At 64.7% G+C, this 57,233-nt stretch carries 49 protein-coding genes and 3 tRNA genes (2 of these 52 cut by a window edge); 20 read left to right on the top strand and 32 right to left on the bottom strand.

The genetic code is table 11. The features are described from left to right. The 7 genes from lon to AC56LY_RS07710 form a co-directional block, all read right to left on the bottom strand. Positions 1-945 carry the 5' portion of an endopeptidase La gene (gene lon, locus AC56LY_RS07740; RefSeq protein ID WP_499578076.1) on the bottom strand. The gene continues 1,470 nt to the left of window position 1, outside the view, so the window shows 945 of its 2,415 coding nt (coding positions 1-945); its start codon is at positions 943-945; its stop codon lies beyond the left edge, outside the window. Between the two features lie 269 nt (positions 946-1,214). Continuing rightward, the gene (gene clpX, locus AC56LY_RS07735; RefSeq protein ID WP_343028154.1) at positions 1,215-2,483 is read right to left on the bottom strand and encodes an ATP-dependent Clp protease ATP-binding subunit ClpX; all 1,269 of its coding nucleotides are present in this window, start codon (positions 2,481-2,483) and stop codon (positions 1,215-1,217) included. Positions 2,484-2,664: 181 nt separating this feature from the next. Then, positions 2,665-3,282, bottom strand: coding sequence for an ATP-dependent Clp endopeptidase proteolytic subunit ClpP (gene clpP / locus AC56LY_RS07730; RefSeq protein WP_482898679.1), 618 nt, complete (start codon positions 3,280-3,282; stop codon positions 2,665-2,667). 77 nt (positions 3,283-3,359) lie between these two features. After that, positions 3,360-4,700 carry a trigger factor gene (gene tig, locus AC56LY_RS07725; RefSeq protein ID WP_183552142.1) on the bottom strand — a complete coding sequence of 447 codons (1,341 nt, stop codon included), beginning with the start codon at positions 4,698-4,700 and terminating at the stop codon, positions 3,360-3,362. A 31-nt stretch (positions 4,701-4,731) separates the two neighbouring features. Further along, positions 4,732-4,818, bottom strand: a tRNA-Leu gene (locus AC56LY_RS07720). 158 nt (positions 4,819-4,976) lie between these two features. Continuing rightward, a complete protein-coding gene (locus AC56LY_RS07715; protein ID WP_499578074.1) occupies positions 4,977-8,075 on the bottom strand; it encodes an efflux RND transporter permease subunit in 3,099 nt (1,032 codons plus the stop codon). Next, entirely contained in the window at positions 8,072-9,217 is a 1,146-nt protein-coding gene (locus AC56LY_RS07710; RefSeq protein ID WP_499578072.1) for an efflux RND transporter periplasmic adaptor subunit, read from the bottom strand. Before AC56LY_RS07710 ends, AC56LY_RS07715 begins: the two co-directional genes overlap by 4 nt. Before the next feature lie 143 nt (positions 9,218-9,360). Between AC56LY_RS07710 and hpnC the strand changes: the two genes are divergently transcribed. From hpnC to AC56LY_RS07680, 6 genes are all read left to right on the top strand, one after another. Next, positions 9,361-10,170: a squalene synthase HpnC gene (gene hpnC / locus AC56LY_RS07705; protein WP_499578070.1), complete on the top strand. Its 810-nt coding sequence runs from the start codon at positions 9,361-9,363 to the stop codon at positions 10,168-10,170. A 105-nt stretch (positions 10,171-10,275) separates the two neighbouring features. Beyond that, positions 10,276-11,109, top strand: a complete 834-nt coding sequence (gene hpnD / locus AC56LY_RS07700; RefSeq protein ID WP_258837886.1) for a presqualene diphosphate synthase HpnD — start codon at positions 10,276-10,278, stop codon at positions 11,107-11,109. Further along, positions 11,096-12,499: a hydroxysqualene dehydroxylase HpnE gene (gene hpnE, locus AC56LY_RS07695; protein WP_499578068.1), complete on the top strand. Its 1,404-nt coding sequence runs from the start codon at positions 11,096-11,098 to the stop codon at positions 12,497-12,499. Before hpnD ends, hpnE begins: the two co-directional genes overlap by 14 nt. A gap of 32 nt (positions 12,500-12,531) precedes the next feature. Further along, a complete protein-coding gene (locus tag AC56LY_RS07690; protein ID WP_499578067.1) occupies positions 12,532-12,681 on the top strand; it encodes a hypothetical protein in 150 nt (49 codons plus the stop codon). A gap of 15 nt (positions 12,682-12,696) precedes the next feature. Further along, positions 12,697-13,515, top strand: a complete 819-nt coding sequence (locus AC56LY_RS07685; protein ID WP_499578065.1) for a DUF1700 domain-containing protein — start codon at positions 12,697-12,699, stop codon at positions 13,513-13,515. Positions 13,516-13,520: 5 nt separating this feature from the next. Beyond that, the gene (locus tag AC56LY_RS07680; RefSeq protein ID WP_499578064.1) at positions 13,521-14,327 is read left to right on the top strand and encodes a GIN domain-containing protein; all 807 of its coding nucleotides are present in this window, start codon (positions 13,521-13,523) and stop codon (positions 14,325-14,327) included. Between the two features lie 186 nt (positions 14,328-14,513). On the opposite strand, the gene AC56LY_RS07675 is transcribed toward AC56LY_RS07680, so the two are convergent. Beyond that, positions 14,514-15,731, bottom strand: a complete 1,218-nt coding sequence (locus AC56LY_RS07675; protein ID WP_499578062.1) for a YeeE/YedE family protein — start codon at positions 15,729-15,731, stop codon at positions 14,514-14,516. 201 nt (positions 15,732-15,932) lie between these two features. Here AC56LY_RS07675 and arfB point away from each other — a divergent pair, with 201 nt between their 5' ends. Then, positions 15,933-16,340 carry an alternative ribosome rescue aminoacyl-tRNA hydrolase ArfB gene (gene arfB / locus AC56LY_RS07670; RefSeq protein WP_499578060.1) on the top strand — a complete coding sequence of 136 codons (408 nt, stop codon included), beginning with the start codon at positions 15,933-15,935 and terminating at the stop codon, positions 16,338-16,340. Between the two features lie 3 nt (positions 16,341-16,343). Here arfB and AC56LY_RS07665 read toward each other — a convergent pair whose 3' ends face one another. The 3 genes from AC56LY_RS07665 to AC56LY_RS07655 form a co-directional block, all read right to left on the bottom strand. Then, positions 16,344-16,709: a hypothetical protein gene (locus AC56LY_RS07665; protein ID WP_499578058.1), complete on the bottom strand. Its 366-nt coding sequence runs from the start codon at positions 16,707-16,709 to the stop codon at positions 16,344-16,346. Positions 16,710-16,760: 51 nt separating this feature from the next. Further along, positions 16,761-17,951, bottom strand: coding sequence for a tetratricopeptide repeat protein (locus AC56LY_RS07660; protein WP_499578057.1), 1,191 nt, complete (start codon positions 17,949-17,951; stop codon positions 16,761-16,763). A 74-nt stretch (positions 17,952-18,025) separates the two neighbouring features. After that, complete coding sequence (locus AC56LY_RS07655) at positions 18,026-19,282, bottom strand: TIGR03862 family flavoprotein (protein WP_499578055.1); 1,257 nt, start codon at positions 19,280-19,282, stop codon at positions 18,026-18,028. A 137-nt stretch (positions 19,283-19,419) separates the two neighbouring features. On the opposite strand from AC56LY_RS07655, the gene AC56LY_RS07650 reads away from it, so the two are divergent. The 5 genes from AC56LY_RS07650 (at position 19,420) to dctP (ending at position 22,417) form a co-directional block, all read left to right on the top strand. Continuing rightward, complete coding sequence (locus AC56LY_RS07650; protein WP_499578054.1) at positions 19,420-19,830, top strand: hypothetical protein; 411 nt, start codon at positions 19,420-19,422, stop codon at positions 19,828-19,830. After that, positions 19,827-20,030: a helix-turn-helix transcriptional regulator gene (locus AC56LY_RS07645; protein ID WP_183552114.1), complete on the top strand. Its 204-nt coding sequence runs from the start codon at positions 19,827-19,829 to the stop codon at positions 20,028-20,030. Before AC56LY_RS07650 ends, AC56LY_RS07645 begins: the two co-directional genes overlap by 4 nt. Then, the gene (locus AC56LY_RS07640; protein ID WP_499578053.1) at positions 20,027-20,968 is read left to right on the top strand and encodes an alpha/beta fold hydrolase; all 942 of its coding nucleotides are present in this window, start codon (positions 20,027-20,029) and stop codon (positions 20,966-20,968) included. Before AC56LY_RS07645 ends, AC56LY_RS07640 begins: the two co-directional genes overlap by 4 nt. Before the next feature lie 14 nt (positions 20,969-20,982). Continuing rightward, entirely contained in the window at positions 20,983-21,207 is a 225-nt protein-coding gene (locus AC56LY_RS07635; RefSeq protein ID WP_499578050.1) for a hypothetical protein, read from the top strand. A gap of 169 nt (positions 21,208-21,376) precedes the next feature. Beyond that, complete coding sequence (dctP, locus tag AC56LY_RS07630) at positions 21,377-22,417, top strand: TRAP transporter substrate-binding protein DctP (protein ID WP_499578048.1); 1,041 nt, start codon at positions 21,377-21,379, stop codon at positions 22,415-22,417. 78 nt (positions 22,418-22,495) lie between these two features. Here the strand turns inward: dctP and moaD are convergent, their stop codons facing one another. Genes moaD through thrC form a run of 3 tightly spaced genes read right to left on the bottom strand, consistent with a single transcriptional unit; the run spans position 22,496 to position 25,485 of the window. Further along, positions 22,496-22,753, bottom strand: coding sequence for a molybdopterin converting factor subunit 1 (gene moaD, locus AC56LY_RS07625; RefSeq protein WP_499578045.1), 258 nt, complete (start codon positions 22,751-22,753; stop codon positions 22,496-22,498). Positions 22,754-22,760: 7 nt separating this feature from the next. Then, the gene (locus tag AC56LY_RS07620; protein ID WP_499578042.1) at positions 22,761-24,008 is read right to left on the bottom strand and encodes a molybdopterin molybdotransferase MoeA; all 1,248 of its coding nucleotides are present in this window, start codon (positions 24,006-24,008) and stop codon (positions 22,761-22,763) included. A gap of 1 nt (position 24,009) precedes the next feature. Next, positions 24,010-25,485 (bottom strand): threonine synthase, encoded by a 1,476-nt coding sequence (thrC, locus tag AC56LY_RS07615; RefSeq protein WP_499578040.1) that lies wholly within the window; start codon positions 25,483-25,485, stop codon positions 24,010-24,012. A 225-nt stretch (positions 25,486-25,710) separates the two neighbouring features. Here thrC and AC56LY_RS07610 point away from each other — a divergent pair, with 225 nt between their 5' ends. Continuing rightward, complete coding sequence (locus AC56LY_RS07610) at positions 25,711-26,679, top strand: IS1595 family transposase (RefSeq protein ID WP_499578038.1); 969 nt, start codon at positions 25,711-25,713, stop codon at positions 26,677-26,679. Between the two features lie 43 nt (positions 26,680-26,722). Here AC56LY_RS07610 and AC56LY_RS07605 read toward each other — a convergent pair whose 3' ends face one another. The 3 genes from AC56LY_RS07605 to kbl are packed head-to-tail and all read right to left on the bottom strand — an operon-like array spanning position 26,723 to position 30,336. Then, entirely contained in the window at positions 26,723-28,105 is a 1,383-nt protein-coding gene (locus tag AC56LY_RS07605) for an L-serine ammonia-lyase (protein WP_499578036.1), read from the bottom strand. Between the two features lie 36 nt (positions 28,106-28,141). Then, on the bottom strand, positions 28,142-29,104 hold the full coding sequence (locus AC56LY_RS07600) for an NAD-dependent epimerase/dehydratase family protein (RefSeq protein WP_499578034.1): 963 nt from the start codon (positions 29,102-29,104) through the stop codon (positions 28,142-28,144). A gap of 26 nt (positions 29,105-29,130) precedes the next feature. Continuing rightward, the gene (kbl, locus tag AC56LY_RS07595) at positions 29,131-30,336 is read right to left on the bottom strand and encodes a glycine C-acetyltransferase (protein ID WP_499578031.1); all 1,206 of its coding nucleotides are present in this window, start codon (positions 30,334-30,336) and stop codon (positions 29,131-29,133) included. A gap of 174 nt (positions 30,337-30,510) precedes the next feature. On the opposite strand from kbl, the gene AC56LY_RS07590 reads away from it, so the two are divergent. Continuing rightward, positions 30,511-31,086, top strand: a complete 576-nt coding sequence (locus AC56LY_RS07590) for a helix-turn-helix domain-containing protein (protein ID WP_499578026.1) — start codon at positions 30,511-30,513, stop codon at positions 31,084-31,086. A gap of 79 nt (positions 31,087-31,165) precedes the next feature. On the opposite strand, the gene AC56LY_RS07585 is transcribed toward AC56LY_RS07590, so the two are convergent. The 4 genes from AC56LY_RS07585 to AC56LY_RS07570 all read right to left on the bottom strand — a co-directional run bounded on the left by AC56LY_RS07585 (position 31,166) and on the right by AC56LY_RS07570 (position 36,172). Next, positions 31,166-33,331: a prolyl oligopeptidase family serine peptidase gene (locus AC56LY_RS07585; RefSeq protein WP_499581988.1), complete on the bottom strand. Its 2,166-nt coding sequence runs from the start codon at positions 33,329-33,331 to the stop codon at positions 31,166-31,168. A 100-nt stretch (positions 33,332-33,431) separates the two neighbouring features. Further along, positions 33,432-34,079, bottom strand: a complete 648-nt coding sequence (locus AC56LY_RS07580) for a tetratricopeptide repeat protein (protein ID WP_499578023.1) — start codon at positions 34,077-34,079, stop codon at positions 33,432-33,434. Between the two features lie 128 nt (positions 34,080-34,207). Further along, positions 34,208-34,867 carry a 3'-5' exonuclease gene (locus AC56LY_RS07575; RefSeq protein WP_499581986.1) on the bottom strand — a complete coding sequence of 220 codons (660 nt, stop codon included), beginning with the start codon at positions 34,865-34,867 and terminating at the stop codon, positions 34,208-34,210. A gap of 39 nt (positions 34,868-34,906) precedes the next feature. Continuing rightward, complete coding sequence (locus AC56LY_RS07570; protein ID WP_499578020.1) at positions 34,907-36,172, bottom strand: Hsp70 family protein; 1,266 nt, start codon at positions 36,170-36,172, stop codon at positions 34,907-34,909. Positions 36,173-36,410: 238 nt separating this feature from the next. Between AC56LY_RS07570 and AC56LY_RS07565 the strand changes: the two genes are divergently transcribed. The 3 genes from AC56LY_RS07565 to cphA (AC56LY_RS07555) are packed head-to-tail and all read left to right on the top strand — an operon-like array spanning position 36,411 to position 40,785. Further along, complete coding sequence (locus AC56LY_RS07565; protein ID WP_499578018.1) at positions 36,411-37,322, top strand: isoaspartyl peptidase/L-asparaginase; 912 nt, start codon at positions 36,411-36,413, stop codon at positions 37,320-37,322. Further along, positions 37,319-38,200: a cyanophycinase gene (locus AC56LY_RS07560; RefSeq protein ID WP_499578016.1), complete on the top strand. Its 882-nt coding sequence runs from the start codon at positions 37,319-37,321 to the stop codon at positions 38,198-38,200. Before AC56LY_RS07565 ends, AC56LY_RS07560 begins: the two co-directional genes overlap by 4 nt. Next, entirely contained in the window at positions 38,197-40,785 is a 2,589-nt protein-coding gene (cphA, locus tag AC56LY_RS07555) for a cyanophycin synthetase (RefSeq protein ID WP_499578013.1), read from the top strand. Before AC56LY_RS07560 ends, cphA (AC56LY_RS07555) begins: the two co-directional genes overlap by 4 nt. Positions 40,786-41,044: 259 nt before the next feature. Here the strand turns inward: cphA (AC56LY_RS07555) and cphA (AC56LY_RS07550) are convergent, their stop codons facing one another. From cphA (AC56LY_RS07550) to bcaP, 4 genes are all read right to left on the bottom strand, one after another. Continuing rightward, the gene (gene cphA / locus AC56LY_RS07550; RefSeq protein ID WP_499578009.1) at positions 41,045-43,678 is read right to left on the bottom strand and encodes a cyanophycin synthetase; all 2,634 of its coding nucleotides are present in this window, start codon (positions 43,676-43,678) and stop codon (positions 41,045-41,047) included. 90 nt (positions 43,679-43,768) lie between these two features. Beyond that, a complete protein-coding gene (locus tag AC56LY_RS07545; RefSeq protein ID WP_499578006.1) occupies positions 43,769-45,223 on the bottom strand; it encodes an iron-containing redox enzyme family protein in 1,455 nt (484 codons plus the stop codon). Positions 45,224-45,367: 144 nt separating this feature from the next. Then, positions 45,368-45,982, bottom strand: coding sequence for an isochorismatase family protein (locus tag AC56LY_RS07540; protein WP_499578003.1), 615 nt, complete (start codon positions 45,980-45,982; stop codon positions 45,368-45,370). A 113-nt stretch (positions 45,983-46,095) separates the two neighbouring features. Next, on the bottom strand, positions 46,096-47,496 hold the full coding sequence (gene bcaP, locus AC56LY_RS07535) for a branched-chain amino acid transporter BcaP (RefSeq protein WP_499578000.1): 1,401 nt from the start codon (positions 47,494-47,496) through the stop codon (positions 46,096-46,098). Positions 47,497-47,873: 377 nt separating this feature from the next. Between bcaP and AC56LY_RS07530 the strand changes: the two genes are divergently transcribed. Beyond that, positions 47,874-49,928 carry a GGDEF domain-containing protein gene (locus AC56LY_RS07530; RefSeq protein WP_499577999.1) on the top strand — a complete coding sequence of 685 codons (2,055 nt, stop codon included), beginning with the start codon at positions 47,874-47,876 and terminating at the stop codon, positions 49,926-49,928. Between the two features lie 12 nt (positions 49,929-49,940). On the opposite strand, the gene AC56LY_RS07525 is transcribed toward AC56LY_RS07530, so the two are convergent. The 6 genes from AC56LY_RS07525 to AC56LY_RS07500 all read right to left on the bottom strand — a co-directional run bounded on the left by AC56LY_RS07525 (position 49,941) and on the right by AC56LY_RS07500 (position 54,604). Then, positions 49,941-51,923 (bottom strand): MHYT domain-containing protein, encoded by a 1,983-nt coding sequence (locus tag AC56LY_RS07525; protein WP_499577997.1) that lies wholly within the window; start codon positions 51,921-51,923, stop codon positions 49,941-49,943. A 268-nt stretch (positions 51,924-52,191) separates the two neighbouring features. After that, a tRNA-Val gene (locus AC56LY_RS07520) sits at positions 52,192-52,266 on the bottom strand. Between the two features lie 142 nt (positions 52,267-52,408). Further along, a tRNA-Val gene (locus tag AC56LY_RS07515) sits at positions 52,409-52,483 on the bottom strand. 56 nt (positions 52,484-52,539) lie between these two features. Continuing rightward, a complete protein-coding gene (gene dnaQ / locus AC56LY_RS07510) occupies positions 52,540-53,241 on the bottom strand; it encodes a DNA polymerase III subunit epsilon (protein WP_499577995.1) in 702 nt (233 codons plus the stop codon). A 79-nt stretch (positions 53,242-53,320) separates the two neighbouring features. Then, entirely contained in the window at positions 53,321-53,785 is a 465-nt protein-coding gene (rnhA, locus tag AC56LY_RS07505; RefSeq protein WP_499577993.1) for a ribonuclease HI, read from the bottom strand. 30 nt (positions 53,786-53,815) lie between these two features. Next, complete coding sequence (locus AC56LY_RS07500) at positions 53,816-54,604, bottom strand: class I SAM-dependent methyltransferase (protein WP_499577991.1); 789 nt, start codon at positions 54,602-54,604, stop codon at positions 53,816-53,818. A 26-nt stretch (positions 54,605-54,630) separates the two neighbouring features. Between AC56LY_RS07500 and gloB the strand changes: the two genes are divergently transcribed. Next, positions 54,631-55,446 carry a hydroxyacylglutathione hydrolase gene (gene gloB, locus AC56LY_RS07495; RefSeq protein ID WP_499577988.1) on the top strand — a complete coding sequence of 272 codons (816 nt, stop codon included), beginning with the start codon at positions 54,631-54,633 and terminating at the stop codon, positions 55,444-55,446. Between the two features lie 7 nt (positions 55,447-55,453). Here the strand turns inward: gloB and aceB are convergent, their stop codons facing one another. Beyond that, on the bottom strand, positions 55,454-57,043 hold the full coding sequence (aceB, locus tag AC56LY_RS07490) for a malate synthase A (RefSeq protein ID WP_499577986.1): 1,590 nt from the start codon (positions 57,041-57,043) through the stop codon (positions 55,454-55,456). Positions 57,044-57,214: 171 nt separating this feature from the next. Here aceB and AC56LY_RS07485 point away from each other — a divergent pair, with 171 nt between their 5' ends. Then, positions 57,215-57,233, top strand: partial view of a LysR family transcriptional regulator gene (locus AC56LY_RS07485; RefSeq protein ID WP_499577984.1) — the start only. The gene runs 887 nt beyond the window's last position; the window shows 19 of its 906 coding nt (coding positions 1-19); the start codon lies at positions 57,215-57,217; its stop codon lies beyond the right edge, outside the window.

The following is a 57,233-nucleotide window of genomic DNA, read 5'->3' as shown; positions in this document are numbered from 1 at the left end:
ATTGGCCAGATCGATCGCGACCTTCGACTTCTTGCGCCATGGGAGCGACACCAGCGTGTCGATGTAATTGCGCACGACGGTGGCTTCGGCCGACATCGGCGACATCATCTTGAGCTTGCGAATTTCAGCCTGGGCTTTTTCCATGGCTTCTTTCGGCATCTTGGCGGCGACGACTTTCTTTTCGAGTTCCTCGATGTCGGCACCTTCTTCGCCCTCGCCCAGCTCTTTCTGGATCGCCTTGACCTGCTCGTTCAGGTAGTACTCGCGCTGCGACTTTTCCATCTGGCGCTTGACGCGGCCACGGATGCGCTTTTCGACTTGCAGGATGTCCAGCTCGCCTTCCAGCTGGCCGAGCAGATGCTCAAGGCGCTTGGCGACGTTAAAGATTTCCAGGATCACTTGCTTCTGCTCAAGCTTGAGCGGCAGGTGCGCAGCGACGGTGTCAGCCAGACGGCCTGCGTCATCGATACCGGCAAGCGAGGCCAGGATTTCTGGAGGAATCTTTTTATTGAGTTTGACGTACTGGTCGAACTGCTGAACGATCGCGCGGCGCATCGCCTCGACTTCGGAATCGTCACCGACTTCCGACTCGACTGGCGTCAGTTGCGCCGTGAAGTGCGTGGCGCCGTCATTGATCGTGTCGATGCGTGCGCGCTGCGAACCCTCGACCAGGACCTTGACGGTACCGTCGGGCAGTTTCAGCATCTGCAGAATATTGGCAACGCAGCCGATCTCGTAGATGTCTGCGGCGGATGGTTCGTCCTTGGCGGCGGCCTTCTGGGCGGCCAGCATGATGCTCTTGCCCTGCTCCATCGCGGCTTCCAGGGCCTTGATCGATTTAGGGCGGCCAACGAACAGAGGTATCACCATATGCGGGAACACAACCACATCGCGCAACGGCAGAAGTGGCAGCGTCGTTTGCTCGGTTAATTTCGAAGTTGTCATGGCATACCTTATAAAAAGCGTGTTCTGAACTTGGGCACTGGGCGGTCAAAACACAAGACCATCCGATAAAAATATATTCTGTAAGTAAAAGAAAAGTTACTTGTCAGAGCATATAGCCGTTCCAATAAAAGCCGGTCAGTAAATGAAAAAGCCACCGCGCGGCGAACCGCGAGTGGCTTTTCGAATGAAGCCGGGATCTCTTATTGAGATTGATTGTACCGAGTTGAGTCCGTGCGGCAAGCAATTTGTCGCTTGCGCGCGGGCTTTTTTCAGTTTTCTCCCGAAGCTTTTGCCGTTTCGCTATAAATAAGCAAAGGTTTCGCGCCGTTCGTGATCGTATTTTCATCGATCACGACTTTCACGACATTCGTCTGGCCTGGCAATTCATACATGACGTCAAGCAGCGCATGTTCGAGAATCGAACGCAGACCACGCGCACCGGTTTTACGCGCCAGTGCTTTCTTGGCAATGGCGTGCAGTGCAGCCGGACGAATCTCCAGTTCGGCGCCTTCCATTTCCAGCAATTTTGAATATTGCTTGATCAACGCATTCTTTGGTTCGATCAGAATCTGGATCAGCGCTTCTTCAGTCAGTTCGGACAATGCAGCCACCACCGGCAGACGACCCACCAGTTCGGGAATCAGGCCAAACTTGATCAGGTCTTCTGGTTCGGCTTCGAGCAGGATCTCGGCGTTGTAGCCGGAATCGAGGCTCTTGACCGTGGCGCCAAAGCCGATGCCGCTCTTGACGGAACGGTTCTGGATCACCTTGGCCAGGCCATCGAATGCGCCGCCGCAGATGAACATGATGTTGGTCGTGTCGATCTGGACGAAGTCCTGGTTCGGGTGCTTGCGGCCGCCCTGGGGCGGCACCGATGCCATCGTGCCTTCGATCAGCTTGAGAAGCGCCTGCTGCACGCCCTCGCCCGACACGTCGCGCGTGATCGACGGGTTGTCGGACTTGCGCGAGATCTTGTCGATCTCATCGATGTAGACGATGCCGCGCTGGGCTTTTTCGACTTCGTAGTTGCAGCTTTGCAGCAGCTTCTGGATGATGTTCTCGACGTCTTCGCCCACATAACCGGCTTCGGTCAGCGTAGTGGCATCGGCGATCACGAACGGCACATTGAGCATGCGTGCGAGCGTCTGGGCCAGCAGCGTCTTGCCGGAGCCCGTTGGGCCGACCAGCAGGATGTTGCTCTTGGCCAGTTCGACTTCGTCTTTCTTGCCCAGGTGCTTGAGGCGCTTGTAGTGGTTGTACACCGCCACCGACAGGATGCGTTTGGCCGTCTGCTGGCCGATCACGTACTGGTCGAGCAGTTCGGTGATTTCAAGGGGCGTCGGCAGGTCGGACTTGGTGCCCGTGACCGTTTCGACGTTCGAGGTTTCATCGCGGATGATGTCGTTGCACAGGTCAATGCATTCATCGCAGATGAACACCGACGGTCCTGCGATCAGCTTTTTGACTTCGTGCTGGCTCTTTCCACAGAACGAGCAGTACAACAGTTTTTCGCCGCTGGAGGATTTTTTCTCTGACATGGGGGCAGGACTCTATTGAATTGCTATGAATATAACGCTTAACCGGAGACGCAACAAGAGCGAATCCAAGGGCGCAACTGGCGCGCATGCGAACATGCTACCCGAAATAAAAAACAAACGCCCGAACGTGTTCGCGTCCGGGCGTTTTTTCCAACATCACGCTGGATGCTCGGGCAATTTCTTAGGCGCGGTGGATCAGTACCTTGTCGATCAGCCCGTACTCCACCGACTCGTCGGCCGACATGAAGCGGTCACGGTCGGTATCGCGGTGGATCTGCTCGATGCTCTGGCCGGTGTTATCCGACATGATGCGGGCCAGACGCTCGCGCAGGTACAGGATTTCCTTGGCCTGGATTTCGATATCCGAGGCCATGCCCTGCGAGCCGCCCGATGGCTGGTGAATCATGACGCGCGAGTTCGGCAGCGAGAAACGCTTGCCCTTGGCGCCGGCTGCCAGCAGGAAGGCGCCCATCGAGGCCGCCAGACCCGTGCACAGCGTCGAGACGTCGGGCTTGATGAAGTTCATCGTGTCGAGGATCGCGAGGCCGGCCGAAACCGAGCCACCCGGCGAGTTGATGTAGAGCGAGATATCCTTGTCAGGATTTTCGCTTTCCAGGAACAGCATCTGGGCGACGATCAGGTTGGCCATCTGGTCGTTGACCGGACCAACCAGGAAAATCACGCGTTCTTTCAAGAGGCGCGAGTAAATGTCGTAGGCGCGTTCGCCGCGACCACTTTGCTCGACGACCATCGGCACCAAGCCGAGTGCCTGTGTATCCAGTGCTGGATTGTGCATCATACCTGTCTCTTCCTTGTTAGGGATTGGTCAAATGGGCCATTGAAAAAAGCCGGCCTCGAGGGGCCGGCCTGCTTTTCTTAAGCCTGTGGGACGCTGCCCATCAGTTCATCGAAAGCGACGGTCTTGTTCGAGACCTTGGCCTTGCCAAGTACGTAGTTGACGACGTTTTCTTCCAATACAAGGGCTTCGACTTCACCAAGGCGACGACGATCGCTGAAGTAGTACTTCAGGACTTCTTTCGGGTCTTCGTAGCTTTGCGAGAAATCTTCGATCTGGGCTTTCACCTGATCTTGCGTGGCTTGCAGATCGTTGTCAGCAACCAGTTGCGACAGGATCAGACCCAGGCGCACGCGGCGCTCGGCCTTGTCCTTGAACATCTCGGACGGGAATGGCAGCTTGGCCACGTCCATGCCGCGCTGTGCCATGTCCTGGCGGGTCATTTCGGCCAGACGCTCCGAATCCTGCTCGACCATCACGGTCGGCACGTCCAGCTCGGTGGCCTTGACCAGTGCATCCATCACGGCTTCCTTGTTGCGGGCCTTGACGCGGGCGCGTACTTCGCGCTCCAGGTTCACCTTGATGTCTTCGCGCATTTTCTCGATCGAGCCGTCTTCGATTCCCAGCGACTGGGCGAATTCGGTGTCGACGGCAGGCATGTGCGCCCACTCGAGTGCTTTCAGCGTGATGGTGAACTCGGCGGTTTTACCGGCGACGTCCTTGCCATGGTAGTCCTCTGGGAACGCCAGCGGGAAGGTCTTGGCTTCGCCGACTTTCAGGCCAATCGTTGCGGCTTCGAATTCAGGCAGCATGCGGCCTTCGCCCAGCACGAACGCGTAATCTTCGGCCTTGCCGCCGTCGAATTCGACGCCGTCCAGCGTGCCGACGAAGTCGACGGTGACGCGGTCGCCATCAGCTGCGACTGGCTCGCCGCCGGTGCCGTGTTCGCCTTGTTCGCCCTTGGTGTGGTAGTGCACACGCTGCTTGCGCAGGATGTCGATGGTCTTGTCGATTTCGGTGTCGGACACTTCGGTCACGACGGTTTCGACTTCAACCGCTGCCAGGTCGCCGATAACGACTTCCGGATAGACTTCGAAGGTGGCGTTGAATTCGAGGACGCCTTCAGGGGCGTCGTCTTTTGGCTCGATTTTCGGGAAACCGGCAACGCGCAGTTCGTTGGCGACAGCGGCTTCGTTGAATGCGCGGCCAACTTTGTCGTTGAGCACGTCCGATTCGATCTGATAGCCGTACTGGGCAGCGACCATCTTGAGCGGCACTTTGCCCGGACGGAAGCCAGGCGCCTTGGCGGTCTTGGCCTGCTGTTTCAGGCGCTTCTCGACTTCAGTGCGGACGTCAGCGACCGGAAAAGAGATCGTCAGGCGACGTTCGAGTTTACCCAGGGTTTCGACTGCAGTTGCCATTGTAAAAATCGTCCAAAAAAATAATTATTCGTGGTGCGAGGAGGGGGACTCGAACCCCCACACCATTGCTGGCGTCAGGACCTAAACCTGGTGCGTCTACCAATTTCGCCATCCTCGCTCAGGATTGCAATATCGCCTCAAAAACAAAGGGCGCCCGACAGTAGATCCCGGCCGCCCTGCACTCCATTGTTTAGGGGCTACAACTTCAATCGATTATTTTACTGGAATTTCTGACACTATTGGGCATCATTTTTTCCAGTGCGGGGGTACGTGCATTCATTTGCCGCCCGCCCCTGCCGGCTTTTTCACGCGGAACCACGCCGCATACAAGGCCGGCAGGAATAACAGCGTCAATGCCGTCGCCACCATCAGGCCGCCCATGATCGCCACCGCCATCGGCCCCCAGAACGTCGAGCGCGACAACGGGATCATCGCCAGCGCCGCCGCGGCGGCCGTCAGCAGGATCGGCCGGCAGCGGCGCACCGCCGCTTCGACGATCGCATCCCACGGATGGCTGCCGGTGGCAATATCCTGCTCGATCTGGTCGACCAGGATCACCGAATTGCGGATGATCATGCCGAACAGCGCGATGACGCCCAGGTTCGCGACAAAGCCGAAGGGCCGGTCGAGGATCAGCAGCGCCATCGCGGCGCCCGCCACGCCCAGCGGGCCGGTCAGAAACACCAGCAGCGAACGCGAGAAGCTGTGCAATTGCAGCATCAGCAGCGCAAACACGATGAACAGCACCAGTGGAACATTGGCTGCGATGGACGCCTCGGCTTCGGAGCTGTCGGCGGCGGCGCCTTCGATCGTCAGGCGGTAGCCGGCCGGCAGCTTCGCGCGCAGCGCGCCCAGCTGCTTGTCGACTTGCGCCGTCACGGTCGGCCCCTGGATACCGTCGACCACGTCGGCCTGGACCATGATCGCCCACTCGCGGCCTTCGCGCCAGACGACGCCCGGCTCCCAGACGAAGCGCACTTGCGCCACCTGGCCGATCGTCACGGCCTGCCCGCCAGCGGTGGGCACCAGCGTTTCGGACAGGCGCGTGATGGTCGAGCGCTCTTCCAGTGGCTGACGCACGACCATGTCGATCAGGCGGTTCGATTCGCGCAACTGCCCGACCGCCGTGCCGGTCAGCGCCGTGTTGACCGCGCGCCGCACGGCCTGCGACGTCACGCCCAGTGCGCGCAGCTTGTCTTGGTCAAGGTCAAGGCGCAGCACCTTGATCGATTCGTTCCAGTTGTCGTTCACTCCCAGCGTGTTCGGATTGGCCAGCAGCGTCGCCCTGACCTGGTCGGCGATCCCGCGCACGACGCCGATGTCCGGCCCCAGCACCTGGAACTGCACCGGGTACGGCACCGGCGGGCCATTGGCCAGCAGCCTCACGCGCCCGCGCACTTCAGAAAAATCGTGCTTGAAGATGTCGACGATCTTCAGGCGCAGCGCGTCGCGCGCCTTGGTATCGACCGGCAGCACGACCACCTGCGAGACGTTCGACTGCGGGAAGATCTGGTCCAGCGGCAGATAGAAACGCGGGCTGCCGGTACCGACATAGCTCGTCACGCTGCGCACGCCCTGCTGCTGCGCCAGAAACGCCTCGAAGCGCTTGACAGTCGCCTCACTGGCGGCAAAGCTCGTGCCTTCGGGCGACCAGAGTTCGACCATCAACTCGGGCCGGCTCGAATCCGGGAAGAACTGCTTCTCGATGAACGTGAAGCCGAAAATGCCCAGTGCGAACACGGCGAGCGTCAGCGCAATGGTGGTCTTGCGCCACTCGACGCACCAGGTCACGATGCGCCGGAAGCGCCGGTACGCCGGGGAATCGAACACGTCGTGGCCACTGTCGCCATGCGCGTGCGGCTTGACCTTGAGCAGCATGAAGCCGATGTACGGCGTGAACATCACCGCCACCACCCACGAGATCAGCAGCGCCAGCCCGTTGACCGAGAACATCGTGAACGTGTATTCGCCGGCGGCCGATTCGGCAAGACCGATCGGCAGGAAGCCTGCCGCCGTGATCAGCGTCCCGGTCAGCATCGGCATTGCCGTTGATGTGTAGGCAAAAGTGGCGGCTTCGAAGCGCGACAGGCCCTCTTCCATTTTGCGCACCATCATTTCGACGGCAATGATGGCGTCGTCGACCAGCAAGCCCAGCGCGATGATCAGGGCGCCCAGCGAAATCTTGTGCAGCGAGATGTCGAGCATGCGCATGGCCAGGAACGTGATGGCCAGCACCAGCGGGATCGACAGCGCCACCACCAGGCCCGGATAGATATCGATGCGCCACTTGGGCTTGGTGTGCAGGCCCAGGGCCAGGAACGACACGACCAGCACGATGACGACCGCCTCGATCAGCACCTTGACGAATTCGCCCACTGATTCCTTGACGGCCTGCGGCTGGTCGGCGACGCGTTCGAGCTCGATCCCGACCGGCAGTTGCACGCGGATGCGTGCCACGGTCTCGGCCAGCCCCTTGCCCATCGTGATGATGTTGCCCCCCTTTTCCATCGACACGCCCAGGCCGATCACTTCCTTGCCGTTAAAGCGCATCTTGTCGGCCGGCGGGTCCTGGTAGCCGCGCTTGACGGTGGCGAAGTCGCCGAGGCGGAACGTGGTGCTGCCGGCGCGCAGTTGCAGCGCCTCGATCTGATCGAGCGTACCGAGCGCGCCCGTCACGCGCACCGACAGGTTGTCCGTCGGCGTGACCAGCACGCCGCTGGCCTCGACCGCGTTTTGCGTCGCGATCTGGTTCACGATCTGCTCGAACGGCACCCCGAGCTGGGCGAATTTCTTGCTGGAGAACTCGATATATACTTTTTCGTTCTGCACACCGAATTGCTCGACCTTGGCCACGAGCGGCACGCGCAGCAGCTGCTGGCGCACGAAATCCGCGTAGTCGCGCATTTCGCCATAGGTAAAGCCGTCGCCCGACAACGCGAAGATCGAGCCGTAGGTGTCGCCGAATTCGTCATTGAAGAACGGGCCGATGACGCCCTGCGGCAGCGTGGCGGTGATGTCGCCGATTTTCTTGCGCACCTGGTACCACGCGGCGCTGGTCTCTTTGGGCGGCGTCGATTCACGCAGCTCGATCAGGATGGTGGTTTCGCCGGGCTTGGAAAAGCTGCGGATCGTGTTGACGTAGGGTGTCTCCTGCAGCTTGCGCTCGAGCGGATCGGTGACCTGCTCGGCCATCTGCAGCGCGGTGGCGCCTGGCCACACGGCGCGCACGACCATCGCGCGGAAAGTGAATGGCGGGTCTTCGTCCTGGCCCAGTTCGAAGTAGCTCAGGATGCCGAACAGCAGGCAGGCCGCGATCAGAAAGCGCGTGAGCGGGATGTGTTCCAGCGCCCAGCGCGACAGGTTGAAGCCTTTCATCGTGCGGCCCCGCCGTTGGCAGTCATGGCAGCTTCAGCGTCCGCCCGGCGCGCGATGTCGGCGGTGAGGATGCGCACCTTCTGGCCTGGTTTCAGCAGGTTCACGCCGGCCGTGACCACGCTCTGCCCGGCGCGCACTGCGCCGGCCACCAGCACATCGTTGTCGACCTGGCCGGTGACCTGCACCGGCACGCGCTTGACGGCGCCGTTCTCGACGACCCAGACGCTGCTCGCGCCCTTGTTGTTGACCAGCGCGGTCAAGGGCACGCGCAGGCCGCCGGTGGTCGCCGCGCCCGTGGCCAGCTCCACCGTCGCGCTCATTCCCAGGCGCGCATCGGCGCGGGCGGGCAGCGCGACTTTGACGGTGTAGGTGCGGGTCGCGGCATCGGCCATCGGCGCGATTTCGCGGATCTTGCCCGGGATGGTCTGCTCAGCATCAGCCCACAGGCGCACGACCACGTCGGCCGACTGGCGCAATCCGTCCACCTTGTTTTCGGGGATGCCGATGACGACTTCCTTTTCGGCAGTGCGGGCCACGCGCACCACTGGCGTGCCGGCCTGGACGACCTGCCCCACTTCGGCATCAATGGCTGTGACGACGCCATCGACGTCGGCAACCAGGGTCGTGTAATCGGCCTGGTTCGACTGGCCGCGCAAGCCCGCCTGCGCCGCATCGACATTGGCCTGGGCCGCCTTGAGCGCGCTTTGCTTGGCGTCGAGCACGGCCTGGCTGACGAAATTCTGGGAGCGCAGATTGACGTGCCGCTGGTAGTCGGCAGCGGCCAGTTCGCGTTCGGTGTCGGCGGCGCGCAGCGTGGCGCGTGCCTGGGTTTCGGCCAGCCGGATGTCTTGCGGGTCGAGCCGCATCAGCACCGTGCCGCGCTTGACGGTCGCGCCCACGTCCACCTTGCGCTCGATGATCTTCCCACCGACCCTAAAGCCCAGTTGCGACTCGTAGCGCGGGCGCACATCGCCCGCAAATTGCGATCGCTCCGCGCCCGCATCCGCGACCAGCTGGGCCACGCGCACCGGGCGGATATCCTCGACCGGAGGCGCCGGCTTCGAGCACGCAGTCAGAATGCCGCTGGCGCACAGGGCGAGCATGGCCGCCCGCAAGGTGGGGGAAGAAAATCGGACAGGCACGGTGGTGATCCTTTGACTAGGCAGACGGCGTCTCGCGCCGAAGCTGGCTGCGCGTCGCATGCTGCGTTGGCGCCAGTTTGTAATTCAGCAATTATAATCATGCAAATAGACAATGTGACGACTTTAGCGTCTTCCCTCTAAACATGGCCGTTGACCACTACGAGAACTTTCCTGTTGCGTCGATCCTGCTGCCGCGCCGCCTGGTGCCGGCGGTCGAGGCGATCTACGCCTTTGCCCGCAGCGCCGACGACGTGGCCGACGAAGGCGATGCAACGCCCGGCGAGCGGCTGGCAGCGCTGCAAGCCTATGACGCGCAGTTGGACCGCATCGAGGCCGGCAGCGTTCCCGATGAGCCGATGTTCGCGCGGCTGGCCCATGTTGTGGCGCAGTACCGGCTGTCGGTGGGGCCCATGCGCGACCTGCTGTCGGCATTCCGGCAGGATGTCGTCACGCCGCGTTACCAGGAGTACGCGAGCCTGCTCGATTATTGCCGCCGCTCGGCCAACCCGGTCGGCCGCCTGATGCTGGCCCTGTACGAGGCCGACGACGCAGTGAACCTGCGAGACTCGGATGCGATCTGCAGCGCGCTGCAGCTGATTAACTTCATCCAGGACGTCGCGATCGACCTGACCAAGGGCCGCATCTACCTGCCGCTGGAAGACCTGGCGCGGTACAAGGTCAGCGAAACGGCGCTGAAGGCAGGCATCGTCGATGCGCCGTTCCAGGCCCTGATGCGCTTCGAAGTCGAGCGCGCCCGCGCGCTGATGCTGTCGGGCGCGCCGCTGGCCAGGCGGTTGCCGGGACGCATCGGCTGGGAGCTGCGCATGATCGTCCAGGGCGGCCTGCGCATCCTCGACCGGATCGAGCGCGCCGGTTACGATGTGTTCAACCGCCGCCCGACGCTGGCCACCCCGGACTGGGTCGCCGTGGGCTGGGGCGCGCTGCGCATGTAAAAGTCACGGCGCACATCGCCGGCAGCGCTGTCTACCCTGCTAGAATGCTCGCCTGACGGTACAGCCGTGCCGCAGCCGCCCAACCAGCACTCCACGACGATTTTCATGTCTCCAGACGAATACTGCCAGCAAAAGACCGTTCAAAGCGGCTCCAGTTTCTATTACAGCTTCCTGTTCCTGCCGCCCGAACGCCGGCGCGCGATCACGGCGTTGTACGCCTTTTGCCGCGAGGTGGACGACACCGTCGACGAAGCCACCGACGGTTCCGTCGCGCGCATCAAGCTGGCCTGGTGGCGCACGGAGGTCTCGAAGATGTATGCGGGCACCCCGACGCACCCGGTAATGCTGGCGCTGCAGCCGCATATCGCCGTCTACAAGCTGGAAGAACAACACCTCCAGGCGATCGTCAACGGCATGGAGATGGATCTCGACCAGAGCCGCTATCTCGATTACCCCGGCCTGCAGCGCTATTGCTGGCACGTGGCGGGCGTGGTCGGCATCCTGTCGGCCAGCATCTTCGGCTATACCAATCCGCAAACGCTGGCGTATGCCGAAAAACTGGGCCTCGCGTTCCAGCTGACGAACATCATCCGCGATGTGGGCGACGACGCGCGCAAGGGCCGCATCTACTTGCCGGTGAACGAGCTCCAGCAGTTCGGCGTCACGGCGAACGACCTGCTCAAGCTCCAGCACAGCGAGAAATTCGAAGCGCTGATGGCGTTCCAGGCCAAGCGCGCGCAAGCCATCTACGACGAAGCGCTGGCCCTGCTGCCGAAGGAAGACCGGCGCGCGCAGCGCCCGGGCCTCATGATGGCGTCGATCTACCGCACGCTGCTCGATGAGATCCAGCGCGACGGCTACCACGTGCTGAACCAGCGCATCTCGCTTACGCCGCTGCGCAAGCTGTGGCTGGCGTGGAAGACGTATGTCCGCACCTAGGCTGCGCGTTGCAGTCGTCGGTGCAGGCTGGGCCGGCTGCGCGGCAGCAGTCACGCTGGCGCGCAAGGGCGCGGACGTCATCCTGTTCGAAGCGGCGCGCACCCTCGGCGGGCGCGCCCGCGGCGTCGACATACGCGGCCTGGCGCTGGACAACGGCCAGCACATCCTGCTGGGCGCTTACGCCGAATCGCTGCGCATGCTGCGCCAGGTGGGCGTCGATCCCGATGCGGCGCTGCTGCGTCTGCCGGTGCAGATGCGCTATCCACCCGGCGGCGCCGGCATGGATTTCGTCGCGCCGCGCCTGCCCGCACCGCTGCACCTGGCGTTCGCGCTGCTGCGCGCCAAGGGCCTGGCCCGCGCCGACAAGCTGGCGCTGGCCCGCTTCAACAGCGCCGGGCGCTGGATGGGTTGGGCGCTGGACGTCGATTGCACGGTGGCCGAACTGCTCGAACGCTTCGACCAGACCGAGCGACTCACAACACTGATGTGGCGCCCGCTGTGCATCGCGGCGCTCAATACGCCGCCCGAACGCGCATCGGCCAATGTGTTTCTGGCCGTGCTGCGCGACAGCCTGGGTGCCAGCCGGCGCGCGGCCTCGGACATGCTGCTGCCGCGCGTGGCGATGGGCGCGCTGTTTCCGGAGCCTGCCGGCGCCTGGCTGGCACGTGAAGGCCATGCGGTGCGCCTTGGCGTCAAGGTTGCGGCGATCGCGCGCGAGGGCGAGCACTGGTGCATGACGACGGGCGCCGGCGACGAGCGGGTCGATGCCGTGGTGCTGGCCACGCCCGCCAGCACCAGCGCCACGCTGCTGGCACCGTTTGCCGACTGCGCCGCACTGAGTGCGCAACTGGATAGTTTCACGTACGAACCGATCGCCACCTGCTACCTGCAATACGCGCCGGGCACGCGCCTGGACCTGCCGTTCTGCGCGCTGCTGGACGATCCGCAGGCAGGCCGCTGGGGCCAGTTCGTGTTCGACCGCGCCCAGCTCGACCCGGGTCAGGATGGCGTGTTTGCCGTCGTGGTCAGCGCCGCCGCCGAGGCTGCGGCGCTGCCGCGTGAGGCGCTCACCGGCGCCATCGCGGCGCAACTGGCGCACGACTTTGGCCGGCCCGAACTGGCTGCGCCGCTCTGGACCCAGCTGATCACGGAAAAGCGCGCCACGTTCACCTGCGCGCCCGGACTGGTGCGGCCAGGCAACGTCACGCCACTGCCGGGCATCGTGCTGGCTGGCGACTACACGGCCAGCGACTACCCGGCGACGCTGGAGACGGCGGTGCGCAGTGGCCAGGCGGCAGCGACGGCCATCCTCGCCTACGGCGCCCTGCCCCGCGAAAAGCGCAGCCTGTCGCACGGTGATGGTGCAGCAGCAGCCGGCGCCGTACAGTAGCACCATCGAAATCACGCCTGATGGACACCACCATGACACCCCGACTCGGACTGCGTACGGTCGCCCTGCTGCTTCTCGTCGCGGCCAGCACGCTCGTACTCGTCATGCCGGAACTGATCGGCGGTGCCGGACACGGCACGGCCAGCGCGATCGGCGCGATCCCGGGCCTCGGCCACCACTAGGCCGGCGCGCATCGTATGGCGTACTTTTTTTCCAAACTCGATTACCTCGACGCGCTCAAGCGGGCGTTGATGGGGCTCCCGCCCGACGTGCAGGCCAAGACGCTCGCCTGGTACGAACAGCGCTTCGTCGATGGTGCAGCGCTCGGAACGCCCGAACAGGATATCGCCCGAGAGCTGGGCGATCCGCGCGAGGTCGCGCTGACGCTGCGCACGAACGCGCATTTCGCGCAACTGAGCCACAAACCGGCGCCAACGAGCAGCGTGGCGCGCACCCTGGTGTCGGGCTTCGGCCTGCTGGTGTTCAACCTGTTCATGCTGATTCCCGCAGCGGTATTTGCGTCGCTGCTGATGGCGCTGTACATGTCGGCCTTCGGCGTCTATGTGTCGGGCATCGCCGTGACCGCCAGCGGCCTGGCCGGCTCGAACGAGCTGGTGCTGAGTGCCCCGCTGAGCCGCCTGGAAATGACAAACGACGACGGCGCGAGCGAAACGCAGACGCGCGTGTCGATCGGCGAGCATGGCATTCAGGTCTATGAAGAACCGGTTTTGAGGCCGGATTTGCGCCCCGAGGCCGGTGACGGTGGACCGGCCGCCGACAGCGAGAACCGGCTTCAGCGTTCGCGCGTGCTGCGCGGCGCGGAAGCGGTGGCCGAACGCCGCATTCAGATCACCACCGACCTTGATCCCGATTCGCGCACGACGCAGGTGGTGCTCGGGTGCGGACTGATCCTGGGCGGCATCGCGCTGTTCCTGCTGTCGCTGGTGTTCAGCAAATACACGATCGCCGGCATCCGCCGCTACGTGAATATGAACATGTCATTGTTGAGGGGATAGCCGCCATGCGTTCATTGATGAAAGTGGGTTTCAGCCTGCTGGTTCTGGCAGCCGTGCTCGTAGCGCTGAGCTACAGCATGCTCAAGGCCAGCGGCACGGTCAGCGCCGCCGAAGGCCGCGCCGTCGCGCAGGACACGCGCCCGGTGCCAGCCGGCGTGGAAATCGTCGAGCTCGACGGTCCCATCGACCTGAACCTGCGCTACGGCGCCACGCCAATGCTGCGGGTCAGCGGCGAGCAGCGCATGCTGGGCAACGTTGAAGTCACGGGCGACGGCAAGGTCCTGCGCATCGGCATCCGCGGCATGGTGCTGCGCCACCGCGAACCGCTGGTGGTCGAGCTGGTGCTGCCGGTGCTGACAGGGTTGACGATCGAGGGCAGCGGCGACAGCACCATCAACGGCTTCTCGGGTGAGGCGGTCGCCATCCAGCTCAACGGCTCGGGCAGCGTGCGCTTCAATGGCCGCTACCGCGACGCCATGGTCGGCCTGACCGGCAGTGGCGACCTGGACGTCAATGGCGGCGCCGCCATGGACCGCATGGAAACCCGCCTGATGGGCTCAGGCAGCATCACGGTCTCCGGCACCACGCGCGCACTGGAGGCCGACACGACAGGCTCGGGCCGCCTCGACGCCGAACACCTGCGCGCCAGCGAAGTCACACTGAGCCAGACCGGCTCCGGCGACAGCGCCGTCCAGGCCCGCGACACCATCCGCATCACCTTAAGCGGCAGCGGCGACGTCGAAGTCTACGGCAACCCCGCCGAACGCAGCACCAGCCGCACAGGCAGCGGCAGCGTCACCTACGAAGAATAACCCCCCCAAAAAAATAGGGTCAGTGTCGAATTGTTTGACAACTTCAGTAAATCAGTTGCTCAATAATTCGACTCTGACCCCAATTGTTGGGCAATTGCCTTTTGGATAATTAGGGTCAGAGTCGAATTGTTTGACAACTTCAGTTAATCAATTGCTCAATAAATCGACACTGACCCTACTTTTTGCTTAGCAGGCGGTGGGTTTCAGGCGCTCGACTTCGAGGCCGAAGAAGGGGCGCAGGCGGGTGCCGACGATGTTGCCGATGAAGGCGACGACCAGCCACAGCCAGCCGTGCAGGCTGCCCGACAGGATGCCGCTGAAGTAGGCGCCGATATTGCAGCCGTAGGCCAGGCGAGCACCGTAGCCCAGCAGCAGGCCGCCGACGATGGCCGCCATCAGGGAGCGCAGCGGCAAGCGCCAGACTGGCGCGTAGCGACCGGCCAGCGCCGCTGCCAGCATCGCGCCCAGCACGATGCCGATATCCATCACCGACGTGACGTCCTGCGAAATCGGTGAGGCCAGTGCGGCCGCATTGGCTTTCGTGGACCAGTAGGTCCAGCTGGCCGTATCGATGCCCATCACCGAAGCCGCTTTCGCGCCCCACAGTGCGAAGGCCGACGTCACGCCCCACGGACGACCGGACAGCGCCAGCGTCGCGAAGTTGAGCACGACCAGCGCGAGCGCGCCAGCCAGCAGCGGCCACGGGCCATGCAGCCATGGCGAGCGGTGCGGAGGCTGCACGTGCGCCGGCACCAGCTTGCCGTGGCGGCGCTTTTCGACGACGATCGTGATGAACGCGATCAGCGCGAAGATGGCCCAGTTCAGCGCCAGCGCCGGCGCCAGGCCCAGTTCCTTGACGGCCGAGAGCGGGGCCAGTTGCGGCATCGACGTCCAGAACGGCATGTGCGCCGTGCCGATCAGCGAACCGATGATGAAGAAGAGCAGCGTGACGATCATGCGCGTGCTGCCGCCACCCACGGTGTACAGCGTGCCAGAGGCGCAACCGCCGCCCAGCTGCATGCCGATGCCGAAAATGAACGCGCCGAAGATCACCGACGTGCCGGCCGGCTGCACCAGGCCCGTCACCGGGGTGCCGAACAGCGTACCGGCGGCCAGCGCCGGGAAGAACAGCGCCACGCCGACGGCCAGCATGACCATCTGCGCGCGCAGGCCGGCGCCGCGCCCGTCGGCGATGAACACGCGCCAGGCCGACGTGAAGCCGAACGCCGCGTGATACAGCGCCACGCCGAGCAGCGCGCCGACGATGTACAGCGCCGACTGGCGGCCGCTCACCGCCTGCGCGAGATACCATGCACCAAGGACGAGCAGGAACAACGCCACGCCAAGCGGGCGCACATTGAGGTCGACGCGGGGCGCCATCGACAGAGTGGAAGAATTGGACATGACAGGACCGTGCGAAAGAAAGTAGGCCGGTATTGTCGTCGCTTTTGACAATCGGTGCTGACAGCGCGCCGGTTTCGCGCATCGCCGCGCATCGCCGCCAACACCGCCAGCGTCGCAACACGCAAGCGGACCCGCACGCCAGCGCTTACAATGCGCCTGCTGCTGCACACCTGCACGGCGCCTCATGCAACCAGGACGAAGATGCCCGCAGTCACTCCACATGTCAATCCAGCAGAAGTCGAGTTCAGCGCGATCCGGGCCCAGGGGCCGGGCGGCCAGAACGTCAACAAGGTCTCGTGCGCGGTGCATGCGCGTTTCGACATCGCGGCGTCGTCCCTGCCACAGCCGGTCAAGGAGCGGCTGCTGGGGCTACGCGACGCGCGTATCACGCAGGAAGGCGTGCTGGTATTGAAAGCGCAGCAGTCGCGCAGCCTCGAACAGAACAAGGAAGACGCGCTGCGGCGCCTGCAGGAACTGGTCGACAAGGCCGCGATCGTGCCAGTCACGCGCCGTCCCACCCGGCCGACGCGCGGCTCGCAACTGCGGCGGCTCGATGGCAAGACGCGCAGCAGCCAGACCAAGACGCTGCGCGGCAAGGTCACCGACTGACCGTCACGCGCGAGCGTGCGAAGGCCCGGACCCGGACTCCACCTGGTCGAGCGCCTCAAACCACGCGGCATACGGCGTATTGACCGCCATGCGCCGGTTGTAATCCGGCGCGCCATCGGTCCACCAGACCGGCCCGCGCTCTCCCAACGCCCGCTTGGCCGCGTCGACACCGGCGCGGGCCGCGCGCTCGGCCGCATCATCGTTCGCCTTGAGCGCCGCCCCGACCTGCCGCCGTGCGTCCATCAACTGATTCACCAATTGCTGCCGCTCGTCCGGCGCCAGATGCGGATTGCTGCTGCGCCAGAGGCGGCCCTTGACGACGAAGTAGCGGCCATCGGGCGTATTCGGATAACGGGAAGAAGAAGGCATGGGTCGACTATACGCGCCGGCCCGGGATGCCAGCGCCCGGCAGCAGGATCATCAAGGCATCACGCCATAGCGGTCGATGAAATACTTGACCCCACCGGGATTGGCCGCCATCCACGCCTGCAGGGCTGGTCGGTACGCCTGGCGGAACATCAGCAGCAGGATCGCCGGTTCGAGCTGGCCCTCGCGCGCCAGTGCCCGCACCTGCAGCAGGCCCGGATCGAGGATGCCTGCGCCGCTATTGGCCTCGGCCTCATCGGCAATCTTCAGGGCCAGGCGCCATGCTTCGAGCTCGATCTCGAACGCCGGCTTGCGCTTGTCCTTGTCTTGGGTGCGCAGCGCAACTTCGGTCATGCCCAGCGCCAGCCGGAACGCGTGATCGGGCGTCTTTTCCGCCTCCGTCTGCGAATCGAGACTGATCACGTACTTGCCGTCCGCGTTTTCCGCCACGCGCACGCCACGGCGCAGGCCCAGCGCCTTCAGTGGCAAGCCGGCGCCGGCCCGGTACCTGGCCAGTTTGCTCCAGTTGGGCCGTTGCGACGGATCGGCCTCGATGGCCTTGTACAGCATCGCCTCGGCCGCGCCCCGTTTGTCCTGGTAGAACAGCGCGTCGGACAAGTAGCGCCAGGCCTGCGAATTGTGCGGCTCGATCAGGGTCGCCTGGCGAAACAGCGCCTCGGCGCCCTTCCAGTCCCGTTGCGCATAACGACAATTCCCGGCGGCGACCCAGGCGCTGGAATACTGCGGATCGGCCAGCATTGTCGCTTCGTATTTCGACAACGCGACCTTGATATCCTGGCGCGCGAACGCCGCCTCGCCTTCGGCCATCAGTTTCGCCGCCCTGGCGTTGGGCTGATGCAGCGGCGGCGGCGCCGGATCGTCGAGCATGCGCAGGACTTCCTGCGCCACCGGGTCGTCGGTGGCCAGCAGCATTGCCCGCTCGGCCAGCGCGCGCGCCATGTCGCGCAGCTGCGGTGCCTTGTCCTGCGGCGCCACCGTCGAGAGCTTCAGAACGAGGCCTGCCGCCAGCGACAGTGGGATCGACGCGGTCGGATCGGCCTGTTCGGCCGCCTTGTACTTCGTCAGCGCTTCCTGGTAGCGGGCGCTAGCCTCCAGCGCCTGCGCTTCGAGCACCAGGCCACGACAAGGCTGGCCGCAACCGATGTCCGCATGGGCGCTCGGGGCGGCGGCCACATGCACGACTGCGAAAAAGGCTGCAAGCGTCAGTACGCGAAGAGAAGTCATGAAATGGACGTGGCGCAAAACGCTGATGAAGCGCTTATCTTACCAAGCATGCGCTCCGAATAATTCACGGAATGTCACCGCTGCGCAGCGCCCAGCCAGGCCAGCGCGCCCCGCCCCGCCGCGCGGCCGCTGGCAAAGCAGGCAGTCAGCAGGTAGCCGCCAGTGGGCGCTTCCCAGTCCACCATTTCGCCGGCGACGAACACGCCGGGCAGCGTGCGCAGCATCGCGCTCTGGCCGTCCAGCGCATCGAATTGCACGCCGCCCGCGCTGCTGATTGCCTCGTCGATCGGGCGCGTGCGCAGCAGCGTCACCGGCAGTGCCTTGATCGCCGCGGCCAGCCGCGCCGGATCGGCGTAATCGACCTTCGACAGGCACTCATGCAGCAGCCCCGCCTTGACGCCCTTGATCCCGAGCCGGCTTTGCAGGTGGCTCGACGTCGAGCGCGAACCGCGCCCACGTGTGACCTCATCGAACACCCGTTCGGCACTGTGATCCGGCGCCAGGTCGAGCCACAGCGTGGCCTTGCCATCGCGCGCGATCGCGTCGCGCAGCGGTGCGGATAAGGCATATACCAGACTGCCTTCGACGCCGCCCTCCGTGACGACAAACTGGCCCTTGCGCCAGGCGATGGCGCCGTCGGCACCGCGCACGCCGGCCGCCACCGTCAACAGCGGCGCACCGGCAAAGCGGCTGCTGAAATGCGCGCTCCAGCCGGTGTCAAAACCGCAGTTGGCCGGCACCAGCGGTGCGACTTCGACATCGCGCTCGCGCAGCAGCGGCACCCAGGCGCCGTCCGAGCCCAGGCGCGCCCAGCTCGCGCCGCCCAGCGCCAGGATCGTCGCGTCGGCATCGACCAGCCGTTCGCCGTCCGGCGTGGCGAAGCGCAGACGGCCATCCTGCCAGCCGAGCCAGCGCTGGCGCATGTGAAAGCGCACGCCGCTCTCCCTCAGGCGGTGCAGCCACGCGCGCAGCAGCGGCGCGGCCTTCATCTCGAGCGGGAAGACACGGCCCGACGTGCCGACGAAGGTCTCGATGCCGAGGTCGTGGATCCAGGCACGCACAGCGTCGGCGTCGAATGCGTCGAGCCAGTCCCCAACCTGCACGTGACGGTCGCGATAGCGCTGGACGAAGTCGGCATGCGGCTCCGAGTGTGTGATGTTCATGCCGCCCTTGCCGGCCAGCAGAAACTTGCGGCCGACGCTGGCCATCGCATCGTAGACATCGACCTGCACGCCCGCTGCCGCCAGTGTTTCGGCTGCCATCAGACCCGAGGGGCCGCCGCCGATGACGGCGACACGGGGCGAAACTGCAGGATTGGCGGGCTGGGTCATGGTGACGAACGAGAAAAAGCAGGACCAGCATTGTAGTCGGTTTCAGGCCCCAAAAATCTATGTAAAGGATGCTTGACAGCGCAAAACGACAGGCCTACGATGTAAAGCATCCTTTACTAACCACCGAGAGGCATCAGATGGCTGCGAGCAAACACGAGAAGCGGGTCGGCAAGGCTTACCTGCGCGAGATGGCCGGCGCATTCCTGGTCTACGCGGTGTTGCTGATGGCCTCCATCCGCTTCGGCCGGCCAATGGACGACGGCCCGTTGCGCATCCTGGTGCTGCTCTCGCCGATGATCGGCTTTTGCCTGGCACTGTGGGCGATTGCGCGCCATCTGGGCCGGGTCGACGAATACCTGCGCAGCTTTTTGCTCGAATCGTTTGCGTTGGCCGCCGGGCTCACCGCCGGACTCACCTTCAGCTACGGCTTTCTGGAGACCGCCGGCTACCCGCGCATCTCGATGTTCTCGGTCTGGATGGTGCTGTGCGGCGCGACCATGCTGGTCTGCCTGGTACGCTCGGTGCACACGAAGCTGCAGACGCGATGAAAAACCGTATCCGCGAACTGCGCGCCACGCAGGGCTGGAGCCAGGCCGACCTGGCCGAGCGCCTGGACGTCTCGCGCCAGAGCGTCAACGCGATCGAAACAGGCCGTTACGATCCCAGCCTGCCCCTCGCTTTTGCCATTTCACGGCTGTTCGGCCTGCCGGTCGAAGCCATCTTCACACCTGATCAGGAGACCGCATGAAAGCTGCACTGTTGTTGACCCTGGCGCTTGGCGCCGCCCCCTTTGCCGCAGCCCAAGCACAGTCTGCGGCCCCGGCAACCCAGAGCGCGAACCGCTTTGCCGCCAGCATCAAGCCGGCGGAAACCTTCGAATCCGGCGCGCTGCTGGTTGAGCGCCACGGCAGCAAGGGCCGCGCCGTGATCCTGATTCCCGGTCTGGCCAGCGGCCCGTGGGTGTGGCAGGACGTGATCCGCCAGTTCAAGGACGAGTTCACGCTGTACGTGGTGACGCTGCCCGGCTTTGACGGTCGCCCGGCGCCCGCTGGCGAGCCATTCGCAGGCGCCCGCGCCGCGCTGGAAGGCTTGATCGCGCAGCGCAAACTGAACAAGCCGATCCTCGTCGGCCACAGCCTGGGCGGCACGCTGGCCTACGCCGTGGCGCAGGACCTGGGCAACGGCATCGGCGGCGTCGTGGCGCTCGACGGCTTACCGGTGTTCCCCGGCACCGAGAACATGCCGCCCGAGCAACGCCCGCAGGCGGCGCAGCGGGTGCGCGATACGATGGCCGTCAACGATCCGAACGCCTGGGCTGCCCAGCAGCGCCAGTACATGCGCGGCCAGGGTGTGCTCGACATTGGCAAGGCCGACGACATCACGCCGCTGCTGCTGCGCAGCGACCGCGCCGCCGTCGGCGCCTACGTGGCCGATGCACTGGCGCTCGACCTGCGCCAGGACCTCGGGAAGATCACCGCGCCGGTGCTGGTGGTGGCGCCGTTTTACCAGTACGATGGGGCGCAGGACACCATGACGGCCGACGACAAGGTTGCCCACTACCGCAGCCTGGTCGAAGGCATCCCCTCGGTCGAGGTCGTGCCCATCGCGCCGTCCCGGCATTTCCTGATGATCGACCAGCCGCTGGCGCTGGCCGGCATCCTGCGTCGCTTTTTCGATCGTCGTTGAAAGGAGTCCATCCCATGCGCCCTGCAACCTACTGGATCGGCCAATACCTGCTGGCCACCGGCACCATGTTCCTGCTGCTCGCCGCTGTCGACCTGATGCGCGGCGACAGCCTGGCCGCCACCTGGCCCGGTACGCTGGGCTGGTCGGCAGCCGCGGCGGCGATCTTCGTCGCCTCGCGCTGGCGTCAGGCCAGCCGCGGTCTTGCCTGCGCCGTCTGCAAGGATGAGCAGGTGCGCTGACTGCGACAGCCCTCCAGCATCGTCCATTTGTCAGATCTGCAATATTGTGCTTGACATGCCGCGCAGCAGGCATATTCTTGTCGTGGCCAGCTGCGAACGATGACGCCCGCACCGACGAGGCCCGCCACGATTCGCCCGGCAGTCCGTTACAACATCTTGGAGGATGTATATGTCGGTAGAAATCGAATCGTTCGCTACGCGCAGGACAGTACTCGGTGCGCTCGCCACCAGCCCGCTCTGGATGGGCTCGGCGTGGGCCCAGCCCAACAATCTCAAGATCTCGCACCAGTTCCCCGGCGGCAGCATTGCGCGGGGCGACTTCCGCGACCGCCTGTGCCGCATGTTCGCGGCCGAGGTCGAAAAGCGCACGCGTGGCGGCGTGAAGTTCTCGATCTACCCGGCCTCGTCCATGATGCAGCCGGGCGCGCAGTTCGGCGCGCTGCGTAGCGGCAAGCTCGACATGGCACTGGTACCGCTGTCGTACGCCGGCGCCGAGGCACCGGAAGCCAATATCGGGCTGATGCCGGCACTGGTCACGTCGTACGAACAGGGCTATGGCTGGCGCAATGCGCCAGTCGGGCGCGAACTGTCGCGCATCCTTGGCGAGCAGGGTCTCGTGATCGTCAGCTGGATCTGGCAAGCCGGCGGCGTCGCGTCGCGCGGCGACCCGATCATCACCCCGGAAGACGCACGCGGCCTGAAAGTGCGCGGCGGCTCGCGCGAGATGGACATGCTGCTGCAAAACGCCGGCGCCACGGTCGTCAACATGCCGTCCAACGAAATCTACAACGCCCTGCGTAGCGGGGCCCTCGATGCTGCGCTGACGTCATCCACGTCGCTGATCTCGTTCCGTCTGCAAGAGACGGCCCGCTCGCTGACCACGGCGCGCGCCGGCTCGTACTGGTTCATGTTCGAGCCGTTGCTGATGTCGCGCACCGTGTTCGAACGCCTGACCAAGGCGCAGCAGCAGGCGGTCATGACGGTGGGCGCCGACCTGGAACAGTTCGCGATGAATTCGGCGCGCATGGACGATGCCGAAGTGGCGACCGTGTACCGGGGCGTCGGCGCGCGCGTGGTCGACCTCAATCCCGATGCGCTGCGCGGCTGGCAGGAAGTCGCGCGCAATACGGCCTGGAAGGACTTCGCGGCCCGCAACAGCAACTGCGCCAAACTGATGGCGCTGGCCGAGCAGTCGATCGCCGCGATCTAGCCGAGTTTGGACTTACCCGCCCGTCACGGGCGGAGAAAACCTCGCTTACCCGCCCGTCACGGGCGGAGAAAACCTCGCTTACCCGCCCGTGACAGGCGGGAAGAACGCCACTTCGGCGCCGGCCGCCACGGGCGTGGCGCCGTCGCACATCACCTGCTGATGGGCCATGCGCACTGCGCGCTCGGGCGCCAGCGCCTCGGCCCAGACGCCGCCGCGCGCCCGCAGCAATTCGCGCACTGCACCCACGGTCGCGACCTCCGGCGGCAGGTCCAGTTGCTCCTGCCCCGTGCCGACTGCTTCGCGCAGCGCGGCAAAATACTTCACGTTGATCTTCATGACAATCCTAATGCTGTAGTTCGGCGAACGGAATGAAGCGCACCAGGTCTCCTGCGGCGATCGCATTGCCCGGCGGGTTATCGATGAGGCCATCGCCCCATACGGTCGACGTCAGCACGCCGGAACCCTGGTTCGCAAACAGTTCGAGACCGCCGCCCGTATTCAGGCGCGCGCGCAGGAATACGTTGCGGCGATCGCCCTTGGGCAGGTCGAAATCGGCCCGCACCAGATACCCGCGCGGCTCGACCGGTCCACGCACGCCCTGCAGGCGCAGCAGGAACGGCCGCACGAACAGCAGGAAGGTGACGAAGCTTGACACCGGATTGCCCGGCAAGCCGATGAAGAAAGCATTATCACCGTCACGATGGACCTCGCCAAACGCCAGCGGCTTGCCCGGCTTGACGGCGATCTGCCACATCGACAGGCGCCCTTCTGCCTCGACAGCCGGCTTGATATGGTCTTCTTCGCCCACCGACACGCCGCCCGACGTGATGATCAGGTCATGCGCACGGGCGGCATCGCGCAGCGTGGCGCGCGTTGCCGCCAGTGTGTCGGGCACGATGCCGAAATCCGTGATCTCGCAGCCGAAGTTTTCCAGCAGCGCGCGCAGCGTGAAGCGGTTGGAGTTGTAGATCGCGCCTGGCGCCAGATTCTGCGCGGCCACTTCGCCCGGCATCGCCAGTTCGTCGCCAGTAAAGAACACGGCCACACGCAGGCGCCGGTGCACGGGCAGCGTCGCCAGGCCGACTGAAGCGGCAAGCCCCAGCTCCTGGCTGCGCAAGCGGGTGCCAGCGGTGAGGATCACGCTGCCGTTGCCGATGTCTTCGCCCTTGCGGCGGACCCATTCACCGTCCGTCGGCGCGTGGCGCACGGTGACGTGCTCGCCCGCGGCCTCGCACTGCTCCTGCATGACGACAGCGTCGGCGCCCGGCGGGATCAGGGCGCCGGTGAAGATGCGCGCCGCCGTACCGGGTTCGAGTGGCTGGCCAACGTGGCCGGCCGGGATGCGCTGGGCCACGCGCAGCGTCGCCTCGCCGCTCGCGCAGTCGGCAGCGCGCACGGCGTAGCCATCCATCTGCGTGTTGTCGGCCGATGGCACGTCGATGGTGGCCAACTGGTCGTCTGCCAGCACGCGGCCGTTGGCGTCCAGCGTGGGGATCGTGTCGATGTCCGTCACGGGACGCGCGGCGGCAAGCAGCACGTCCAGCGCCTCGCGCACCGTCAGCATGGGCGGTCGTTGTCCTTGTGCGTTCATGCTACAGGCCCGTGTGGTCGGCGATGTACGCCTTCATCTGGTCCACGTCGGCAGGCATCACGACGTAGCGCTGCGGCAGCGCCTCGATGTCGTCGAAACCGGCCGGACGCTCGGCATCGGTGCCCAGCGCTTCGAGGATCGTCTCGTTGAACTTGGCGGCCAGCGCGGTTTCCAGCACGATCATCGGCACGCCCGGCTTCATGTGCTCACGCGCGACCTTGATGCCGTCGGCGGTGTGGGTGTCGATGGTGATGTCGTAGTCGTCGGCCACGTCGCGGATCGTGTCGAGGCGGTCGTTGTGCGTCGAGCGGCCCGACGAGAAACCGAAACGGACCACGTGCCTGAATTCGTCGCCGTCACTGCCCGGCGCGCCGGACAGGTCGAAGCCGCCATGCTTGTCGACCTTGCGGAACAGCGCGTGAGTGCGCTCGGCGTCGCGGCCGACCAGGTCATACACGAAGCGCTCGAAGTTCGACGCTTTCGAGATATCCATAGACGGGCTGCTCGTGTGGTACGTCTCCGATGCCTTGCGCACGCGGTACACGCCGGTACGGAAGAATTCGTCGAGCACGTCGTTTTCGTTGGTGGCGGCCACCAGCTTGTCGATCGGCAGGCCCATCATGCGGGCGATGTGGCCGGCGCAGATATTGCCGAAGTTGCCGGACGGGACGGTGAACGAGACCTTCTGGTCGTTGCTCGTGGTCGCTGCCAGATAGCCGCGGAAGTAATACACGACCTGCGCCACGACGCGTGCCCAGTTGATCGAATTGACGGTGCCGATCTTCTGGCGCGCCTTGAATGTCAGGTCGTTCGACACCGCCTTGACCAGGTCCTGGCAATCGTCGAAGTTGCCCTTCACGGCGATATTGAAGATGTTCGGGTCTTGCAGGCTGAACATCTGTGCGGTCTGGAAGGCGCTCATCCGCTCGTGCGGTGACAGCATGAAGACACGCACGCCGCGTTTGCCGCGCATTGCGTATTCGGCGGCGCTGCCGGTGTCGCCCGAGGTCGCGCCAAAGATGTTGAGCGCGTCGTCGTTCTTGGCCAGCGCGTACTCGAACAGGTTGCCCAGCAACTGCATCGCCATGTCCTTGAACGCGAGCGTCGGGCCATTCGACAGCGCCTGAAGGATCAGCTTGCCATTGCGGCCGTTTTCCAGCACCCGCAGCGGGGTGATCTCGGCAGCGGATTCGCCGGCACGCGCGTTGCAATACACGGCGGGCGTGTAGGTGCGCGTGGTGATCGCTTTGAGGTCGGCGTCCGGGATATCAGTGGCAAACTTGCGCAGGATCTCGAAGGCCAGGTCGGCGTACGACAGCGTGCGCCATGCGTCGAGTTCGGCGCTCGTGACCTGCGGGTACTCGGCTGGCAGGTACAGGCCGCCGTCCGGGGCGAGGCCGCCGAGCAGGATGTCACAGAAGTTGTCGGGGTTGCGTGCTGCGGACGAGCTCGTCGCGCGGGTGGACACATAGTGCATACGGTTGTAGATCCAGTTGGCTCGGGTGGATCGTCAATTATAGTGGGAGCCAGAGAAATTGTATGCTGTGCTGCAAAAAAGTCATGTCACCCAATAAAGTTGGGCGGCCAATGCCCTGGCCGCCCAACGATTGCCGAAGGCGCAGTCAACGTTAAATAGTGCCGAGCTGTGAACTGATGAGCACTTTCGTGGTCCAACCCCTGTCATCAGCGCCAGGAGTCGAGCATGAAAGCACCCCGTTTCAAGCGTTGGTTCGCCAACCTGCCATTGCTCAACGTCCCGCAGCGCCGGCAGGTGCTGGATGCCCTGCATCCTGCTGCCGGGCTCGACCAGGTCGTCGCACTCATCGCACACGCCAGGTCGCCGGGCCGCTGCTGCCCCCGCTGTGGCAGCGTGCGCTGTCACCGGCACGGGTTCGCCAACGACCTGCAACGCTTTCGTTGCGCCGACTGCGGCCGCACCTTCAATGACCTCACCGGCACGCCTCTGGCGAGGCTCAGGCACAAGGCCAAATGGCTCGCCTATTCACAAGTTCTGCTCGATTCACTGCCCGTGCGCAAGGCGGCAGACCGGGTTGGCGTGCACCGCAACACGGCTTTTCGCTGGCGCCACCGCTTCCTGCACTGGGTCAAGCTCGACCGGCCAACCCCCCTGAATGGCATCGTCGAAGCCGATGAAACTTTTCTGCTCGAATCGCAAAAAGGTTCGCGCGCGCTCGACCGGCCGGCGCGGCGGCGGGGTGGCCGCGCCGCCAGGCCTGGCATTTCCCGGGAACTCGACTGCATTCTGGTGGCGCGCGACCGCAACGGACGCACGGTCGATGCCGTCACCGGCCGCGGTGCATTGACGGCCGCGCAGCTGGAACGCGACTTGTTGCCCAGACTCGACCCTCATGCCTTGCTGGTCAGCGACAGCCATGTCGCGTACAGAGCTTTTGCACGCAAGCACGGGATCACGCACGAAACCGTCAATCTGCATAAGGGGGTGCGGGCCAGGCGCATGGGCAATCTGGCCATTCACGTACAAAACGTGAATGCCTATCATCAGCGCTTCAAGGACTGGTTGCGGGGCTTTCGCGGTGTCGCGTCGCGCTATCTCGCCAACTATCTGGGTTGGCGCTGGGCACTGGATGGCGAGAGAGTAAGTTCACAAGAACAATTGCTGCATATCGCAATCAGAGTCATCAATACCTAATGCTGACTGCGCCTTGCCGAACCGGCCTGAATTAGCAATAAGCTCAGCAGGCGGCGTGGTTGACCGTCACGACGTGGATGGCCAGGCCGCCGAGCGACGTTTCCTTGTACTTGACCTGCATGTCGGCGCCTGTCTGGCGCATCGTCTCGATCACGCTGTCCAGGCTCACGAAGTGCACGCCATCGCCCTTGAGCGCCAGCGACGCCGCCGTGATCGCCTTGATCGCGCCCATGCCGTTGCGCTCGATGCACGGGATCTGCACCAGGCCGCCGATCGGGTCGCAGGTCATGCCCAGATGGTGTTCGATGCCGATTTCAGCCGCATTCTCGATCTGCTCGTTGGTGCCGCCCAGCGCCGCAACGAGGCCCGCCGCCGCCATCGCGCACGCCACACCGACTTCGCCCTGGCAACCCACTTCGGCGCCCGAGATCGACGCGTTCTTCTTGCACAGCATGCCGATCGCGGCCGATGTGAGCAAGAAGTCGCGCACGCCGCGCTGCGGATCGATCGGGCGGCAGTCTTCGGCGTAGTAGCGCAGCACGGCCGGAATGATGCCGGCTGCGCCGTTGGTCGGCGCCGTGACGACGCGGCCACCGGCGGCGTTTTCTTCATTGACTGCCATCGCGTACAGGCTGACCTGCTGCACGGCGTCGTGCGGCAACGCGTTCTGGGGCTGGGTTTCCTGCGCCTGCTTCCACAGGGCTGCCGCGCGGCGGCGCACGTTCAGGCCGCCCGGAAGGCGCCCTTCCGTCTTCAGGCCCTGGCAGATGCAGTCGCGCATCACGCGCCACAGGCGGTCCAGGCCGGCATCCAGGTCGACGTCGCTCATGCGTACGCGCTCGTTCGCGCGCAGCATGTGCGGGATCGTCAAGCCGTGCGTGCGGCCGTGCTCGAGCAGCTGGACCATCGTGTCGAACGGGTACGGCACCGGCGTGCCGACGGGCTCAAGAGTGCGCGCCTGGGCTTCGCCGGCCGCGGTGATGAAGCCGCCGCCAACCGAATAATAGATGCGTTCGATGATGCTGCCGTCACGCAGCTGCAGCACGAAGCGCATGCCGTTCGGGTGTTCGGGCAGCGTCGAGGCCTTGTGCCAGACCAGATTGACCCGTGCATCGAACGGCACGGTCTTGATGCCCAGGAGTGCGATCTGTCCATCGAGCGCGGCGAGATCGAGCTTGTCGTCGACCGACGCCGGATCGAGCTCCTGCGGCGTCTCGCCCATCAGGCCGAGAATGACCGCCTTGTCGGTCGCGTGGCCGACGCCCGTCAGCGCCAGCGAACCATACAGGTGCGCCTCGACGCCGACCGCCTCGTCCAGCATGCCGCTTTCCAGCAGAAAGCGGCGCGCCGCGACCATCGGGCCCACCGTGTGGGAACTCGACGGGCCGATGCCGATCTTGAACAAATCAAACACGCTCATGTCCATCTTGTGTCTCCTGCTTTTTATTTTTGAGGCGAGGTCTTACGCTGCTGCCTTGATGCCGACATCGATATTGGCCAGCATCGAGTCGACCATCTCGTCGATACCGATGCGCGATTGCCAGCCCCAGTGGGCCGTCGCGCGGCTGTCGTCCAGGCTTTTCGGCCACGAATCGGCGATCTGCTGGCGGCTGTCCGGGGCGTAGGCGATCGCGAACCCGGGGCGCGCCTTCTGGATCGCGGCGGCCAGTTCGCGCGGGTTGAACGAGACGCCGGCCACGTTGTACGACGAACGGATCGCCACCTGTTCGGCGGGCGCTTCCATCAGTTCGATGGTGGCGCGGATCGCGTCGGGCATGTAGATCATCGGCAGCGTGGTCTCGGGGCCGAGGAAGCATTCGTAGGTCTCGCCGCGCAGCGCCGCGTGGAAGATCGCGATCGCGTAGTCGGTGGTGCCGCCGCCCGGTGGCGACTTGTAGCTGATGATGCCGGGATAGCGGATGCTGCGCACGTCCACGCCATACTTGCTGTGATAGTACTCGCACAGGCGCTCGCCGGCCAGCTTGCTGATGCCGTAGATCGTGGTCGGGTCCATGATCGTGAACTGCGGCGTCTGTTCGCCCGGCGTGTTCGGGCCGAAGGCGGCGATCGACGATGGCCAGAAGACTTTCAGTGGCTTGCCGGCCTCGCCCCGTTCGCGCGCGATCTCCAGAATGTTGAGCAGGCCATCCATGTTCAGGCTCCAGGCCTTGAGCGGCGCTTTTTCGCCGGTGGCCGACAGCATCGCGGCCAGCTGGTAGACCTGGGTGATGTCTTCGTCGGCGATCAGGCTTGCCAGCGCATCGTTGTCCAGCACGTTCAGACGGGTGTAGCGCGCGGCGCCATACAGGTTGTTCTCGCCGATGTCCGACGCGATGACGTTCTGCGCGCCATGGCGCTCGGCCAGTGCGCTGACCAGTTCACTGCCGATCTGGCCGTTGGCGCCGATGATGAGGATGCGTTCCATGCTGTGATTCCTTGCGTATTTATTTATTATTGTTGCTTGATGATGCCCAGCTCGCGGCCGGCTTGTTCGAATGCCTTGAGCACGACGTCCAGCTGTTCGCGGGTATGCGCAGCCGACAGCTGCACGCGCACGCGCGCCTGGCCCATCGGCACCACCGGATAGAAGAAGCCCGACAGCAGCACGCCCAGTTCAAACATGCGCGCGGCGAATTTCTGCGCGACCGGCGCGTCGAACAGCATCACCGGCACCACCGGGTGCGTGCCCGGCTTGATGGTAAAGCCGATGCGCTCGATCTCGGCGCGGAAGTACGCCGTGTTTTCCATCAGGCGGTCGCGCAGTTCGGTCGACTTCGAGATGCGCTCGAGTACCGCGAGCGAGGCGCCGGCGATCATCGGCGCCAGCGTGTTCGAGAACAGGTACGGGCGCGATTTCTGGCGCAGCGTTTCGATCACTTCCTTTTTGCCCGACGTGAAACCACCCATCGCGCCGCCCAGGGCCTTGCCCAGCGTGCCGGTGATGATGTCGATCTTGCCGATCACGCCGCAGTGTTCGTGCGTACCGCGGCCGGTTGCGCCCATGAAGCCCGATGCGTGGCACTCGTCGATCATCGTCAGCGCGCCGTACTGCTCGGCCAATGCGACGATCTTGTCCAGCTGGGCAATGGTGCCGTCCATCGAGAACACGCCGTCGGTCACGATGATCTTGTGGCGCTTGCCGGCTTCAGTGGCGGCGATCAGCTGCTTTTCGAGATCCGCCATGTCGTTGTTGGCGTAGCGGTAGCGCGCCGCCTTGCACAGGCGGACGCCGTCGATGATCGAGGCGTGGTTCAGCGCGTCCGAGATGATCGCGTCGTTCTCGTCGAACAGCGGCTCGAACACGCCGCCGTTGGCGTCGAACGCGGCGGCGTACAGGATCGTGTCTTCGGTGCCCAGGAACTTCGACAGCGCCGCTTCCAGTTCCTTGTGCACGGTCTGCGTGCCGCAGATGAAGCGCACCGACGACAGGCCGTAGCCGTACTTTTCAAGCGCGGCGGCGGCGGCTTGCTGGGTTTCCGGGTCGCCCGCCAGGCCCAGGTAGTTGTTGGCGCACATATTGATCAGGGTACGGCCATCCTGCGCGACCACTTCGGCGCCCTGGCGCGAAGCCAGCACGCGTTCCGGCTTGAACAAGCCATCGCTACGCAAGGTGTCGAGTTTTTGCTGCAGGCCGCTGTAGAAAGTCTGGTCGCTCATGGTGTTTTTCCTGTTCCGTGGATGGTCCGGCTTGACCGGCAGTTGGCGGATGCTGTACCGTGGGTTTGTTCGATGTAGAAGACTTATCCTGTATATCGAACAAAGATTCAATATAGTGGATATTACCCGTGCCCAATCGACTTGGCAAGCCGGTCCTCAACACCTTATGCGGCAATGAATACAATATCAACCAACAACGCGCCACCCGAAGTCGGCGCCACACTGCAACGCCTGCGCCTGGCCCGTGGCCTGACGCTCGAAGACCTGTCGCGCATTGCCGGCGTGTCGAAATCGATGCTGTCGCAGATCGAACGCGAGAAAGCCAACCCCACCATTGCCATCACCTGGCGCCTGGCCAATGCGCTGGGCGTGCAGATCAGCGAACTGCTGTCGTCCGAAGTACGGCCGACGGAACTCATCCGGCTGGTGGACGCCCACGAAATCCCTACCCTGCCCGGCGCGCACGCCGGCTATTCGCTGCGCATCCTCGGCCCGATGGATTTGGCCGGCAAGTATGAATGGTATGAGCTGACGCTGGCGCCCGGTGGTGAACTGGCGTCGCAGGCGCATGATCCTGGCACGGGCGAACATCTGACGGTGATCACCGGGACTGTGGAGCTGGAAGTGGGACCGGAGAAGAAGAAGGTGCGCCATGGCGCGACGGCGCGCTACCCGGCCGACCAGAACCATGTGATCCGCAATACGGGCAAGACCGAGGCCAAGGCGGTGCTGGTGGTCGTGCACCGGTAATAGAAGTACCAAGCGACAGACACACAAAACAACATGGCCGCCGGATCGCTCCGGCGGCCATGTTTGCATGCGCCCGGTGTTACTTGGCGCCGGCGGCCGTCACGGCCGCGTCATTCATGTGCAGCTCGCGCGACAGGAAGCCCCAGCGATCCGCGACTTCCTCGATCTGCTTGCCCGTCGGCTTGCCTGCACCGTGGCCGGCCTTGGTGTCGATGCGGATCAGGATTGGCGCGCTGCCGGCCTGCGCTGCCTGGGCGGCGGCCGCGTACTTGAAGCTGTGCGCCGGGACCACGCGGTCATCGTGGTCGGCCGTCGTCACCATCGTCGCCGGGTAGCAGGTACCGGCTTTCAGGTTGTGCAGCGGCGAATACTTGACCAGCGCCTTGAATTCGTCCGGGTTCTCGGACGAGCCGTAGTCCGACGTCCATGCCCAGCCGATCGTGAACTTGTGGAAGCGCAGCATGTCCATCACGCCCACCGATGGAATCGCGGCCGCGAACAGGTCCGGCCTCTGCGTCGTGGCCGCGCCGACCAGGAGGCCCCCGTTGCTGCCGCCGCCGATGGCCAGCTTCTGCGGCGACGTGACCTTGTTCTCCACCAGCCATTCGGCCGCGCCGATGAAGTCGTCGAACACGTTTTGCTTTTGCAGCTTGGTGCCGGCCTGGTGCCACGCTTCGCCGTACTCGCCGCCGCCGCGCAGATTGGCCACGACATACACGCCGCCCATTTCCATCCACGCCAGAATGGCCGGCGAGAAGGCGGGCGTGAGCGAGATATTGAAGCCGCCGTAGCCGTACAGGTAGGTCGGGTTCTGGCCATTCATCTTCAGGCCCTTCTTCGACACGATGAACATCGGGACCTTGGTGCCGTCGCGGCTCGTATAGAACTGCTGGCGCGTTTCATAGTCGGCCGGGTTGAACGCGACCTTTGGCTGGCGGAACACGGTGCTCTGGCCCGTCGTCATGTTCAGGCGGTAGATCGTGGTCGGGCTGGTGAAGCTGGTATAGGAATAGAAGGTCTCGGTGTCGCCACGCTTGCCCGACAGGCCCGCCACGGTGCCGATCCCCGGCAGCGCGATCTCGCGCACCGGCTTGCCGTCGAGCGAGACCACGCGCACGACGCTGCGGGCATCCTTCAGGTACTCCAGCACCAGCTGGTTGTTGACGATGTCGGCGCCAGCCAGCGTGTCGGCGCTTTCGGCGACGACTTCTTTCCAGTTGGCCTCTGCCGGTTTGCTGACGTCGATCGCGATGATGCGCTTCTTGGGCGCCTTGCGGTCGGTGCTGAAATAAAACACGCTGCCGACGTTGTCGATGAAGTCGTAGCCGGCGTCGAAGTTGTCGATCAGGTCGACCACCTTTGCGTCAGGCTTCGACAGGTCCTTGTACGACACGCGGTACTTCGGCGCCGTGCCCTTGGTCGTCGTGATGATCAGGTAACGGCCGTCGTCCGTGGTGCGGCCACCGAAGCCCCATTCCTTCTGGTCGGCGCGGTCATACACCAGTGTGTCGGCGCTTTGCGGCGTTCCGATGCGGTGGTAGTACAGCTTCTGGAAGTAGTTGACGTCGGCCAGCTTGGTCGCTTCCTTCGGCTCGTCGTAGCGGCTGTAGAAGAAGCCCTTGCCGTCTTTCGTCCAGGCCGTGCTCGAGAACTTGACCCACTTGATGTGGTCCGGCAGGTCCTTGCCGGTTTCAATGTCGCGCAGCTTGATCTCGTTCCAGTCCGAGCCCGATGCAGCGATGCTGTAGGCCAGCAGCTTGCCGTCCGGGCTCACTTCGGTGCCGGCCAGGGCGACCGTGCCGTCGGCGGCCAGCGTGTTCGGGTCGAGCAGCAGGCGCGGCTCGTCATTCAGGTTTTTCAGCGTGTACAGGACCGACTGGTTCTGCAGGCCATCATTGCGCGTATAGAAGTAGCGGCCACCTTCCTTGCCCGGCACGCTGTAACGCTCGTAGTTCCACAGCTGCGTCAGGCGCTGGCGGATCGCTTCGCGTTGCGGGATCTGGGCCAGATACGCCTGGGTCACCTTGTTCTGGGCATCGACCCACATCTTCGTCTCGGCGCTGTTGGCGTCTTCGAGCCAGCGGTACGGATCGGCGACCACGGTGCCGTGGTAGTTGTCGGTCTGGTCGACTTTCTTCGTTACCGGATAGGTCGGCGCAGTGCCCTTGGTGGAACAGCTTTGTGCGAGCACCGGGCTGGCGCTGAAGGTCGTGGCCAACACGGCGGCAAGCGTGGCAAGTTTCATGTGCATGTTGTTCTCGGTCTGTGAATGATGAGGTCGGCTTATGGCCGCAGGGCATCATAGCGCGAAACGACAACAGTGCAAACCGCCCGCCGGGCGGGGCTTACAGCAGACCGAGCGCCCGCTGCGCGACCGGGTTGCCGGCGCCCGCCGCATGACGGAACCAGTACAGGGCGCGCGTGCTGCTGGCCGCCACACCCAGGCCGCGCGCGTACATGTGCGCCAGCTGGACTTGCGCGGCCACATGCCCCTGCAAGGCGGCTTTGCGGTACCACGCCATCGCCAGCGGATGGCTGACCGTGACGCCCAGCCCGTGCAGGTAGCCGTGCGCCAGCTGCGCCTGGGCACGCGCCATGCCCTGCTCGGCCGCCCGGTAGAACCAGGTCAGCGCGGCCGTGTGCGACAGCGCCACGCCGCGCCCTTTTCGGTACAGCAGGCCCAGATTGTATTGCGCCGAGCGATCGCCCTGCTGCGCAGCCCGGAGGAACCAGCGCGCTGCAAGGACGTGGTCAGGATGGACGCCGCGACCGCTGTAGTACAGGGTGCCGAGGTGATTCTGGGCGTACGCCAGGCCGCTGGCCGCCGCGCGCGCCAGCCAGGCTGCCGCCTGCACGTCGTCGCGCCCGATGCCGTGGCCGCGCAGATAGAGTTGGGCCAGGTTGAACTGGGCGTAGGGGTTGCCGCGCCAGGCGGCGCGGCGGTACCAGGTGAACGTCGCGGCGCCAGTGCGGGCGGCATGGTCGGAGCTCATCCAGATCCTTTCGGCAAGTCGGGCGAACGACTGCAGATGCAGCCGGTTCCATTGCCAAAAGTTTAAGTAGATCGGGGACGCGCGGTTTGCGAGCGCGCAATCAGGGCATCAGGTGCAATCAGCTGCCATCAGTTGCCATTGAGCGCAGCGGCCATCTGGCGTTCGCGCACGGTGGCGGCGTATTTTTCAAGAAATACCGGAATCTTGGCGGCAGCGACCTTGTTGATCGAGACCAGCAGGCTCGGCTCGACGCGATCGATGCCGCAGGTGCGGCCGAGGTGGCGCGCAGCATGCAGGAGCACGTCAGCCGCGACCTGGGCGTCGGCCTCGGCCCGGTGGGCGGTGCCGGCAAATGGAATGCCGAGCTGGCTCGACAGTTGGCCCAGCTTGTAGCTGACCAGACCCGGGAACAGACGCCGCGACAGTTTCAGCGAGCAGACCAGGCCCATGTGCTGCGTCGTGCGGCCCAGGCGCGCGCCTTCGGCTTTCAGGAATTTTTCGTCGAAGCTCGCATTGTGCGCCGACAGCACGTCGCCGCCGATGAAATCGATCAGCTCGGGCACGACCTGGTGCGCCGGTGGTGCGCTGTCGACCATCTGCTGGGTGATGCCGGTCAGGGCGGTGATGAACGACGGCACGCGCACGCCGCAGTTGACGAGGGAAACATAGCGCTCGGTGACTTCGCCGCCGACAATGCGCAGTGCTGCCACTTCCGTGATGCGGTCGCCCATGTCGGGCGACAGGCCGGTGGTCTCGAAGTCGAGCATCACCAGCGGTCGGTCGTACATACTCATCCTTGCTCCTTTGTGTGCTTTTCCAGCTCAGCGTCAGCCGAACTTGCGCAGCGCGTCAAGCGCCAGGCCGGTGCCGATGCTGCCGAACAGGTCGCCCTCGACGCGGCACGCATCCGGCACCATCGCACCAATCCGCGCGCGCAGCAAGCCCACGCCGCTCGAACCGCCCGTGAAAAAGACCGTATCGACGTCGCTAGGGCGCACGCCCGCATCGGCAAACAGCTTGCCGACCGTCGTGGCCACCTGCTCGACCAGCTGCGCGATGGCCGCTTCGAACTGCGCGCGCGCGATGTCCAGCGACTCGGGCGGCGACAGGCGATCGAGCTGCAGATTGACCATATCGGCGTCGGACAGCGCAATCTTGGCGCCCTCGACCTGCATCGCCAGCCAGTGACCGGCGCGGTCTTCGATCAGATTCTGCAGGCGCGCGATGCGTGCCGGTTCGGCCGCGTCGCGGGCCAGGTCGGCCAGTTGCGTCACGCTCTTGCGCGTGTAGGCCTGGTTGATCGTATGCCAGGTGGCCAGATTGAAATAATAGCTCGACGGGATTTCGGCGCCCGAGCGCAGCTTGCTGCCATAGCCCAGCAGCGGCATGACGCTCGCCAGGCTCAGGTATTTGTCGAAATCGGTACCGCCGATGTGCACGCCGCCATTGGCCAGGATATCGTCGCGGCGGTCGGGCCGGCCGGCGCGCTCGGGGCCGAGGCGCACCAGCGAAAAGTCGGATGTACCGCCGCCGATGTCGGCGATCAGGACCAATTCTTCGCGGTCGATGCGCGATTCGTAATCGAAAGCGGCAGCGATCGGCTCGTACTGGAAGCCGATGTCGCGAAAGCCGACCGAGCGCGCGACGTCGAGCAGCGTATCCTCCGCCAGCTGATCGGCCTTGGCATCGTCGTCGATGAAGAACACGGGGCGGCCGAACACGGCGCTGTGGAACGACTGGCCGGCCTGGCCTTCGGCGCGGCGCTTGACCTCGCCGATGAACTGGGCCAGCAGCGAGCGGAACGAGACCGAACGGCCCGCGACCTCGGTCTGGCCGTCGATCAGGCTCGTGCCCAGCAGGCTTTTCAGCGAACGCATCAGGCGGCCTTCGTAGCCTTCGAGATATTCGGCGAGCGCAGCGCGGCCATAGCTGACGCGCTCGTCGTCGGCATTGAAGAACACCACCGACGGCAGCGTGGGCTTGCCGTCCTCGAGGGTCAAGAGCGCCGTTGGGGCGGATTGCATCATGCCGGGCCGATACCAGCCGACCGTGGAATTTGACGTGCCGAAGTCAACGCCGCAAGCGTGCACCATAGGAACCTTTATCTTGAAGGGGCGGTATGGTAACAGATTCCGTGCGGTATCGCTTTGCGCGATCCCGGCTGTGGCAGACAGGCGACGTCTTCCTGTAAGCAAGCTCTTACAGGGAGGCGGCGAGCGTACCGATACGGCGCCCGTGGCGAACACCGGATAATCTGCTCATCAATGCGCCGCCGGCGCTGTCAGCGCTGCAAGCTGGCGATTACAACAATAAAGACGAAAGATTGACCGCATGAGCAATACCCCCCACGCTGGCGCCGTCGTTGTCCACGGCGGTGCTGGCACGACGCGCGACCATGAAGATGGTTGCGTGCTCGCAGCGCGGCGCGCCCTGGCGCAACTCGAAATCAACGGCGACGCGCTTGACGCCGCCATCGGCGCGGTGACCATGATGGAAGACGATGGTCGCTTCAACGCCGGCAGCGGCTCGGTGCTGGGCCTGGATGGCGCCACCGTCGAAATGGACGCCGCGATCATGGATACGCGCGGTCGCCTGGGCGCCGTGGCCTGCGTGCAGGCGGTGCAGAACCCGGTACACCTGGCGCGCGCCGTGGCGGACACGCCGCACTGGCTGCTGGCAGGCGAAGGTGCGGGCCGCTTTGCGCGCACGATCGGCATGCCGGACGCCGCCCCGGTCTCGGAGCGCCAGCGCACGGCGCACCGCAAGCTGCTCGCGCAACTGGCAGGATCGATGCCGGTGATGCCGGGCCTGGACCGCAGCCTGATCGAGCACTACTGGAATTACAATACCCCTATGCGACTGCCCGAAGGCGTGGCCTGCGATACCGTTGGCGCGGTCGTACGCGGCGCCGATGGCCACTTTGCCGTGGCCTGCTCGAGCGGCGGTTCGGCGCCGGCGCTGCTCGGCCGGGTCGGCGACGCGCCGATCATCGGCAGCGGTTTTTTTGCCGGCCCGGAGGGCGCGGTCGCTGCCACCGGGATCGGTGAGCAGCTCGTGCGCCACCTGCTGGCGCGCACCGTGTACGGCTGGATTGCCGATGGCATCCCGCTGGTGGACGCGCTGCAGCGCGGCGTGGCTTTGTTCACGCCGGACATCAAGGTCGGCCTGATTGCGGTCAGCCGCACGGATGCCGGCGCCTTCAGCAACAGTGATATGCCCACTTCGAAAATGGTACAACGATGAACCCAACACTGAACGTACCGCGCAACGGCCACCTCGTCATCATCGGCGGCCACGAGGACCGCCAGCACGACATGCAGATCCTGTCACGCTTTATCGAACTGGCCGGCGGCCCTGATGCGCGCATTGTCGTGATCACGGCCGCCAGCCAGATCGCCGACGAGATGTGGAAAATCTACGATGACGCCTTCGGCTCGCTCGGCGTAACGCGCCACAGCCACCTTGAAATCACCAGCCGCGACGACGCCAACGACGAGAACTTCGTGCGCCAGGTCGCCGAAGCCGATGGCATCTTCATGACGGGCGGCGACCAGAAACGCCTGCTCGCGCTGATCGGTGGCACGGCGCTGGACGCCGAGATGCACGCGGCCCTCAAAGTGCGTGGCGCGACCATCGGCGGCACCAGCGCCGGTGCATCGGCGATGTCGGGGCACATGCTCGCCCAGGGCCGCACCGACCTGCTGCCCGAAAAAGGCTCGGTCAGCCTGGGCGCCGGCCTGGGCTTTTTGCACCGCGTGGTCGTCGATCAGCATTTCTCGGAGCGCCAGCGTCTGTCGCGCCTGTTGTCGATCGTCGCGCAGAACCCGTACCTGCAAGGCATCGGCATCGACGAAGACACGGCGCTCGTGATCGAACGCGGCGTGGGCATCGAGGTGCTGGGCGAAGGCGCAGTGACCGTCGTCGACGGCCGCTCGATGAGCAGCAACGTTGCCGAGATCAAGGACCGGGCCATCCCGGAACTGATCGATGTCCGGCTGCACCTGCTGCCCGCCGGTGCGAAGTATTCGCTGCCGATTGGCGACGAACAGGTTGGCCGGCGCATTCCCGCTTCGCTGCTGGACTTCCTGCAGATCGTCACGAAGCGCACGCCCCTCTCATGAAGATCACTGAAAAGCGCCTGCTGCGGGGCCCGAACCTGTACGCCGAGACGCCGTGCCTGATGGCCGTCGTCGACAATGCCAATACGAAGGGACGCGGGTTCGGTGCGCGCCTGCTGGCATTGATGCCAGAGCTGCCTGTGGCAGCGGCCGTGCGCTTGTCCGACGACGCCCTGCCCGTTGACGCGCTCGAGCCCGTGATCATGGAACTTCAGCGTCTGGCGGGCATCCCTGGAGAGCATAGTGCGACGCTGGCAGTGCTTGGCTCCGAGCAGCGCCGCCGCATCGTGTGCGGCTATGGCGTCGAGCAAGTGGCGAGTGAAGCGCTGCGCACCGGCGTCAAGCTGCTGACCGCGCTGACGCGCGACGAACCGTTCGACCTCGATGCCGCTGTCGCGGCGTTGCGCGAACTTGCGCTGGAGCACGCGATCGGCACCAGCACCGGCGCCGTGCTCGATGCGGCGCACCGACGCGGCATTCCGTCGCGCCGGCTGACGGACGAAGCCAACCTGTTCCAGCTGGGCTGGGGCAGCCGGCAAAAACGCCTGCAGGCGACGATCACCGGTGCTACCAACTCGATCGCGGTGAGCATCGCCAGCAACAAGCACCTCACCAAGACGCTGCTTGCGCAGGCCGGCGTACCGGTGCCGCGTGGCGAGGTCGTCACGACGATCGCGGCAGCCCAGCGCGTCGCGCGGCGCCTGGGGTGTGCGGTGGTGGTCAAGCCACTGGACGCGAACCAGGGCAAGGGCGTGACGGTCGATTGCGCCACACCGGACAGCGTCGAACGGGCTTTCGAGCACGCGCGGCTTCACGGTCGCCGCGTGATCGTCGAGCAGTACCTGGAGGGGCGCGACTACCGCGTGCTGGTCACGGGCGGCCGGATCGCCGCCGCGTCGTGGCGGCGCCCGCCCGGTGTGACGGGGGATGGCCATTCAACGATTCGCGCGCTGGTGGAGCTCGAGAACCGCAATCCGGCACGCGGCGACGGGCACACGAACATCCTGACCAGGATTCCACTCGACGCATTGGCGATCGAGACGCTGGCCAGCCAGGGCTACGAGCTCGATACGGTGCTGACGGCCGGCATCGGCGCCGACTTGCGCGGCAACGCGAACCTGTCCACCGGCGGCACCGCCGAAGACGTGACCGACCTGCTGCCGGAAGAAACGCGCGACATCTGCATCCGCGCTGCGCGCACCATCGGCCTGGACATCGCCGGCATTGACATCATCTGCGACGACATCGCCCTGCCCTTGCATGCACAGCGTGGCGGCGTCATCGAAGTCAATGCGGCGCCGGGGATCCGGATGCACCAGTACCCAAGCCGCGGCGCGCCGCGCGATGCGGGTGACGCCATCGTCGAATCCCTGTTCGGCGCCGACGATGGTCGCATTCCCGTGGTCGCCGTGACCGGCACCAACGGCAAGACCACCACCAGCCTGCTGATCGAGCACGCGGTGCGGCTGGCCGGCCTGCGCACCGGTGTGACGACGACCAGCGGCGTGTACCTGGACGGGCAGCTGGCGTATGAAGGTGACTGCACCGGCTACCATTCTGCGCGCAGCGTCCTGGGTTCGCCCGAGGTGGATTTCGCGGTGCTGGAAACGGCGCGTGGCGGCATCCTCAAGCGTGGCCTGGCGTACGACCGCTGCGATGTGGCAGTAGTACTGAATGTCTCGGCCGATCATCTGGGACTGGATGGCATCGACACCATTGACGACCTGGCCAGGGTCAAGGCCGTCGTGGCAGCCAGGGCGACGCGCGCAGTGGTGCTCAATGCCGAGGATCCCCATTGCGTGGCGATGGCGGACGCGCTGGCCGAGGGCGTCGAGGTCATCTATTTCGCGCTGGACGCCGAAGATCCGGTTCTGGTGCCGCACATCGAACAAGGTGGCCGCGGCGTCTACCTGCAGGACTCGACGATTGTGCTGGCAGGCGGCGTGCGGCACGAGGCCTTGCTCGATGTGCAGGCGATGCCCGTGTCGCTGGGCGGGCATGCGCGCTACAACATCGCCAACGCGATGGCAGCCGCCGCGGCGCTGATGGCGAGCGGTTTCAGTCACCACGACATCGCTGCAGGGTTGCGCGGGTTCGTCTCGGACAGCAAGCACAATCCGCTGCGCTCGAACCTGTACGACGTCGACGGCGTGACGGTGGTCGTCGACTACGCCCACAACTGCGCCGCCTACGCCGCGCTGGCCGGGATGGCGCGCGCGATGACCGCTGGCCGTCTGGTCGGCGTGGTCGCTGCACCAGGGGACCGCCGCGACGCCGACCTGATCGACATCGGCCGCACCTGCGCCGCCGGCTTCGACGAGCTGGTCGTCTACGACAGCGAGGCGCGCGGCCGCGCAGCCGGCGAATCGGCACGACTCATCGCCCACGGTGCACAGCTGGCGAAGATCGCGGCGGACCACTTGCAGATCGAGCACGACGTCCACCGCGCAATCCGACTGGGCCTGTCACGCTGCGTGCCCGGCGACGTCCTCGTCTTCGGCTGCGGCTCATCCATCTCCGAGCTCACGGAAGCCCTCCGCCCTACCCGCCCGGACCTGGCCAAGAAGATCGAAGCCGCCGCGATCTAAGGGCATAAAAAAAACGGCCCCATGCGGGCCGTTTTTCATGCATCTGGGGCTTCCCCGAATCAATTGCAAAATAATTCGACACTGACCCCAATTAATTATTGCCTTACCACCCAACCTGAAGAAACTGAACAATTAGGGTCAGTGTCGAATTCTTTGACAACTATTTCGAATGAGCAAGCCCACATGAGCTGAGCCTGCTTACACCGTGAGGAATTGCTCAATAATTCTACTCTGACCCTAATTGTTCGTGATCTTGGGGCTATGTCGTTTGGGCGGCGATCAGGGCGGCGCTTTCGGGGTCGGTGACGCGGATGGCGTCGACGAAGACTTGCAGGGACGAGCCGCAGGCGAAGATCAGGACGTCGCCCGGCTTGCACAGGCTCAAGCCAAGGCGGATGGCGTTGCCCACGTCCAGTTCGCGGTGCAGCGTGTCGCTGATGCCCACGACTTCTTCGGCGCCGGCCAGGATCAGGTCGACCGCTTCGCCGGGCTCGCGGCCGCGGCTTTGCGATTCGTAGACCACCAGCTCGTCGAAACGCTCGCCGCAGACGCGGCCGACCTGTTCGAGATCGGTGTCGCGACGGTCACCGGGCGCGGTTACGATGCCGATCAATTGACCGGGCAGCATGCCGCGGGCCATGTCGGCCATGGCGGCGTAGGCAGCCGGGTTGTGCGCGTAGTCGACGATCACCGTCACGCCGCGCACATCGAACATATTGGTGCGCAGCGGGTTCGTGCGGCCGTTCGAGACAAAAGTCGACAGGCCGGCGGCAATCTGCAGGTGGTTGAAGTTGGCCGCCATCAGGCCGGCAGCAGCGGCCAGGGCATTGGCGATGTTGAAGCGTGCGAGGCCGCCGAACGAGACCGGCATGCTTTCCACCCGCAGCACGGCCTGCTGGCTGTGGCCATCGGCCAGCACCACCGCGCCATCCTGCAGATAGGCCCCGCGCCCGCCGTCTTCCAGGTGCTTGAGCATCACCGGGCTTTCCGGATCCATCGAGAAGAACAGCACTTCCGCGCCCGGCTTGACGCGGCGCGCCATCTGCACGCACAGCGCGTCTTCGGCATTGAGCACCACCGCCTTCGAGGCCGACTGTGCCACCACCGCTTTGACTTGCGCCAGGTCTTCGACGGTGTCGACGCCATCCAGGCCCAGGTGGTCGGCCGCGATGTTCAGTACGATCGCGACGTCGCAGCGGTCGAACGCCAGCCCGCGCTTGAGAATGCCGCCGCGCGCCGTTTCCAGCACCGCAACCTCGACTTCCGGCGCGCCCAGTACCGTGCGCGCCGACCAGTAACCGGTGCAGTCGCCCTTGACGACCTGCTTGCCGTCGATGAACACACCTTCGGTCGTCGTCACGCCGGTCACCTTGCCCGCCATGCGCGCCGCGTGCGCGACCAGCAAGGTGGTGGTGGTCTTGCCGTTGGTGCCGGTCAGCGCGATAACGGGAATGCGTCCATCGGTCTTGCCCATCAAGCCTTCGACGATGGCATCGCCCGCATCACGCGGTTCGCCCGCGCTCGGGTACTGGTGCATGCGGATCCCGGGGGCGGCATTGACTTCGATGACAGCGCCCCGCTGCGCCGCGAGCGGCTGCGCGATGTCCTGGCACACGATGTCGATGCCGGCCACGTCCAGGCCGATCTTGGCGGCGGCGCGCACGCACAACAGGCGCGTCGACTCCGGCAGTTGATCGGTCACGTCTTCGGCGGTGCCACCGGTCGACAGGTTCGCATTGCCGCGCAGTTCGGCCGTGACGCCCACCGGCAGCACGCTGTCCACATCGAACCCCTGGCGCGCCAGCATGTCGTTCGCGTGTTCGTCGAGCGTGATGCGGGTCAGGATGGTCGCATGACCGGCGCCGCGCGCCGGATTGGCGTTTTCGATCTCGACCAGTTGGCGCACCGTCAGGTTGCCGTCGCCGACGACGTGGGCCGGGCGGCGGCACGAGGCGGCAGCCACGCGGCCGCACGCCACCAGCACGCGGTAGTCGCGGCCTTCGACATGGCGTTCGACGATCACGCGCCGGCCGAAGCCACGGGCAAATTCGAACGCCAGCGCCACATCCTCGGGCGTCGCGCACGCCACCGTCACACCTTTACCCTGGTTGCCGTCCAGCGGCTTGAGCGTGACCGGCACCGCCAGGCGCCGTGCCACGCGCAGCGCCGCTTCGACGGTCGTGACCACGTCGCCCTCGGGCACAGGCACGCCAGCTTCCTTCAGCAGCGCCTTGGTCAACTGCTTGTCGCTGGCAATCTTGACCGCGATGAAGCTGGTCTCGCCCGTTGTCGTTGCTTGCAGGCGCTTTTGGCGCACGCCCCAACCGAGCAGGAACAGGTTCGCTTCTTCAGTGATGCGCTGGGTCGGAATGCCGCGCTCGTGCGCCGCCGCCAGTACGGCTGCCGTGCTGGTACCGATCGCATAGCGCCCGGCGATCCCGCGCAGTTCTTCCAGACGCGGCGCGAGCACGAACGCTTCGCCGCGCGCGAGCGCCGTGACCAGGTCGACTGCCAGATCGAACGCCGGCTCGGCCAGCTTTTCACTGCTGTACGCGACGACCACACGGAACTGGCCCGGATGCCCGTTCACCGGCCGCGTACGGCCAAAGGTGGCGGGCGCGCCAGCCAGCGCCTGCAGTTCCAGTGCGACGGTCTCGACCACGCGGCCCAGATAGGTGCCAGCCGCCAGACGTTGGGCGAAGCCACCCGGGGCGCCGTCGGCGAGCAACGCGCCACCCAGTGCCGGCAGCAGCGCGAGCAGCGCCTCGTTGAAGCCGGGGATGTCCCGGGTCGAGATGCCGTACAGGTCTTCCAGATCGATGACGGACAGCAGGCAGGGTGAGTCGGCGTGGACGTTCGGTCCGCGCAGGAAGCGTTGTTCCAGGATTTGCACGTTGGTGTTCCCTTGTTATGGTGTTGATGAAGCGACGGCCGGCACACGTTCTCCACGCGTACCGGCCGCTTTGTGCACGATTCGTCCGCCTCAGGCGTCGAACAGTTGCGTATACATCCGGGTGGCCATCAGGCCCACCGTGGTGTGGTGCACTTCAGGCGACAGCAGGCGCGCCAGCAGCGCCATGGCTTCCTGCTTGCCGCTGCTGGCAGCAACCTGCTGCTCCAGCACGCGCAGTTCGTTGCCCGTGTCCTGCGCATCCGCGCCGGTATGGCGACGGATCAGGCCGCGCACCGGGAATGCGGTCCCGCGCTCGGTGCCCAGACCGTGCTGGTCGAGCGTACGCTGGCGTGCGCGCGCCGTCAGCACGCGCGGGCCTGCAGCTTGTCCGCCATCCGGATTGCTGGTGATCCAGTCACGCACCACCTGCAATTCGTAGGCGCTGAACACGCCGAACATCTCGGCGCGCTCGCCTTCGACCAGGCGCCAGAAGCGGCTGTGCTCGACCTGCTCACCACGCTTGATCCAGCCAGCCTCTTCCAGTGCTGCCAGGAAGGCCGGGATCTGCGCTGGCTCGGTCAGCCAGTCGTTGACCGAACGGCCTGCCACGCGGCAGTAATCCGAGTGCATGTTTTTGCCGACGACACTCTTGGCCGCCATGATGTCGACCAGCTCGTCCTGCAGATCGAACTCGCCGATCACGGACGTCGTGCTCGCGCCCAGCTCATTCAGACGATAGCCATTGACCACGCGCTGCCAGAAGGCATCGCGGTCACCCACGCGCGGCATCAGGTCGTGCACCGATTGCACCGCCTTGCGGGCATGACCGCTGGCGGCATTGTCGACTGTGACGTGCAGCGTGAAGTAGTACGGGTCGATACCCAGTTCGTTCAGTTCGTAGGACGTGATCAACAGGTGCAGCGGCAATTGTTCGTAACCGAGGTTATAGCCGATGATTTCAGGCAGGTAATGCTCGGCGTGGTGACCCAGCGCCAGTTGCAGCGCACCTTGCAGGAAATGGTCGTCGCTCAGACCATCCCAGTTGTCGCAGCCGTGCGTGGCCAGCAGCTTGCGGTACAGCGTGACGTGGTTCTTGTCCGGCAAACCATCGCCGAGCTCTTCGAGGTAGGTCTTGATCAGCGGATGGAATGCGACGTCGTCCCACTGGCGCACCAGGCCATACAGCCAGGCACCATCGACCAGCTTGGTCGGGGCCACGCCCTTGATGAAATAAAGCGCATGGGCGCGCGTGCTGAAATACCGGCGCGGCGCGCCGTTCTTGCGCGCAGCCAGATAATCGCGGTATTCCTGCCCCACGATTTCGGTGCGCTCTTCGATCCATGCTTGCAGATCGTTGATATTCGATGGCAAATCGACCGGCAGCTCACGCGCAAGCGCGATCTGGTCGTCGATGAACGATTTGGCGACATCAGGCTGCGCTGCCGGGTCGGCATACAGCGAGAAGTACAGATTCCTGGCGCCCTGCCCGGTAGGCAGGGGAGCATTCTGGACGCCTGGCGCGTCGGCTAACAGCAATGGGATCATGTCTCGACTCTTGAAATGCGTTCTATGGACGGTGACGCATTATCCGTGCTGAACGGTTTCAAGAAAATCGGTAGGCGCGCTGTGAGCCTGTAAGATAGGGATTACAAAAATATTATCGATTGACGTAATCGTCGACCCAGTCGATCACGCTGCCGCCCCCAGCGCCAGGTCTGCCACGAGGCCGGTGCCCGCCAGTTGTACTGGCATTGCACCACGCTCGAGCATCTGCTGCAGCGCGCGATCACCGTCGTCAGCCTTGACGTTGACGGCGCGTATCGCCTCAGTGGCAAGCAACACATCAAAGCCTGCCGCCAGCGCGTCAAGCACCGTATTGAGCACGCAATAGTCCGTTGCCAGTCCGCACACGACCAGGCGCCGGATGCCACGCTCACGCAGCGTGTCTGCCAGGCCAGTGCCATTGAAGGCCGAATACGCGTCGACATCAACCGTGGTTGCCTTGGAGACGACCACGGCGTCGTCCAGCTGCAAGCCTGGCGCAAAGCGCGCGCCGTCGCTGCCGGCCACGCAGTGCACAGGCCACGGGCCACCTTGACCAGCGAACGAACAGTGCAGCGCAGGATGCCAGTCGCGCGAGACGTACACCGGCAACGCATGCGTGCGGTACAGGTCGATCAGGCGATTGATCGGGGCCAGCACGGCGTCACCTTGCGGGACGCCCAGGCTGCCGCCGGGGAGGAAGTCGACCTGCGGGTCGACGATCAGGAGGGCGTCGCCCCCACCCAGCACGATGGCACTCATGGTTGTTTCCTTTGCTATTCGTTCACATAACGCCATGACAGCGTCGCCAACGAGAGCCTACCATGAAGCCCCGTGCCGGCAGGGGCGCAAAACACACAGCTTGTTGTCGTGTCTTACTGCGGCGTGTTGTTCAACAGCGAGTGCTTGCGTGCATAGCCGAAGTACACGATCGCGCCGATGCTCAGCCAGATCGCGAACGCGACCCAGGTGTGCCAGCTCAGGAACGACATCAGGACCAGGCAGAAGATGATCGCCAGGATCGGGATCAAAGGCACGGCCGGGCAGCGGAACGCGCGTGGCAGGTCAGGACGCTTCTTGCGCAGCACGATCACGGCGATCGAGACCAGCGTGAAGGCGGCCAGCGTGCCGATATTGACCAGCTCGGCCAGCACGGTCAGCGGCACCACGGCAGCGATCAAGCCGAAGATGATGCCCACCAGCCAGGTCGCGAAGAATGGCGTGCCGTATTTCGGGTGCACCTTCGACAGGCGCGCCGGCATCAGGCCGTCACGCGACATCGCAAACAGGATACGGGTCTGGCCATACGCCATCACCAGCATCACGGTGCTCATGCCCAGGATCGCGGCCAGATCGACGAAGCCGGCGACCCAGTCTTCACCGGCCACCTGCAGCGCCAGCGACACCGGATGGTCGACACCCTTGAAGTCCATGTGCGGCACGATGCCGGTCATGATCGCAGCGACCACGACGTACAGGATCGTGCAGATGATCAGCGAACCGATGATCCCGATTGGCAGATCGCGCGCCGGGTTCTTGACTTCTTCGGCGGCCGATGTGACGGCGTCGAAGCCGATGAAGGCAAAGAACACCAGTGCGGCGGCGCTCATCACGCCCGTCATGCCGTAAGGCATGTACGGCTGCCAGTTCTCCGGCTTGACGTGGCCCACGCCGACGGCGATGAACAGCAGCACGACACTGATCTTGATGATCACCATCACGTTGTTCAAACGAGCCGACTCGCGCATGCCGAGCGACAACAGGAACGTGATGGCCATCATGATCAGGAAGGCCGGCAGGTTGAACAGGGTTTCGACGCCCGGGCGCGCGCCCGGGGCGGCGGTCAGCGCGTCCGGCAGCACGAGGCCAAAGCCCGACAGCAGCGACTGGAAATAACCCGACCAGCCGACCGCAACGGTCGAGGTCGCCAGGCCGTATTCGAGCAGCAGGTCCCAGCCGATCATCCAGGCGACGAATTCGCCCAGCGTAGCGTAGCTGTAGGTATAGATGGAACCGGCGACCGGGACGGTCGAGGCGAATTCGGCGTAGCACAGCGCGGCAAAGCAGCACGCCATTGCCGCGATGACGAACGACAGCGACAGGCCGGGGCCGGCCGTGACGGCGCCGGTGCCGGTCAGCACGAAAATACCGGTGCCGACGATGGCGCCGATACCGAGCAGGATCAGGTCGGTCGGGCCGAGCACTTTCTTGAGGCCGCCGGGCTTGGCGCTTGCGGCGATCATCGCGTCCAGATTCTTGGTTCTAAAAATACTCACTACGTGTTCTCCAATCAAATAATGGTGTGGTCCCGCGTCTTGTCATTACTGCGCTCGCCTGGTGGGTGGGCGCACTCCCGAGATCCTGCCTGGTGGGCCGGCTTGCCTGACCTTGAAACCGCCGCTGCTGTACCTGTCGCCTCTCGGCTTTTTTACAGGTGTGCCAATATAACCAGAATGTTGTCTCGAATCAAAGCAATCTGGCGAAACTCCTGCAATTTACGTGCCCACTGGCAAATTCGGCAAGCGTTGCGTAAACAGCGCGCCCGGCCCGGCCTTTCTTGATTTCCCAAATACAACATTCGATAATGGGTGGCAGATTCCATCCCATCTCGCATGGGCCGCCTCCCGCCGTTCGCACACCGCCGTTCCCCGCCATGACTGTTACTCCAGGCCACCTGACCGCCCTGCTTGCCGCGCCTGCCTCACGCAGCGATGGCTTACGGCGCGTGGCTGTGGCCAGTACGCTGGCATTGACGCTGGCGCTTGGCGGCGTCATGCCAGACGCAGCAGCCGCGCCGCATGCCGCAGCGCGCCTCGACGAGATCGCCGCAATTGCCGAACAGGATCATGCACTGGGGCGCACTACCCTGGTGCAGGAAGGCCCGACGCTGATCGCCGGCGCGCCCTACGCGGTGCGGATTCGCTATCTGTTCCTGCTGCGCCGGGTGCATGTCGATGGCGGCAATTTCCGCGCAGCCTATGACACCAATGAACAGATCATCAAACTGGCCACGGCCGCGCACGATCCGCGCAATCTGGCCGTCGCCAGCCTGGGCCGCGTGTATCGCCTGATCGAAAACAACGATCCTGCCGCGGCGCTGGGCTTGCTGGAAACGCTCGGCAGCCGCTACCGCGATCTCGACAGCCTCGAATTCAAGGGCGGCTTCGATGCGCTCCAGGGCGCCGCATTCAGCGCCGTGGGCCAGTACGACCGCGCCCTGCAGTACTTCCTGCGCGCGCTCGATCTGGTGCAGAACCATCCTGACCTGTGGAGTCCGCGCAAGGCCGATATCCTGCTGGCGATGGCGCGCATGTACGTCAATGCGCGCGACCCCGCGCATGCGCTCGAGACGCTGCGCGAGGTCCGGGCCGGCACGACACGCCTGCCACCGCGGCTGGACGCCACGGCGTCGTTCTTCGAAGGCCGCGCGCTCGTCGCGCAGGATCAGCCGGAAGCGGCGCTGGTGGCATTCGAGCGGGCGCTGGCGCTGGCGCAAACCCATCAACTGCTATCGGTCCAGGCCAATGCGCTGGGCAATATCGCCAACGCCTACCTCAAACTGGGTCGCTACGCGGACGCCGAAAGGGCCGCGCGCGCCGCCTTGATACCAGCGCAGCGCAGCGAAGACAAAATCAGCCTGCACATGGCCACCGCGAACCTGGGCTTTGCGCTGTTCGGCCAGCGCCGCTATCAGGAAGGCATGCGCCTGGTCGACGAGGTCAGCGTGGCCATGCGCCGCGCCGGCGCGCTGTCCACGCTCGTGCGGATCCTGGCCGAGAAAAGTCTTGCACTGGAGCGCGCCGGGCGGTTCAAGGAAGCGCTCGCCACACTGCGCGAACGCGAAACCGTGCTGCAGCAACTGTCGCTGGATGACCGCAACAAGGCGGTCTCGGCGCTGCAAGAACAGTTCAAGTCGCGCGAGCGCGCCGCCCAGATCGACAGCCTGCGCCTGGAAAATACGGCAAAGGATGCCGAACTGCGGCACCGCACGCTGATCCAGACGGTGGCCTCGCTGGGCGCCGCACTGGCCCTGCTGCTGTGCGCGGGCGTGCTCTGGCTGTACCGCAAGTCGGAGCGCACCGGCCAGCGTCTGTCGGAATTGAACGCCGAACTGGCCCACCATTCGGCGCACGACCCGCTTACGGGATTGCACAACCGGCGCTCGTTCCAGGACCGCATGCGCAGCCGCACCGGCGAGGCGGCGCCGCAACCGGACGCTGCCGATTGTTTCACGCTGCTCGACATCGACCACTTCAAGCGCATCAACGATGACTACGGCCACTCGGCCGGCGACGCCGTGCTGGTCGAAGTGGGCAAGCGCCTGCGCGCAACGCTGCGCGAGTCGGACATGGTGCTGCGCTGGGGTGGTGAAGAATTCCTCGTATATTCGCAGGGCGTCACGCATGCGCAGCGGCCACTGCTGGTGCGCCGCATCCTCGATGCGCTGGCCAGTTCGCCTGTTTTGCTGGCCGACGGCACCCGGCTGGCCATCAGCGCGACGGCCGGCGCCGTTGCGCTGCCGTTCGCGCCGGGCGAGGACGAGCCGCCCGCGCCGGCGATGGACTGGCAACAAGCCATCGCCCTGGCCGATCGCGCCATGTACAAGGGCAAGGAAGCGGGTCGCAATCGTGCGTACATCGTGGCCGGCCTGCGGCGCCCGGAAGGGGCGCTGCAGCTCGACCTGGTGCTGCCGGGTGTGGCGGCCTGAAGCCTAGGGAAGCTAGACGGCTGGCGCCGGCATGCGGCGCGCATTGACTGCCGCCACCGTCTGCAGCAGCGCCGCTGGTACCAGCGGCTTGGCCAGGAACTCGTCGAACCCCGCTGCCAGCACCTTCTGCTCGTCTTCCCTGCGCGAAAACGCCGTCAGCGCGATCATGGGCACGCTGGCAATCAGGCGGTCAGGCAAGGCGCGCACCTTGCGGATGAACTCGAAGCCATCGATGACCGGCATGCCGATATCGCTGATGATCAGGTCGGGCCGGTGCAGCCCGATCAGGCGCAGTGCTTCCTGCGCGCCGGTGGCAGTCAGGATCGTGGCCTGGCTGGGTGCCAGCACGGCCTGCACCAGCTCGAGCGAATCGAGCGCGTCGTCGATCACCAGCACGGTCAGGCCTTGCAGCGCGAGCGCTGTCAGTGGCAATCCCTGCGCCGGCGCCGCGACGGCAGGGGCGTCGGCGGACGCGGCAACGCTGCTGCTTGCCAGCGGCATGCGCAGCGTGAACGCGGCGCCCTTGCCTTCGCCTTCGCTGGCCACGCTCAGTGTGCCACCCTGCAACTCGATCAACTGGCGCGCGATCGCCAGCCCCAGGCCAAGGCCCCCATGGCGCCGCGTCGACGACGCATCGGCCTGACGAAAACGGTCGAACACGAACGGCAGGAAGGCGGCAGGGATGCCCGCGCCGGCATCCTGCACGGTGATTTCGCTGGCGCCCGCGACGGCGCGCAGCGTCACGGTCACTACGCCGCCCGGCTCGCTGAACTTGATGGCATTGGACAGCAGGTTTACCAGCACTTGCTGCATGCGGCCACTGTCGCCGAGGATGCGCCCGGCACCGGGGTCGAGCTGGCTGACCAGTGTCACCTGGCGTGCCAGGGCGACCGGCCGCGTCGTGTCGAGCGCCGCGTCGATGAACTCGTGCGGCTGCAGCGGTGCGCTGTCGATCCGCACCTTGCCGGCCAATAAACGGCTCATGTCGAGCATGTCTTCAATCAGTTCCGACTGCGCGCGCGCATTGCGTTCGATCGTGCCCAGGCCGCGCCTGAGCGCGGCCTCGTCGCGCCCGCCCTGCAGCAGCAATTGCGACCAGCCAAGCATCGCGTTGAGCGGCGTGCGCAGTTCATGCGACAGCGTGGCCAGGAAGTCATCCTTCATCTGGCTGACGTTTTCGGCGTCGAGCCGCGCCTGCTGCTCGATCAGGAACAGCTTCTGACGCTCGGCCGCGGCCACGAGCGAGGCAGCGATGGTCTCGTTGCGCGCCGCAAGCCGCGCATCGAAAATCGTGGCCAGCAGCGTGATGCCCAACAGCGACACCGTGGCGAGCGTGACGAGCGCCGCCAGGTAATCCTGATCGACGCCTACCAGCGCAGCGCGGCAGATGCTGCCCGGCGCGAAATGGGCCGCGGCCATGCCGGTGTAATGCATGCCGGCGATGGCGCTGCCCATGACGACGCTGGCCGCCAGCTGCAGTCCGGAGCGCGGGCGCCCTGCTTCGTGCATGCGCATGCCGATCTGCAGGGCCAGCGCCGACACGCTGATCGCGATGAGCACCGACAGCGCGAACAGCCACGGAATATACGTGATCGCAGGATGCATCTGCATGCTGGCCATGCCGGTATAGTGCATGGCGTTGATCGCCAGCCCCATCAGCAGTGCACTGCCGGCAAGATGCCGCGGCTTGACCGTGCGGTGCCGTACTTGCCAGAGCGCCAGACCGGACGACACCACGGGCAACAGCCACGAGACGAAGGTGCTCATGGCGTCGTAGCCGATCGGCAGCGGGAGGCGGAATGCCTGCATCCCGATGAAGTGCATCGCCCAGATGCCGCTGCCCATGGCCAGGGCCCCGCCGGCAACCCAGGCATAGCGTGCGCGCCCGTTTGTCTGCTTGACGCGCGTGACCAGGCTCAGGGCCGTGTACGACGCCAGCACGCCGACCAGGACCGAGACGATGACCAGGAAAGGGTGGTAATTGCCATTCACCATAAAAAGTTCGCTGGCTGTGAGTATCGAATGCCGGCACGCGCGCTGTCATCGCGCCCATGCCCGTGTGGTTGTCCGCCAAGTGTACAGGGCCTGGCGCGCGGCGCGGTTGAATTCCGGGCGCGTGTCACCCTATAAACCATTGTTTTTTATGACAATTAGTCATGCCAGATGCTCGACCGAAGGTCAATCTGGTTCACATCCTGAGGCCCAGGACGCAAAAAAGGCCTGCACGGTGACGTGCAGGCCTTGATCGGACAACCATATTCGTTGGTGGGAAGTGCAAGTTTCGAACTTGCGACCCCTGCAGTGTGAATGCAGTGCTCTACCCCTGAGCTAACCTCCCAGCGAGGCCGTATTATGCCACAGCCGATAAATTATGCCAAATGGCAATCGGCGGATGAAACCCGTACTGCGTTGCCTGCATGTGCTCGATGCCGCGCGCGTAAACGAACAAGGCCAGCATGTCTGCTGGCCTTGAAAATTCTTGGTGGGAAGTGCAAGTTTCGAACTTGCGACCCCTGCAGTGTGAATGCAGTGCTCTACCCCTGAGCTAACCTCCCGAAGCGAGGCATATTATGGCACAGAATTATTCCGGCGTCACCCCTGTACCCGGCAATTAAGCAGCATACGTGCGCCAGACACAGCTACCTTTGACGCTTTTGTCCAGGCCGGCCAGCACCGCATCGTGCTCGGCCAGTTCATCGCTGGCGGCTGCCACGACGATGATGTCGCCCAGCGGCACGATCTCGAGCGCCTCGCCGTCGTGCGTGGTTTCTTCTTCCACGTCCATCGTCAGCGAATTCTGGCCACGCGTCATCGCCAGATACACATCGGCCAGCAGCTCCGAGTCGAGCAGCGCGCCGTGCAGTTTGCGGTGCGCATTCGAGATATCGTAGCGGTCACACAGTGCGTCCAGCGAATTGCGCTTGCCAGGGTGCAGCTCTTTCGCCTGTACCAGCGTATCGATGACGCCATCGCAATACTGGACGAATGGCGGCAGGCCCATGCGCGTAAATTCAGCGTTCAAAAAACCCAGATCGAACGGCGCGTTATGGATGATGACCTGCGCGCCCTGGATGAAGTCGCGCAATTCGTGCGCAATCTCGTGGAACTTCGGTTTGTCGCTGAGGAACTCGGTGGTCAGGCCGTGCACGGCCAGCGCGCCCTCATCCGATTCGCGTTCGGGATTGATGTAGCAGTGGTAGTTGTTGCCGGTCAGCTTGCGATTGAAGATTTCAACGCAGCCGACCTCGATGACGCGGTCGCCGGTGCGGGGGTTCAGGCCTGTGGTTTCGGTATCGAGAACGATCTGACGCATGGTGCAATTCTTCAAAGTGGGTGCGGGCGCAGTATAACAACTGCGGTGGCGCGGTGTGCAGCGAGGATCGCGGGACCGATCACCGCCGTACCGACGCGGCGCCCTTGTTGGCCAGCACGTCGGCCCGCTCGTTACCCGGGTGGCCATTGTGGCCGCGCACCCAGCGCCATTCGACGGCGTGCTGCTGCTGGGCCAGGTCGAGCGCCTTCCACAGGTCTTCGTTCTTGACGGGCTCTTTCGCCGCCGTTTTCCAGCCGCGCGCCTTCCAGCCATGAATCCATTCGGAGATCCCTTTCTGGACGTACTGGCTATCGGTGTGCAGCACGACTTCGCATGGCCGGTTCAGCACACCCAGCGCCTCGATCACGGCGCGCAATTCCATGCGGTTGTTGGTGGTATTCGGCTCGCCGCCGAAGATTTCCTTTTCATGCCCGTTCGACACCAGCAGCGCGCCCCAGCCGCCGGTACCCGGATTGCCCTTGCAGGCGCCGTCGCTGAAAATCTCGACCCGGGTCGGGTTGACGTCGTTCTTGACTTCACTCATTGCTGTACTCGTTGGTTCGCTCATGCCCTGCTAATCACTTTCTATTCGTTCTATGCGGTTCGCCGCCGGCACTGCCGCCGGCCGCTTGCTCGTTTTCTTGTTCCATGCGGGGCCGATCAGGTGCATGCCCTTGACGCGCTTGATCGCATGCACCACGTAGACCGCACCAAGGTAGGGCCACCAGCGTCCGCCGGCCGCTTCCATCATCGCAAAACGGCTGAGCCAATGGGCGGTGCGGCATGGGGGCGCGTAACAGCCGAAGTGGCTGCGCGTGGCGCTCAGATTGAGCAATTTTAGCCAGTCTTTCAGGCGCGGCATAGAAATGAATTCGCCCGTGTCCGGCAGGTAGCCATTGCGCGTGACCCGTCCGAGCCCCTGGCGCATGCCCCACAGGCTGGCCGGATTGAAGCCGCAGATGATCACCTGCCCTTCCGGAATCAGGATGCGCTCGACTTCGCGCAGGACCTGGTGCGGTTCTGCCGTGAACTCGAGCACGTGCGGCAGCACCACGAGGTCGACGCTGCTCGACGCAAACGGCAGCTCGGTAAAGTCGGCCGCGGCCGCGATCTGGCGGCCGCTTGAAGCGAATGCGAGTTCGTCGGCATTCGACGTGCGCGTGGCAACCTGCCAGCGGTTGGGCATGCGGCTGGCGGCCAGCGCATCGAGCTGCGGCACGCCGATCTGCAGCGCGTTGTAGCCGAAAATATCCGCCGTCAGCTCTTCCAGGCAGGCTTGCTCGAACGCGCGCACGTACGCGCCGGCTGGCGATTGGAGCCAGTTGTCGAGCGCTATAATGGATTTCTCGGCAGCGCTATCCATGCCACCTCTTGACCATACACATGACCATGAGACCTCCACGGCAGCCGGCGCTGTCGGTACTGACAGTGCCGGCCTTCAAAGACAATTACCTCTGGCTGGTTCACGACGGCACGCATGCGGCCGTCGTCGATCCGGGCGACGCAGCACCGGTGCGCGCGGCGCTGGCCGCGCACGACCTGCGCCTGACCGCCATTCTACTCACCCATCACCATGCTGACCATATCGGTGGCGTGCCGGCCCTGCTCACCGAATGGGATGTACCGGTGTTCGGCCCGAAGAACGATGGCATTGATCTTGTCACCGACCCATTGGTGAAGGGTGACCGCATCACCGTGCCGGGCATCGATATGACGCTCGACGTGCTGGACGTGCCGGGCCATACGCTGGGGCACATTGCCTATGTGCGGCGCGACGATGTGCGGCCCGACGATCACGCGCCCTGGCTGTTCTGTGGCGACACGCTGTTTGGCGCCGGCTGCGGACGCCTGTTCGAAGGTACGCCGGCGCAGATGCACGCGTCACTGACACAACTGGCGGCGCTGCCCGACGAGACGCTGGTGTACTGCGCGCACGAATACACGCTGTCGAACCTGGCGTTCGCGCAGGCCGTCGATGGAGGCAATGCGGCGCTGGCCGCGCGCGTGGACGTCGATGGGGCCAGCCGCGCTGCTGGTCAGCCGACCATTCCGTCGACGATCGCGCTGGAAAAAGCCACCAACCCGTTCCTGCGGGTAACGACAGCGCCGATTGTACACAGCCTCGTCGCTGCCGGCCGTGTTGCGGAAGGCGCAACGCCGCTCGAGGTGTTCACGGCGCTGCGGGCGTGGAAGAATACGTTCTGACGCGGGGTCAGATTTCCTCGTACAGCGGCAAGGTCAAGAATTCAGCAAACTCTTCCGCCGTCGACATCTGCTCGAAGATGACGGCGGCGCGCTCGTAGCTGGCGTGCGTGCCATCGGCCGCCACCAGTTTGACCTTGTCCAGTTCTTCGGGAATCATCGCGCGCACCATGTCGGCTGTCACCTTGCGGCCATCTTCCAGCACGCCCTTGGCGGACCGGATCCATTGCCACACCTGCGAGCGGCTGATCTCGGCCGTCGCGGCATCCTCCATCAGGTTGTGGATCGGCACGCAGCCATTGCCAGCCAGCCAGGCGCCCAGGTAGTGGATGCCGACATTGATGTTGTAGCGCAGGCCGGCTTCGGTGATCGGTGCTTCCGGCTTAAAGTCGAGCAGTTGCGCAGCTGTCACGACAACGTCGGGCCGCCCCTTGTCGAACTGGTTCGGGCGCTCGCCCAGCACTTTCGTGAATTCTTCCATCGCCAGGCCCACCAGCCCCGGATGCGCAACCCAGCCGCCGTCATAGCCATCGGTCGCATCGCGCGCCTTGTCGTTGCGCACACCACCCATCGCGACCTCGTTTTTCTCCGGATCGTTCTTGATCGGGATCAGCGCAGCCATGCCGCCGATGGCCGGCGCACCGCGTGCATGGCAGGTCTTGAGCAGCAGCAGCGCGTAGGCGCGCATGAATGGCGCCGTCATCGTCACTTTCGCGCGGTCGGCCAGGCAGAAATCGCTGTCGCGCTTGAACTTCTTGATGCACGAGAAAATGTAATCCCAGCGGCCCGCGTTCAGGCCGGCGCTATGCTCGCGCAGCTCGTACAGGATTTCATCCATCTCGAAGGCGGCCAGGATGGTTTCGATGAGCACCGTCGCCTTGATCGTGCCTTGCGGGATGCCGAGCAGGTCCTGCGTCATCACGAAGATGTCGTTCCACAGGCGCGCTTCCAGGTGCGACTCGAGTTTCGGCAGGTAGAAATACGGGCCGGCGCCCCGTGCCAGCAGCTCTTTCGCGTTATGGAACATGAACAGTGCGAAGTCGAAGATGCCGCCGGAGACGCGCTTGCCGTCGACCAGCACGTGTTTTTCATCGAGATGCCAGCCGCGCGGACGTACCAGCAGCGTGGCCACCTTGTCGTTCAGGCGGTACGACTTGCCATTCTGCTCGAGCGAAATGGTTTTGCGGATCGCATCGAACAGATTGATCTGGCCACTGATCTGGTTATCCCAGTTGGGCGTGTTCGAATCCTCGAAGTCGGTCATGTAGCTGTCGGCGCCCGAGTTCAGGGCGTTGATGATCATCTTGCGCTCGACCGGCCCGGTGATCTCGACGCGGCGGCAGTGCAGCGCGGCGGGAATCGGGGCGATGCGCCAGTCGCCGTCGCGGATCGCGGCGGTCTCGGGCAAGAAATCCGGGCGCTCGCCGGCGTCCAGGCGCCCTGCCCGCTCGGCCCGTGCAGCCAGTAATGTCTGGCGACGCGGCTCGAAGGCACGCGTGAGCGTGGCGACCAGCGCCAGCGCCTCCGGGGTCAGGATCTGTTCGTACGCCGGCTGGATGGTGCCGGTAATTTCCATGCCTTGGGGGATGCTGAGGGACATATCGACTCCTGAAGATGAATGAAAATCGCGTGCGACGCCGGACCGGGCTTGCCCTGCTTGGCGTTCAAGTTGGCTTCCAGTATATTCACCTCAGTAACGCTAAACGAGACAATTACTCACTTCATCTGTGTGTTTTTGTATTAAATCAACGCAGACAACAGGACCGTTTGCATGAGCAAGTTCACCCAGA

Source organism: Telluria sp. ZT3P25 (assembly GCF_059685895.1).
Note: the sequence above shows the minus strand (reverse complement) of the source record. Positions and strands in the feature narration are given on the sequence as shown.

Excerpts from the sequence above, each read along its gene's own strand:
- clpX (WP_343028154.1), bottom strand. The coding sequence starts at position 2,483 with ATGTCAGAGAAAAAATCCTCCAGCGGCGAAAAACTGTTGTACTGCTCG.
- clpP (WP_482898679.1), bottom strand. The coding sequence starts at position 3,282 with ATGATGCACAATCCAGCACTGGATACACAGGCACTCGGCTTGGTGCCG.
- tig (WP_183552142.1), bottom strand. The coding sequence starts at position 4,700 with ATGGCAACTGCAGTCGAAACCCTGGGTAAACTCGAACGTCGCCTGACG.
- AC56LY_RS07715 (WP_499578074.1), bottom strand. The coding sequence starts at position 8,075 with ATGAAAGGCTTCAACCTGTCGCGCTGGGCGCTGGAACACATCCCGCTC.
- hpnC (WP_499578070.1), top strand. The coding sequence starts at position 9,361 with ATGGCCGTTGACCACTACGAGAACTTTCCTGTTGCGTCGATCCTGCTG.
- hpnD (WP_258837886.1), top strand. The coding sequence starts at position 10,276 with ATGTCTCCAGACGAATACTGCCAGCAAAAGACCGTTCAAAGCGGCTCC.
- hpnE (WP_499578068.1), top strand. The coding sequence starts at position 11,096 with ATGTCCGCACCTAGGCTGCGCGTTGCAGTCGTCGGTGCAGGCTGGGCC.
- AC56LY_RS07690 (WP_499578067.1), top strand. The coding sequence starts at position 12,532 with ATGACACCCCGACTCGGACTGCGTACGGTCGCCCTGCTGCTTCTCGTC.
- AC56LY_RS07685 (WP_499578065.1), top strand. The coding sequence starts at position 12,697 with ATGGCGTACTTTTTTTCCAAACTCGATTACCTCGACGCGCTCAAGCGG.
- AC56LY_RS07680 (WP_499578064.1), top strand. The coding sequence starts at position 13,521 with ATGCGTTCATTGATGAAAGTGGGTTTCAGCCTGCTGGTTCTGGCAGCC.
- AC56LY_RS07675 (WP_499578062.1), bottom strand. The coding sequence starts at position 15,731 with ATGTCCAATTCTTCCACTCTGTCGATGGCGCCCCGCGTCGACCTCAAT.
- arfB (WP_499578060.1), top strand. The coding sequence starts at position 15,933 with ATGCCCGCAGTCACTCCACATGTCAATCCAGCAGAAGTCGAGTTCAGC.
- AC56LY_RS07665 (WP_499578058.1), bottom strand. The coding sequence starts at position 16,709 with ATGCCTTCTTCTTCCCGTTATCCGAATACGCCCGATGGCCGCTACTTC.
- AC56LY_RS07660 (WP_499578057.1), bottom strand. The coding sequence starts at position 17,951 with ATGACTTCTCTTCGCGTACTGACGCTTGCAGCCTTTTTCGCAGTCGTG.
- AC56LY_RS07655 (WP_499578055.1), bottom strand. The coding sequence starts at position 19,282 with ATGACCCAGCCCGCCAATCCTGCAGTTTCGCCCCGTGTCGCCGTCATC.
- AC56LY_RS07650 (WP_499578054.1), top strand. The coding sequence starts at position 19,420 with ATGGCTGCGAGCAAACACGAGAAGCGGGTCGGCAAGGCTTACCTGCGC.
- AC56LY_RS07645 (WP_183552114.1), top strand. The coding sequence starts at position 19,827 with ATGAAAAACCGTATCCGCGAACTGCGCGCCACGCAGGGCTGGAGCCAG.
- AC56LY_RS07640 (WP_499578053.1), top strand. The coding sequence starts at position 20,027 with ATGAAAGCTGCACTGTTGTTGACCCTGGCGCTTGGCGCCGCCCCCTTT.
- AC56LY_RS07635 (WP_499578050.1), top strand. The coding sequence starts at position 20,983 with ATGCGCCCTGCAACCTACTGGATCGGCCAATACCTGCTGGCCACCGGC.
- dctP (WP_499578048.1), top strand. The coding sequence starts at position 21,377 with ATGTCGGTAGAAATCGAATCGTTCGCTACGCGCAGGACAGTACTCGGT.
- moaD (WP_499578045.1), bottom strand. The coding sequence starts at position 22,753 with ATGAAGATCAACGTGAAGTATTTTGCCGCGCTGCGCGAAGCAGTCGGC.
- AC56LY_RS07620 (WP_499578042.1), bottom strand. The coding sequence starts at position 24,008 with ATGAACGCACAAGGACAACGACCGCCCATGCTGACGGTGCGCGAGGCG.
- thrC (WP_499578040.1), bottom strand. The coding sequence starts at position 25,485 with ATGCACTATGTGTCCACCCGCGCGACGAGCTCGTCCGCAGCACGCAAC.
- AC56LY_RS07610 (WP_499578038.1), top strand. The coding sequence starts at position 25,711 with ATGAAAGCACCCCGTTTCAAGCGTTGGTTCGCCAACCTGCCATTGCTC.
- AC56LY_RS07605 (WP_499578036.1), bottom strand. The coding sequence starts at position 28,105 with ATGGACATGAGCGTGTTTGATTTGTTCAAGATCGGCATCGGCCCGTCG.
- AC56LY_RS07600 (WP_499578034.1), bottom strand. The coding sequence starts at position 29,104 with ATGGAACGCATCCTCATCATCGGCGCCAACGGCCAGATCGGCAGTGAA.
- kbl (WP_499578031.1), bottom strand. The coding sequence starts at position 30,336 with ATGAGCGACCAGACTTTCTACAGCGGCCTGCAGCAAAAACTCGACACC.
- AC56LY_RS07590 (WP_499578026.1), top strand. The coding sequence starts at position 30,511 with ATGAATACAATATCAACCAACAACGCGCCACCCGAAGTCGGCGCCACA.
- AC56LY_RS07585 (WP_499581988.1), bottom strand. The coding sequence starts at position 33,331 with ATGAAACTTGCCACGCTTGCCGCCGTGTTGGCCACGACCTTCAGCGCC.
- AC56LY_RS07580 (WP_499578023.1), bottom strand. The coding sequence starts at position 34,079 with ATGAGCTCCGACCATGCCGCCCGCACTGGCGCCGCGACGTTCACCTGG.
- AC56LY_RS07575 (WP_499581986.1), bottom strand. The coding sequence starts at position 34,867 with ATGTACGACCGACCGCTGGTGATGCTCGACTTCGAGACCACCGGCCTG.
- AC56LY_RS07570 (WP_499578020.1), bottom strand. The coding sequence starts at position 36,172 with ATGGTGCACGCTTGCGGCGTTGACTTCGGCACGTCAAATTCCACGGTC.
- AC56LY_RS07565 (WP_499578018.1), top strand. The coding sequence starts at position 36,411 with ATGAGCAATACCCCCCACGCTGGCGCCGTCGTTGTCCACGGCGGTGCT.
- AC56LY_RS07560 (WP_499578016.1), top strand. The coding sequence starts at position 37,319 with ATGAACCCAACACTGAACGTACCGCGCAACGGCCACCTCGTCATCATC.
- cphA (WP_499578013.1), top strand. The coding sequence starts at position 38,197 with ATGAAGATCACTGAAAAGCGCCTGCTGCGGGGCCCGAACCTGTACGCC.
- AC56LY_RS07545 (WP_499578006.1), bottom strand. The coding sequence starts at position 45,223 with ATGATCCCATTGCTGTTAGCCGACGCGCCAGGCGTCCAGAATGCTCCC.
- AC56LY_RS07540 (WP_499578003.1), bottom strand. The coding sequence starts at position 45,982 with ATGAGTGCCATCGTGCTGGGTGGGGGCGACGCCCTCCTGATCGTCGAC.
- AC56LY_RS07530 (WP_499577999.1), top strand. The coding sequence starts at position 47,874 with ATGACTGTTACTCCAGGCCACCTGACCGCCCTGCTTGCCGCGCCTGCC.
- AC56LY_RS07525 (WP_499577997.1), bottom strand. The coding sequence starts at position 51,923 with ATGGTGAATGGCAATTACCACCCTTTCCTGGTCATCGTCTCGGTCCTG.
- dnaQ (WP_499577995.1), bottom strand. The coding sequence starts at position 53,241 with ATGCGTCAGATCGTTCTCGATACCGAAACCACAGGCCTGAACCCCCGC.
- rnhA (WP_499577993.1), bottom strand. The coding sequence starts at position 53,785 with ATGAGTGAAGTCAAGAACGACGTCAACCCGACCCGGGTCGAGATTTTC.
- AC56LY_RS07500 (WP_499577991.1), bottom strand. The coding sequence starts at position 54,604 with ATGGATAGCGCTGCCGAGAAATCCATTATAGCGCTCGACAACTGGCTC.
- gloB (WP_499577988.1), top strand. The coding sequence starts at position 54,631 with ATGAGACCTCCACGGCAGCCGGCGCTGTCGGTACTGACAGTGCCGGCC.
- aceB (WP_499577986.1), bottom strand. The coding sequence starts at position 57,043 with ATGTCCCTCAGCATCCCCCAAGGCATGGAAATTACCGGCACCATCCAG.